Source organism: Gloeotrichia echinulata CP02 (genome assembly GCA_038087035.1).
Taxonomy (GTDB): domain Bacteria; phylum Cyanobacteriota; class Cyanobacteriia; order Cyanobacteriales; family Nostocaceae; genus Gloeotrichia; species Gloeotrichia echinulata.
The window spans coordinates 6,207,402-6,265,072 of sequence record CP051187.1 but is presented as its reverse complement, the minus strand read 5'-3'; the positions used below and the strand labels follow the sequence as shown (position 1 = coordinate 6,265,072).

Genomic DNA, 57,671 nt, shown 5'->3' with positions numbered 1-57,671 from the left:
GAAGTAGGGAGTGTACAACTGGTTATACCAGCATATAGTTTAGCTGAACCACATGAAAAATTAAGTCGTCAAGCAAAAAACCGTAAGCAACTCCAACAGGCGCTGGATGCTGAAATACGTCAGCTTTCACGTACAGAATTCTATGAAAATCGTATCAGTAGCATTCAAGATATTGCCAGCTTGCTAATTCAGAGCAACGAGGAAGAACAGCAACGCTTTCGACAATATCGACATCAGATCTTAAATTGTGCGGAAGTAATTGCTCTAACTAATGACATACTCACTGAAGCCGCAACATATGAAGACCCTTACGATTTGAGTCCACAAGATGCTCTTGTCTATACATCAGTTATTTCTCATCTGCGTCAGCATCGTCCTGTAGCAGCATGTTTCCTTAACCGTAACTCTAAAGATTTCGACAGTCCTGATATTGTTGATGCTCTGAATAAATTCAATTGCAGAATGATACCTCGATTTTATCACGGCTATGCTTTCATTCAGTCCCAACTGAAACTGTAGTTGGGGGAAAGGGTGCATTTAAGAGTGGAAACGCCGTTTTGATGAGCAACAAATTAATTTATTGTCAGAGGCAAACACACAATAATTAACATGATGAATACAATAGGAATAGAATAGGAGGTATTCCTAAAACAAAGATATATAGCCAGTAATCCATAACAACCAGCTTTATTCTAATGTATAATTCGGTAAGCCGACTTATATCAAAATCTTTTCTGTTTTGCGCCATGAACAAAGTGTAGTCTTCTGCACTATGATTCTCAGGGCATTCTTTAATTAACGCTTCATACCTATCTGATACATTACCCAACTTATGAAGAAAATCTGCATCTCCTGATTGACTTATCATCAAGTATTCAAGCTCTCTCTCTAAACCAGATATTTTTACTGCGTTGTGATAAAGCTTTTCTGCTCTGATTTGATAATTTTTTGCCCCCTCCAAAAGACTAATAACCAAAGTAAAAACAGATAAAATTAAAGAAATAGCATTGTATATATCATTTATTTTTTGGCATTGTGGATTTTTAACAATTCCTTGAATAAGTGGAATTGCAATACCGTATATAGATAGTATTGAAATACTGCTAAGTGAAAATTGATACTTATTATTTAGTCGCCGAGCAGCATTGAAACGGGAACCTTTAGTCTTCCACATTCTGGTATTTAATACTTTAGCGTATGCATTGGGGTCGCTATTACCACTCATTGAGTGATTTTATTTTGAAGTAAGATTTGAGTAATTTATATGGTGTATCAGGGATGGTGCTTGTAATACTAGAAACCATAAATTGCTTGATAATCTTGAAATATTTACTTATTTTATAGCACTAATATTTGATTTTTGAAATATACGTAGGGTGGGCAATGCCCACCACATCCAGGTTTTAGTGGGCATTGCCCACCCTACAGATACTTAGATTTTTTCATAAATCAAATATGATTCCTATAGCTATTCTAACCTAAAAATACAGGTTGATATATAGTGTAATTACCGTAATAACTTGGTAGATTGGTCTGGCAGGGTTTAACCCAGATTACATTATAGATGCACGTCCTATTCTTCAGCCCTACTTGGAAAAAGCTGGGGTGAGTGCTGATCGAATCAGTCGTCAAAGTCTTGAACTGATTATTGCATCTTGGCTGGGCGAAATTATTCATGCACAGAAATTATCTCCAGAAATGACTACATCTTGGCGATGGTTGATCGAGTCAGGTCTGTATACCGCTATATCTGGCGGAAGGTTCGATCTGCTGTACTCCCACATGGCCTTTGACAGTATTTAAGAAACGTCCTAATGCTTCGTGTTCATAAGTTAAACGCCCATATTTAGATAAATAGCTGACTATCTCACTAACTGCAATAAAGGACGCTCCAGAAAGGTCAATCATTGGTAACAACTGTTTTAAATCTGCTAGCTCCAAAATTTGCTGACGCGATCGCTCTGTAGCTAGTTCTGGTATATCTTTAAGAAGAGTTATCAATTGTTTGCGGTCTTCAGCATCTAGATCAACCATATTTTCAGCCTTATTTTACAAAGCGATCGCCAATCATGCCTACGGGGTGAGAAAGCACTGAATTTAAATTATACATTATCTGGCATTTGCTAACCTTTTTTGATCACACATATTCTAAAAATGCATAGACGTTTATCGTCAACGTGAACTCATTCATAGAGAAAGTCAACACGTTTGTTGTAAATGCATAGACGTTAGCGATAGCCGGATTGTCTTGGAAGCCTACGCTTACTGCGAAGCAGAAGTGTAGGAGATGTCACCAAGGTGTCAAGAATAGAATATTTTCCGCTACAATCCAGAAGTCCACCAAGTGGCCTGCTGTCTACCCCCCTAAATCCAGAAAATAATCAATGAGTAATCAACTCCAAGACTATAATCCCAGCGGTGTAGCCCAAATAAATGGTAATCTCTTGGCTTTACCATTTGATTATGAATCTGCAAACCTAATTGTCTTTGGTGTACCCTGGGAAGTGACTGTTTCCTATGGTGAAGGTACAGCAAACGGACCACAGCAGATTCTAGACGCTTCGACTCAACTAGATTTGTTCGATTTTGATAATCCTGATGGCTGGAAACAGGGAATTTTCATGGTAGAAATTCCCCAGGATATTGTAGATAAGAACAAATACTATCGTCAGCAAGCCGCCAAAATTATTCAACGATTATCGCAAGGTAAACCACTAACAGATACACCAGATTTAACACCTGTTCTAACAGAAATTAATCAGGCTTGTCAACAGGTTAATCAATGGTTGTTTGCACAGTCTCAACAAGCAATTAACAATGGTAAGCGAGTTGCAGTGATTGGTGGGGATCACAGTTCCCCATTAGGATATTTCCAAGCATTAGCAGCTAATTATGCAAATTATGGCATTTTGCATATTGACGCCCATGCAGATTTACGCGACGCCTATGAAGGATTTGAATTTTCCCATGCGTCCATCATGTTTAATGCTATGAAAATACCGCAAATTTCTAAGTTAGTGCAGGTAGGCTTACGCGATATTTGTTATGATGAAGTAGAAATCATTAACCAATCTCAGGGTCGAATTGTAGCTTATTACGACCCAGCCATCAAACAAACGCTTTATTCAGGAACGACTTGGATTGATTTGTGTCGAGAAATTATCAGTCATTTACCGGAATACGTTCATATTAGTTTTGATGTGGATGGTTTAGATCCAAAACTTTGTCCAAATACAGGTACACCTGTTCCCGGTGGGCTGGAATTGGAGCAAACATTTTGTTTATTTCGAGAATTGGTGAATAGTGGACGCCAAATTATTGGCTTTGATCTTTGTGAAGTTGGTGATGCTGAATGGGATGGTAATGTTGGGGCGCGAATTGTTTATAAACTAGCCAATTTGATGGATTTAGGGACTGACAAATAAATCAAAAAAACGGTGGGGGTGGGGTATTAGGAGACTTTTGCAATAAGTCCAATAATTTCTTGTGGGGTGGGCGTCTCGCCCGTCCAAAATGCAAAGCTTGTGAGACGCCCGCACCACCAGATTGGATGAATTATGTTTTGGAAGTCCTACAACGGTGAATCAGAGGATGGTGGTGTTTCTGGTGGTGGTGACGCCACAACTATATTCGATGGTTCTGGGGTAGGGACTTTAACTTGGGACTGGAGGGCTTTACCAATCACGTAGGAAGTGCTGCTGATACCCAATAAACCGAGAATTTGATCGGGAATGGTGGCTGGAAATTTAGGTGGACTGGAGCCGGTGATAATTAAAACTAGGCTCATGGAAATAACGAAGGTGAAGATCAACAGTTGAAAGCGTGCTAGGCTGGCTTCACCTGAACTTTCACTTATCAACTTTTCCAAATTAATTCCTCGTTTTGGATTCTTATTTGCATTCCAGGTTCCATCCCAAATAAATATCAGGATAAAGACTTCTAAAACTGCAACAAAAATTGTCAGGAGTAAACCAATAACAAAGGCCAGAATAGTGAACCCAGTATTCATGTTAAGCACGCTCTGATCTCCGTTGTTTAATCATTGAAGTAAACTTGCCCCACAGGTAGACAAAGTTGCTTCCTCCTAAGATGAAAAGATATTCTGATCGCACTTCTGGTAGGCTACATGAAAGGCTGGAAAATTTGCACTCATTGAGGTTATGTCTCACTTGCATCAAGTAAACAACCACAAAGATCACACTCAGGAGCAATAGTTGAAATTTTTCCGGGTTATAAGCCTGACTGCTTCCCCGATCAAACAATATTTCGCGAATATTGATTTTCTTTTTGAACATCAGAAAAAATATAGTAGACATCAGCCCTACAAGGAATATCCAAAGCTCCATCTGAATCAATTTAGACAGTAAGTCAAATCCAATGTTTATTACCAAAATAAAGCCTCCATTGCCAATATTTTTGTGTTTTTAAACTTGCATGACTGCTGTAGCAGTCCTAAATGATTTGGTAAACTCCATACAGCCTGTTGACTGTTGACCGTTGACGGTTGATATTTTTCACAACCTAATTGGGATTTCTACAAGTGTTAGCTAATATACTAAAGATGGAGCTTTTCTATCCAAAAAATTATCAAAACTTTTTGTTACACAAACTAAATTAGCATTTCTTAAAATTTATTCACTCAATATTTAGCTAAAATTGACGAACCCACTCCTTTAACAGTTAACAGTTATCAGTTATCAGTCAAGAGTGATGTGTTTATCGTTACGCCTTGATAACTGTTCACTGTTCACTGTTCACTGATTTAAATCCCCCACCATACGCCTTGATAACTGTTCACTGTTCACTGTTCACTGTTTTAAGGGGTGGGCTTTCTGCTCTAATATCTGTAAGCTTAGGGACTTCCAGATAAAAAAATATCCAAAAGGATCTCCCTGAAAGCGATTCCCTGGTAGGACTAAGCCAACCGAGCGCCAAATGCGAAAAGTTGATACCGTGTAATACTCACCAGACAACTTTGAGATTAACGGTGTATTACACTTTTTCGCCCCGTGGGGATTCTTTCCAAATCGAACAGAAAGCCGTGGATATATTCTTCTGTCCACTCAGCACCGTAAAAACGGGTGAACATTCCCCTGGCTGGGTCTTTTTCTGCACGATAGCGCAGATAACGCAGCTGCGCCTGTTCAATTTCTGCTAAATATTTGGTATCGGTTATGGGTTGCGCCTGGTCAACAAAATCCAGGTAGGCTTGCAGATAGTCCTTAAAGGCTGCAAACACATGGGTTTCTACTACCTCAGTTTCCTGGGGGCGCGTCCAGAGAAAGGCGGGTGAGAAAAAGGGTTGGGCTTCTTCGGGAAAGTCGCCCCCCCAAGACAGATGCTGCTGATGTGTCTGGAAAATTGGCAGGATAGGCTGGGTATAATGCTTCTGATAGCCTAAATCATCCCGAAAGAGTGGTTGCATATCCAGAGCAATTAAGTGTCCTCCGGGTAAGGTAACTAAATCTGCCCCAAAGAACGGCAAATCATAATTCAGGTGGGGGAAAATCACAAAATTTAATACCTGAAGTGAGTTACCCCCCTGTACATGGGCGGCTCGAATTTGTCGGAGTTTGGTAGTTTGGTAGGCGTAGCTAGTCGTCAAGACTTCTTGCTCATGTTTGCCTTTACCCACGGTTGCTTGTTTCGATTCAAAGCCTTGAGGAATTGGATAAGGTTGCAAATCCAAACGTTTGTGCAAAAGCGCGATCGCGTAATCTAAAAATGGCTGATAGAGAGTCAACGTCACTTCGCTCCAAATTCAAAATTCGTCTTGAAAAGTTTGCTCAAATCGGAGAACCTTTATCCACCAGAGGTTGATAAGGGAATGGATGCAATCCTGTCTACGACACCCTGCGCGAACGTCAATCGTCAATCCCCACACTGCGAGTACGTTGAGTGTGGGGACTTTCGCGTGTTGTTAAATCACTATTTGACTCCACTAGCTACTAATGGCACAGAGTCCTCAAACAAAAATTCATGCAAAAATCGCTCTGACCATTCATGTCCAAAATAACTACTGAACAAACCAGATGCAGGATCGCGCTCGGCACTATATTGATCGTAGTCTTTTTGGGCTTTGACAACCCTTTTAATGTCTGAATGGTCGATTAGGGGTTCGGCTTGGTCTAGGATCTGCCAGTACAAATTCAAATAATCTTTGAATGCCTCAAATACCCTCGTTCTTACTGTTTCTGCATCGGTTTTGGCAAATAACAGATATTTGGAAAAGTATTGATTAGCATCATAAAATTTCATTTCCAAGCCTTGTGCCAAGTCTGGATACTTATCATGCAATTTTTGCAATTGGTGGATGTACTTCCTCAAGTAAGCTTCATCTTGAAATAAGGGCTGGAAATCCATCACAATCAGGTTTTTCACTTGACCGAAAGACAGAAAGTCAATGCCGAGTAAGGGCAAATCATAGTGATGACTGGGATAAATTACACTATTGAGAATCTGGGCGCTTGCACCTGCATCAATGTATGTATAGCGGATTTTCCGTAACTGTGGGCACTGATAGCACCAGCTCTGAATTGTGGCGGGATTTCTGCCGCGATCGCTCACCTGATACTCTAGTCCTGGGGGAATTGGGCGACTCTCTAATGTAAACCGTTGCAAAAGCGATTGTTTCAGATGCTCAAGGAAGCACTTATACATAAAAGTTAGAGACTAATTTGCCTTAATCCCAGAGAATAGGGGATTTCCAAATTCGCCGTCTCGAATATATTAAACAAAGTAACGATCCTTAACGTTAGCCCTAGGTGATGGAAGAAGCTCTAGATAAATTCTCTTGCACCATTTGTGCTAAATTCGCCTCAGTTAAATAGCGTCGTTCAGAACAGTAAGTCATCAAATACACACCATTCATCATCCGCACTGTACTAACACGCACCCGAAAATCATCAGTCATAAACCAGCAGCGTTCCTGACCCTGGTTGGTTTCATATTCGGTATCGATGGTTAAAATGCCATCTTGCCCAAACCAGTAACGGCTAACTACGGGAATTTTTTCCACATAGCCTTGGTTGCGGAGCAATTTTCCCGATCGCCCAGTCTCATCATCTGGTACATCAATTAATACAGCAGCATGATCCGGATTGGGTTCTCGATCATCGTCGTGTTCTTGCCACATAAAGCTAGCACCTCCCTTGGAACTAGCTGGATCAATGCCTTGGGATTCGCAGACTGCTTTTACCCGTGGGTCATCGAGTGTAATCACGCCCACATAAAGCTTTGATTCTCCCGACTGATCCGCCACCGTATCAAAGTGATGCACCGTGCGCTGGGTAAACCAGACTCCTTCACTCTTACGGAAAAATTCCATCATGGTCATTGGTGTTACAAAAGGCATAGCTGCTCTAATAAAACAAGGGTGGTGAGCAATACTGCTCGGATAAGCAGGGGAGGCAGGGGAGGCAGGGGAGGCAGGGGAGGCAGGGGAGGCAAAACTCTTCAAGAGCCTCCATTTCTCCCCCTGCTCCAAGAGCTTGCCTCAACCAAGAAATTCCTTAACCGAGCAGTATTGGGGTGGTGAGGATGTCAAGATTGTACATATATCGCGGTACAATACCCCTACAATAATCTCACGATTTCAACCCATGATCAGCAGGGAGACTTACAAGACACCCCAAGATGTTTTGGCTATCCTCAAGGCAGGATTTGCTCTGACAGAAAAAGATTTCTACCAATTCAACCTCAGCGATTTAGATCTGCAAAGAGCCAATTTGCATCAAGCCACTTTGATTCGTGCGAATCTGAGCAAAGCGGATCTCAGTGCAGCGGATCTCAGTAATGCTGATTTACGGGCTGCGGATCTGTGCCAAGCGATTTTGAGGGATGCCAATTTACAGGCAGCTTGTTTGTACAGAGTCGATCTCAGTGGCGCAGATTTGCGGGGAGCTAATTTGACCGATACCAAGCTGCTAGGAGCAAGATATGATAGCCAAACCCTGTTTCCCGAAGGGTTTAATTACAAATCCTCTGGGGCGATTGGGCCAAATGCCTATTTGAATGGTGCCCAGCTGAATACAGCCAACTTGCGTCATGCCGATTTGCAGGGAGCAAGTATGTTGGGAGCATATTTGGGGGGGGGTGATCTAACTCGTGCTAATCTTCAAGGGGCGCGGCTCAGTCAGGCAGACTTCCGCAAAGCCTGGTTGCCAGGAGTATGTTTACGCAATGCTCGGTTGAATGGAGCCAATTTAGCAGGAGCAGATTTGCGAGCAGCAGACTTGACTGGCGTTGAGTTTGAGCAACTGGAAAGCATTGCCGGAGCAGATTTTAGCCATGTTCAGGGACTGAGTGAGGAAATGCGATCGCGCCTCCTTAGCCAACCTGCACATGAGCTAGATACACCTCATGCTTTAACCCGTCGCACCACACGCGCCAGCCTAGAAAAGCTATAACATTAAATTTTCCATTGCCGCCGCCACTACCCGATAATCGGCATCCTGTCTCAGTTGCGCCAGGGCTTCTTTGGCTTCGTTCGTATGAAAGTGCTTGAGGGCATAAGCAACTCGGACCCTGATATATTCAGACTGAGAATTCTTCAGGTTCAGGAGTTGGGACAAAGCTGCTTCAGACTGACGGGAAGTCGCTAAGGACCCCAGCGCATCTACACATGCTTCCTCGACTGCGGCATCTTCACCTGCTAATCCTAGAAGACAAACCTCTAGAACTTCTTCCGGGCAATCCATTTCTACTAAGGCTGCCAAAATACTACGACGTACCAACCAGTGATCATCTCGCAAAAATGTTTGCACCAGATGAGAGGCAGAAATTTTGCCAAATAAAGATAGGGAATTAGACGCTTCTGCACGGACATTGGGGGTGTTATCAAACTTGATAATTTGCAACAGGGTAGCAAAAGATTCTGAGGTTTTTTGCTTACCCAACTCCCTAGCAACAAAGGTTCGCACCAGAAACTCTGGGTCTTGGATATGGCGGTTGAGTAAAGGAACAGCGACATCAGCCGGATAATCTTGCAGGGCAGAGATCGCCTTCAGGCGGTATTGAAAATCCGAGTTTTGCAGATCGGTTTCGATTTGACTAATATCCATAGAATTTCAACTCTGAAATTAAGTTACAGCCCCATCTTCAACGAAGTAATACCATTTCACCAAAACTCTGATACATATAGAAGCCAGTAGGGGCACGGCATTGCCGTGCCCCTACCAACGTATTTGTATCATACTTAAAGTGAAACGGTATAAGATGGGGTAGTTCATTAATTTTGACCATGACTGAGCCACAATTGAGTGAAAAAGTTCGAGAACTGATTCAAAAAGCCAGAATTGTCAGTTTTGCTACTTGGCAAAATACCCATCCAACGGAGGCTATTCAGCTATTCCAGGCGGCTGATGATGAGGGACGGTATCTCACCGATGAAGATTTGCAGCAGATTGGGCAGCTTCCGCAAATACAGCACTCATTCCCCTCAGTCACAAACTACGCGATCGGCTTAGGGCATCAACCTTTAATATCGATGGGGTTACCAATGGAGAATTCTACTAATTTGCTCCGGTAGATCCAGAGAGTTAAAGGGTTTGGTAATGACACCACTAACTCCCAAATCATTAAACTGACGCTTTTCCGCTGTTTGTGCTTTGGCGGTTAAAATAATCACCGGAATTTGTTCTGTTTCCGAATGAGATTGGAGTTTTTTAAAGGTAGCAATACCATCCATATCTGGCATCATAACATCCAACAAAATCACATCAGGTTTTTTGGTTTGGGCAGTCTGGATGCCTTCAAAGCCAGAACTAGCAGTGAAAACTTCCCATCCCGCTGCGATTTTGATGCCAAATTGCACAACGGTTTGAATGGTTTCTTCATCATCAATAATTAAAATCCGCTTCGTATGCATAGATCCCCCCTCATTGGATATTGGCGCACTCAAGAATAGGTAATGTGAATGCAAAGGTGCTTCCACATCCTGGAGTACTCTCTGCCCAAATTCTGCCGTTGTGTTGTTCAATAATTTTGCGACAGATGGTCAGCCCTAAACCAGTACCACCTTTTTTGCGGGAATCTGACGAATCTACTTGTTGAAACCTTTCAAAGATCCGTTCGAGTTGGTCAGATGGAATACCTTGTCCTTCATCTCGCACCCGAAACACCACTTCTTTGGAGAGGTTTGAGGAGCCTTTTTCTTGTTCCACTGTTAGCCAAACAGTCCCGCCAGGTGATGAAAACTTGATGGCATTACTGAGTAAATTTGTTAAAGCTTGTAAAATATAATCTGCATCTGCCCACACTGAGATATCCTGTGGTTGTTTGACCAGAGTTATTTCATGCTGCTGTGCCATTGCTTGCATTGCCTCTGCTGCTTGGATCATCAAATTAGCAGCATTACAGGCTTGGCACTCCATGATGACTTTGCCAGACTCAATGCGCTGTAAATCGAGGACGTTGTTGACTAAACGCACTAAGCGTTCAGTACTGTCATCGGCAATTCCTAGCATTTGCTGTCCTTCGCTCGAAAGATTGCCCAATCGCCCTGTAGCTAAAATTTTTAGGGCACTGTGCAAGGAAGTGAGGGGAGTCCGCAATTCATGGCTGATGATAGAAATGAATTCATCTTTCATCCGTTCAATAGCTTTGCGATCGCTAATATCGCTGCTAAGAGCGAAAAATCCCTTGACTATTTTCTCTTCATCTAAATGCGGAATGTAAATTACATCAACCGCTCGCCAACTCCCATCTTTTAAAAGAATATCATTTTCATAGTTAATAGCTTGCCCAGATAAAGCTGTTTTTACATAAACTTGCATTCTTTGGTAGCAATCTTCTCCCCAAACCTGACGCAGATGGCAACCATAAATTTCTTGAGGAGATTGTCCCAGCCAATCCTGATATGCTTGATTATTAAAGCGATATTGTTGTTGCTCGTCCACATAAGCGATCAGTACTGGCAGCGCATTGGTAATCAATCGCAATTGCTCCTCACTCTGGCGCAACGCCGCTTCTGCTTGCATCCGCACATTAATTTCCTCTTGCAATTCTGCAGTGCGAGATGCTACAACCTCTTCTAAGCGTTCCAGTAGTTGGGCTTGAGATAAAGCAATACTGATTTGATCCGCTAATTGTTGCATCAATTCCAACTCAAAATCTACCCAATGGCGAACGCTGTCGCATTGGTGGGCGATTAACAAACCCCAAAGCTGATTCTGGGAGTGGGCATTGAGGTTTTGCACTATCGGTACAATTAATTTGGCTTTAATCTGGAATTGATCGACAAATTCCACCAAACAATCTGCTAACCCTGCTGCTTTTTCATGTACATTGGCGATCGCCCGCACCCTTCCTTGAGCATATAATTGTTGATACTCCTGGGGAAAAACTTCTTCGGGAAATTCCAGATCCATCAATGTGGGATAATCTGGTAAAACCGATTCGCTGATGGTTTTTCCTGTACCATCCGGTAATACGTGATAAATTAGCACGCGATCTGCTTGCAGAATCCGTTGCACTTCGGTGACGGTGGTATGCAGAATTTCCTTGATCTGTAAGGACTGGCGAATTTTCAGCGTTACTTCCGAAAACAGTTCCACCCGCTGCTGTTGCTGTTTTAATTCCGCCTGCATTGATTCCCGGCGCTGACTATTGTCTCGCAATAGCAACAGATGACAGTGGGGAAGGACATTAGGTGTTAAGGTATACTCCATCTCTCGCTGCATCTGGCCAGAAGATGAAACCAACAATTCCCCCATTAATGATTGTCTTGGTGGAAAACTCCCAGAGTTTGGTTGACGAGCAAATTCCGCAGTGATGAAATTAGATAAAGCTTGCCCTTTTAGTTTCTGACGTGGCAGACCTAGTAAATCACAAGCAGCAATATTCATATCTACCAAATATAAGCGATCATTAATCAAGGCGATCGCATCATGGGCGTTCTTAAATATAGTTTGCATCAAACGCTTGTGAGTGCGTCGTTGATGTTGAGATTTTTTTGCGCCAGATTGCTTTAGCTGCTTAGAGAAACGTTTAGACACCTACATCTATCTACAAGAGGACTATTTTTATTTTTTACTCAAATTATCAAAACTTCAAATTTGATCAAGTTAATGTTAAAAAAATTAATAATATAGATCTGTTGCAAAAGTCCCCTAACACCCCACCCCCAGCCCCTAAGCGAAAGCGGGGAGGGGAGAATTTGCGGAAGCATTGGCGGGGTGGGGTTCTGATTTTTTTATGCAAAAGGTCTGATGAATCTGGAGTTTTGGAGTATCTGTCCCGCACTTAAAGCTTGAGTGAAAACTTTCTATGTCTATCCCTATTTCCACCTTTTTTGTTGGCATCAATGGCATCATAGTACTCTGTCAAGATAAAAATGATGGACTGTAGTGCGGGCATCTTGCCCGCGTGAGCGAGACGCTCACACTACCAAAAATCCCTCAAAACAAAATTGACTAATAGCCTTTGCCCTTTCTTACATTGAAGCCCCTGCATTCATGCATGGGGTCAATCTAAAATCCAAAATCCAAAATCCAAAATTGATTCACCCGGTCGGGCGATGGGATTTTTTCTTACTTGGTTTGTTTATGTTCTCGGTGCTGGTGCTTGTATTTACTACGGAATAACTGGGCTTTTCCCCCATGTCCCATGACGCCACTTGCCCCCCATACCCTATTCCATGAAAATCGTTTGTGCAAATTGAGTGCAAAACGCTCTCATTTTATCAAGATTTACAAATCTTGATGGTCATAATTACACGCTCATAAGAGAATTGATCATAACAAAGCGTATAAAACGCCTAAAAATCTTGATTATCTGGGCAATCAAAACTTCCATCCTGATGGAAGCTGGGAATTTGGCTGGGAACAAATTAATCCAGTAATTTGCTTGGACTGGGTAATCAATCTGAAATTCATTTACAAATTGAAACAATTTTCTTTAACTTTCGTTAACAGGAGAAACAATTAATGCCATTTGGACCAGCTTCACGCCTGGGAGTTAGCCTATTTGATGAAACCCCTCCCGTTGAGTGGGTGCCAGGTCGCTCACAAGAAGAAGTAGAAACAATTATTCGGGCAGTGTATCGGCAAGTATTAGGCAATGCCTATGTCATGGAAAGTGAACGGCTAGCTGTGCCAGAATCCCAGTTTAAGCGGGGTGAATTGAGCGTCCGCGAGTTTGTCAGAGCAGTGGCTAAATCGGAACTGTATCGTTCTCGCTTTTTCACCAGTTGTGCGCGTTACCGGGCGATTGAACTCAACTTCCGCCATCTGCTGGGTCGTCCACCCCTGGATTTGTCAGAAATGCGCTCCCACAGTACAATCCTCGATACTCAAGGGTTTGAAGCTGAGATCGATTCTTATCTCGACAGTGATGAGTATCAAAATACCTTTGGGGAAAACTTTGTTCCCTATATCCGGGGCTACAAGACAGAAGCTTGTACGAGCATGGTGCAATTTACCCACACCTTCCAACTGGTGCGGGGTGCTTCTAGCAGCAGCCTGAAAGGTGACTTGTCGGGTACAGCTCCCAAGTTAAATGCATTAGTAATTCAAAACACACCTACAGCAGTAATTTCACCTGCTAGTGATGGGGCGAGATTCTCTACACCCCCCACTGGTTCGCGTACTCGTCATGGAGTTGATGCCAGTGCAGGTGGTAAAGTTTACCGCATTGAAGTCACGGGTTATCGAGCCAAAACCTTCAACAATATTTCCAAGTTTCGCCGTTCCAACCAAGTCTTTTTGGTGCCTTACGAGAAGCTCTCTCAAGAGTATCAACGGATTCACCAGCAGGGCGGTGTGATTGCCAGTATCACTGCTGTCTAGATCAGTGGAAAACTTACCAAAATTGAGGAGGTATAGCAGGGGACTGGGGACACAACGACCGCTCAGTGCATCGCTGGGGACTGGGTTACAAGTCTGATTGTGTCTAGGTTTTATCATCAGTTAATGTCCTAAGCACTTTGGCGGTTGCTATAAATTTCAATGACCACCCAGACAATTCTTGAACTATGGCCTGCTAGTGGCTTAGAGGAAGTTCAAACTATCATCCGTGCCGTTTACAAACAAGTGTTAGGCAACCCTCATGTGATGGAGAGTGAGCGGTTGGTGACAGCAGAGTCACAATTATGCGATCGCTCCATCTCTGTGCGGGAATTTGTCCGCGCCGTTGCTAAGTCTGATTTTTATCGCGCCCGCTACTTCCAATCCTGCGCTCCCTACCGTTTTGTAGAACTTAACTTCCTACATTTGCTTGGTCGGGCACCCCAGGATCAAAGAGAAGTTTCCGAGCATATTGTTCGCACTGTAGCCGAGGGCTACGATGCTGAAATTGATTCCTACATCGATAGTAGTGAATATCAAGCAGCCTTTGGCGAAAACGTAGTGCCTTACTATCGCGGTAGAAGCAGCGCAGCCAACTTCAAGCAAGTGGGCTACAACCGGATGTTTGCCCTTGATCGCGGCCCTGCTCAAATTGACAGCTCAGTCAAAGCTGCCCAATTACTTTATGTAGTTGCGACCAATAGCGCCAATGCCATTAAAGCCTCTTCGGCAACTGTGATTGGTTCTGGCACCGAAAAACGGTTCAAAATCGTGGTAAAAGGTTCCAAATTCGACAGCCCCCGCCGCACCAGTAATACTGAATACATTGTCCCAGCTAGTAAAATGACCCCGCAAATTCAGCGGATTAATCGCACTTCTGGCAAAATCGTCAGCATTACCGAAATTGTGTAACGTTTAACAGGGTGGGCATTGCCCACCCAAGATAATTAACTTTTTTAATAGGCAGGCAATTTTTCCAAAAATCGCCCGAAAATTCTCAGCAAATAGCTAAAAACGGAAACCCAAGAGTTGATGGATATTAGGGAGTTTGTTGCAAATTCTATTGGGCGTTGGCGATCGCAACGCAGCGCCCATCATTTAGCCTTCAGTCACTTTGAAGCAGTAAAGTCTGAGATAGATATTGTTTCTCTCCTAGATGATGATCCGGCTGTGATTGACTTGTGTAAAACCTATAACATTCATCCTCAGACAGTGGTTTCCCCATTTCGGATGAGTTGGGAAGGTCAATCAGACTGGGATGACAATGAAATCAAAGGCAGTTGCGTCCTGGTTCCCATCCCCGATCCAATTCATCCCCATCGCGGCAAACTCCTGCGAGATCAAGGTTATGCTGAAACTATCGCAGCGGCTGGAGATTATTACTTGACAGAAGACGGCACATTCGTGCTGATTACCGCCTATGATCACGCCGCCGCCGAGGAGAAAATTTGGTTTGTCAACCCCAATGTTCGTTGTCGGGTTTCCCTAATTAAAACCAGTGCCGGTTCAGGAGTTGTCACAGCCTCATTTTCCTCAGAAATCCGCCAGGATATTCAGAATTAACCTAGAGCCGAAAATACAGCACTAGTCATTTCTAGTCATATATATAAAACCTCAGAGCGTGCAGTCTAAATAGGAACTGACTACGTGAGTTTTGCTATGTCTATAGACACTTCTGCCATAGGTTAAAGTCATCTTTTGAAGTTTGATTTTTGTATAGTTTATTTATCCTCATCTAGTTATGACTTCTTCCCCACCACATATTGAACAGACAATATCGACTAATTTAATCACCTTGGCTCGTTGGATGGCAGGTGATTTCAGTAATTATCAACAGGCATTTGAAAATCCTAAAGATTACGCCCATATTCACATTTTCTTTCGTCCGTTACCGTTTGAGTTCTTCTCTGGAATTGGGCTTTATTCAGAACAAGTTTATGACTATGATTTGTGGAGACCTTATCGACAGGGAGTGCATCGTTTAGTCGCTCAAGGCGATCAGATTTATATCGAAAACTACAGTTTAAAAAATGCCCTTTTTTATGCTGGTGCAGCCCGTGAGTTAAGCATTCTGAGAACCATCACCCCAGATTGTATCCAACGCCGATATCACTGCTCGATGATTTTTCAACAAGAGGGAGATAGATTTATCGGCTCTGTTGAACCTGGAAACTTATGCTTAATTGAGAAAAATGGCTGCCAGACTTATCTTGATAGTTACGTCGAAATCACACAAACCACTTGGGTAAGCCTAGATAAAGGCATCGATGTAAATACACACCAGCAAATTTGGGGATCTACCTTTGGACCATTGCGGTTTGAAAAACGGGAGAGTTTCGCCCATGAAGTTCCAAACATCCTATGATATTTCCCTGCCTAATCTGGCCATTAAAGCGAATATGCTACCCCCAGAAGCGCAGAAAAAAATGCAGTGCTGGATTCGCAGTAGGCATTTAATTTGTTCAGGTAATTTCTTTGTTTTTAAAACCGTAGATTATAGTGCTATTGAGCGTTTTTCCCAATGCGTAGGAGCTTTAGGAGGCACTGTTATTTCGGTTGACCCAATTGACAAAATTTGGATGGGCGATCATCGTCAAGTCATTCTGTATAGGGCAAGAGCTAGTTTACATACACCCTGCCACAATTTGAAACAATATTGGCTAAAATATGGAGGCTTTCGCACCCGATTTGATGAGGAGGCGTAAGGGCGCAAGCCTTGCGCCCCTACAAAGCTTATGTGGGTTCCTAAGTCACCCATATAGTTGTAATACCGTTTCACTTTAAGTATGATACAAATACGTTGGTAGGGGCACGGCAATGCCGTGCCCCTACTGGCTTCTATATGTATCAGAGTTTTGCTAAACGAAGTGCAGGGGATTTAAACCGCAGCCACTAAACCATTGTGTCTCAGCAAAGGACTCGTACTCGGTTCCCGACCCCGGAAGGTTTTAAACACATCCATCGGGTGCTTGCTACCACCAAGAGCCAACACTGTATCACGGTAACGCCTACCTGTGGCTTGTATCGCGGCTTCATCTTCTAACCCTGCTTCTTCAAAAGCAGCAAAAGCATCAGCACTGAGGACTTCAGCCCATTTATAACTGTAGTAACCCGCTGCATATCCACCTTCAAAAATGTGTCCAAAAACACATAAAAAGCCATCTTCTGGTAAGGGAGGTAAAACAGTAGTACTCTTGGCAATGCGATGACGCACATCTGTGGGAGTTTCTTGATTCCCAGGACGATAGCGATAATGTAGTTCTAAATCAACGCTGCTAAAGTGGATTTGCCGCAGCATACCACTACCGCTCATATAATTGCGTGCGGTTAGTAGCTTTTGGTAATAATGTTCTGGTAAGGGTTCGCCAGTTTCGTAATGTTTAGCCATGCCAAACAACGTTGGTCGCTCATAGCACCAGTTTTCCATAAACTGGCTGGGCAGTTCTACTGCATCCCACTCGACATTGTTGATACCTGACGCCCCTGTGTAATCCACCTGGGTGAGCATGTGGTGCAAGCCATGACCAAATTCGTGGAATAAAGTCTCTACTTCATTAAAAGTCATTAAGCTTGGCTTGCCATCAACTGGGGGCGTTTGGTTACAAATCAAATATGCTACAGGTAAGCGAATGGTAGTAAGACCATTCTCAGTGATTTTACCACGATTGATGCATACATCCATCCAAGCACCACCGCGCTTTTGGGCTGGACGGCTGTAAGGGTCTAAGTAGAAGTAGGCTATGGGAGTACCAGTTTCATCAGCTATTTGGAAATAACGTACATCCTCATGCCAGACTGGAGCTTGTCCATCGGCTGGGGTAACGGTAATACCAAACAACCGCTGTACTAATCCAAATAAGCCATCTAAGACTTGGGTAAGAGGGAAATAAGGACGCAATTCTTCAGATGTGAAGGCAAATTTTTCTTCCCGTTGGCGTTCAGCCCAAAAGCTGATATCCCAGTGCTTTAAATCCTCTGTCTCGCCTTTGGCTTTAGCAAAGGCTTGGAGTGTTTCTAAGTCTTGAACAGCAGCATTATAACTGACGTGACGTAGTTCTTCTAATAGCGCCTCGACTGCTTCAACGTTGGGAGCCATTTTACTAGCTAGGCTCAACTGTGCAAAGTTCTGAAAACCTAGTAGATTTGCTAGTTCTTGTCGCAATTCCAAAATGCGGTCAATTAACGGGTTATTATCCAAATCACCCGAGGCGGCACGAGTGATATAAGCTTTATACAGATGTTCCCGCAAATCTCTACGGGTGCTGTGCTGCATGAACGGCCCATAGCTGGGAAAGTCTAAGGTGATGCGCCAGGGGCCATTTTCTGGTGTGGCGTTTTCTTCACCCGCAGACCGAGCCGCTTGTGCTGCTAGACTGAGTAAACTACTGGGTAAGCCGTCGATTTCGGTAATTGTCGTCAGAGTTAAACTAAAGGCTTTGGTAGCATCTAATACATGGTTTGAGAACTTGGTAGAAAGTTCTGCTAACTCCATCTGAATAGCGTTGAAACGTTCCCGCGCCTCTGGTTGTAAGCCTACACCGGAAAGTTCAGCATCTCGGATGGCTGCTTGGACAATGCGTTGCTGGGCTGATTCTAATGTTGCCCAAGTTTCACTATTACGCAGTTCCTTAAAAGCATTGTATATGGGTTGGCTTTGACCAAGCTTGTTGACAAACTGCACCACCTGTGGTTGTACAGTTTCATGAGCTTCACGAAGTTCGGGGCTATTTTTCACACCCATTAAATGGTTGACTATACCCCAACTCCAGTACAGCCTTTCTGTTAGCCTTTCTAGAGGTACTACTAAACCGCTCCAAGTAGGTTGTACATTAGCCTCCAAGCTGGTAAGCTGCTGGTCAAGTTCTGCCAGTAGCTGGTCGAAGGCTGGTACTACCTGCTCTGGTTTAATCTCTGCAAAGGGAGGTAAGCCATAGCCCGTGAGTAAAGGATTAGAAGAAATAGTGACATTTAAAGTCATGGTTTTGTGTGATCTGGCAATTAATAGGGAACACCAATGATTTTATTTATATATCGTGTAATGTAGCGATCGCACCAGTGTTTAGTTCCATTGAATGCCATTGTGGCAGTGGAAAATCTATAATAGCGAGTTGCAGTGTTTTGTTGACACTCCCCACGGATAAATCCGAGGGATTCCAGCGTCACTGACGTTCCTTGCTTTTGCAGGTCTTGCGACCAACAGAAGTAGAGGGAACATCTCTACTGGCGTTAGTTTGGGATTGCCCACCCCTACCGTTTGCACGACTTAAAATTACTTTAGCAGCATTCACATCACGTTGTTCAATATATCCGCAATGTGGACAAGAATGGGTACGGGTACTGAGAGATTTTTGCACTCTAGCACCACAATTACTACATTCCTGGCTTGTGAAGTGGGGAGGAACCGCAATGATTTCCCGTCCAAATTTTGCACCAAAGTATTCGAGCCACTGACGGAAGTTGTACCAAGAAGCATCAGAAATGCTCAAGGCTAGTTTGTGGTTTCTTACCAAGCCGGAAATATTTAAATCTTCCAAGACAACCTTAGCGTTAGCCAGGGTTAAGTTACGTGCGAGTCTTTTCGCATGTTCATTCCTTTGTCTTGTTACTTTTAAATGTTTCCGAGCATAAACACCACGCGCTTTTCTCCTACCAGATGACCCTTTTTTCTTCTTGTAAATGTTACGTTGAACCCGCTTAATATCTTTCTCTGCCTTGCGGAGAAATCGCGGATTCTCCTGATGATTACCATTGCTATCAGAGTAGAAATATTCCAAGCCGACATCAATTCCGATTTCTGATGTAGTTCGTGGAGCTTCTTGCTGATTATCAATCTTGACACAAAATTGCACATAGTACCCATCGGCTCTACGCACAATCCTTACTCGTTTAATTAGTTCAACAGGGTATTGATGAATATCCCATTTACCTAATAGCTTGAGTTCGCCAATACCTTTTTTATCAGTGAAAGTTATACGGCGTTTTGTTGGGTGCAACTTCCACCCAGACACCTTATATTCGACTGAACGGCTATGCTTTTTGAACCGGGGATAACCCTTTTTTCCAGGTTTGTTTTTCTTGCAGTTATCAAAAAATCTATTGATAGCACGTTCTACATTTTCTACTGATGCTTGACAAGCATGACTGTTTAAATCATTGACGAATTTAAATTCTGCTCTTAATTGAGTGTTGTACTGATATAGTTCTTTCTTGCCGCATTTTAATGCCGAAGGCTTAATCCCTCTATTATCCATCCAATATCTAAGCACTTTATTTCGGACAAATTGATTCGTACGAATAGCTTCATCTATGGCTTTTGATGTGGCTCTTTTGACAACTGCTTTATATTCCAATACCAACACTCTTGCATCACCTCCTTGCATCTGTTAATCTCTATCTATAGCAATCCGGAATCATACGTGAGAAAATACTTAATACTAAAAGTAGCTTTTAAAACACTTTAACAACTGAATTTTGTGGCTATAAAATTATATATATTGCGGAATACATAGTTGCAAAGCCAGTTATCTAAAGTACGTAACATACCCCCGTATTTTCTCATGAATCATTCAGAATTGCTATATTATAGCAGTTAGTTATTATGATGACAACTAAAAAAGGGATAAAAAGGATTAGAAATCAACCAGTTTATCACGACGAAATCAAAGGTAAAAGGACTGTTTTTTTAACTCCAACAGCTTGGGATAACATAAAAAATGAAGCTGTAACCCGAGGGATTAGTGCCAGTACTTGTTGAGGAATGGGGACGGCGTAAAGCCTGCGGCATAGCTACGCTTAACGCGCAGCGTCTCGTAGAGATTAAAATCGCCCACGCCTAGCCCCCATAAATAGAATTTAGGGGCTTGCTCGGCGTGGATAACTCGGTCAACATCTGCAACTTGGCAATGAATCTCCGGTTTATCTATCGGAAATAGTGGCTATTTAATTCAAAATTAATTATACTCTTCTTAACAGCTAATTAGTCTTTCTGCTATGGCTACACTACTACTTGACGACGGCACAATTGAGAGTGATTTAGGTGAGATAGATCGTGAACTTGCTCCCCTGGGGATTTACCTAAAACACTACGATCCAGGAACCTCGCTGCTATTCCCCGACTTACTACAGCAAGACGTTGTGACTGACTCAGAGAAAAGCTATATTTTAGAACTCCATAACGGCGTCTTTGAATTTCTCCACCAAGAAAATGCCTATCTCTGGTGTGACTTGCTAAATGTACACCCAGGTTCGCCCCATATCCAGACGCTGATTGCCACCTATAGCCGTTATCATATTCATACTGCTGCTGAACCGCTCTACGTCTTGGCTGGAGAGATGATTTTTGGCTTCGTGCGACCAGACGGTAGTCAGATACAGCTGTTAGTTCAGAAACAAGACTATCTTCTGATTCCCGCCGGTGTCGAGCATTGGTGTAGCCTTACGGCATCATTGCATTTTAAAGGGGTACGCTATTTTACCACAGCAGAGGGTTGGCTGCCAACTTACACAGGAACTGAGTTAATTGATTCTCTAAATACCTGAGTTCGATATCAAAAAATTGATTGTCATATCAAATCTGGTAGCAAGGGACAGCCCGACTTGGGGCATAGGGCATAGGGCATTGGTGACTTTTTTCAATGCCCCATCGTCTCGTTCCCAGCCTCATGGCTGGGAATGTATTCTCATAGGCTCTGCCTTTTGTCAAGCTACTGGAGGCGGAGCCTCCCAGAATGGGTTCCCAGTCTAGAGCCTGGGAACCAGTCAGGGCAGTCTAGAGCCTGGGAACCAGTCAAAAAGTATTTGCCAAGAAGGTGTGGAAAATCCCCTGGTAAGGCTCTCCATGTACATCCTTTAACTTGGGTTAATAGCATTCATAGCCACTAAGTGTTGAATTGAGTCGAATGTTTGGTTGGTCATCTTTGTAATATACGTTTTGATTAAGTCTCGTATGTTTGTAGATATATGAGAAGAATTTATTGATAATTTATAAATTTGATAGTTCATCTTGAACGTGAAAGAATTAGCGGAAGAATTACTAACTGAAGTGTTAAAAGAATTTTGATCAATTTTTAAATAGAATAAATGTATTTTGGGAAATCTCATAGCAGGTATCAGAAGATGCTGTTCAAAAGAGTAAACTGAAAGCAAGTAATTTAAGGGATCTAACTGCGGTGAGTGGACTGCTCTAATACCTTCTAATCTTCTAACAATATTTTCCATGATGCTGTCAAGTTGTCTTGTGGCAGAATGTGAAAGTTGAAATGATTGAAAAAGTTCGTGACGCAACTTGATATTCAACTCACCAGTAGTTGTAATTGCCGAAAAATTTAGTGCTGTCGATGTCTCCATAGACAAAAACGTTGGCAATCCTTCTGTTATCACGCGGAAATATCCACTAGCTAAAACTGTAGTAAAACTCGCAACTTTATCTGGTGTTGTGATATCAAAATGATGAGGATGGCTTGGATAGATGTATGCAGCACTATAAACTGATGCGTAAGTGTCAATAAGTGAAATATCTTGGAGATTTTGTACATCATTTTGATTAATATGTGAAGGCACAAGTAAAATTTTTGGGAGAGTATAAGTGTCTTTAGCTTTACGAATAATATCAATAATGTAATCAGAAGGCGGATCTTGTGGTGAAGGGGTTGCGGCATTATTAGGAATACTTGTCATAAGTTTAGGTTTTGGTTTGATTCTTATAAAATTATAGTATTGTAATGACTAATTTTCTAAAATATTTTAGTTACAATATAACCAAAGACTTGAAAAATTATAGCAATTACTGATTATCCTTGTTATTCTTTTAAATTATGGCATTTATAGCATTTTTTAGTCTAATAAAATACAAATTTATCTGTGTTCATATGCGGTTAATTATTTTTTCTGTACCTTACTAATATGAGAAAAAATATAAAATATCTGACTTTCTTCTCTAAATATGAAAGTCAGATATTTATTAGTCATTAGTGTTCTATTGACTGAGATAACAGATGTTATTAATTAGAGGCAAGCAATTTTAATTTTTTATTGCACTCATAGCCAAAAGTTTTTGAATTGACTCTAACTGTTGGTTAGTTTGACTTGTAATGTAGGCTGATATTGCAGGACGGGATTGATCCATTTGAGTTAGGCTCATCGTAAATTGGTAATCGACATATTGCATGTTGAAGGTAAGGGGATTCCAGGCTTCAGTAAAGTAACCAATCCTGGTTGAGTTCGCACTTTAATCCTTTACTGATGACAACTTGATATCCATGTAGGTGAAGTGAGTATCCTAGAAAACTAAGTCCTGCCACCCTGGTGCGGGGTTGAAAGCACATAAACAGTAAACCAAAAAGTTTTTCCCCAAAGAGCGATGGCTACGCCCGCCGCAGGCATCGCTAATCACTCTTACGTATATTAAAGTAGTGTAAACTACTAAATACATAATTAATGCTTATACTGCTCTCTTGACCTGAGTTCGATATAAAAAAATTGATTGTCATATCAAATCCGGTAGCAAGGCACAGCCCGACTTGGGGCATAGGGCATTGGGCATTGGTGACTTTTCTCAATGACCCATCGTCTCGTTCCCAGCCTCATGGCTGGGAATATATTCTCATAGGCTCTGCCTTTTGTCAAGCTACTGGAGGCGGAGCCTCCCAGAATGGGTTCCCAGTCTAGAGCCTGGGAACCAGTCAGGGCAGTCTAGAGCCTGCAAGTTTAAATACTTAATTGCTGACAATAGATTGCAAAGCACGGAGTAATTCTTGCTTAGTGAAAGGCTTAGTTAAATAAACATCCGCCCCTTGTTTCATCCCCCAGATCCGGTCAATATCATTATTTTTTGAACTACAAATAATAATTGGTACTTTCGCCGTGGCTGGATTTCTTTTCAGTAAGCGACAAAATTCAAAGCCGCTTAGTCCAGGCATAACCACATCAGTAATAATGGCATCAGGTTGGTGAGTGACTGCTTGATTTAGACCATCCTTGGCATCATAAGCCTTAAGTACGGTATGACCACTTTCTCGCAAAAAACCATTGATTAATTCCAACTGAGACGGAGTATCTTCCACAACCAAAATTGTCGCCATATTAATCTACCCTCACTATCCCAAAATAGTCTAATTTTTAGTGGATCAAGCCAAATGCATGAAGACAATCTTCAGTAATTCCGCACGTGTAAAAGGTTTGGTGAGATACCCTGAAGCCCCGACTAATTTGGCTTTCACCTTGTCTACCAGTCCCTTATTCCCTGTTACAAAGATAATGGGCGTATTTTTGAACATGGGATTATTACGTATAATACGACAAAGTTCATAACCATCAATGCCAGCCATATTGAGATCCAGTAAAATTAAGTCGGGTTTGTGCCTAATAATTGACATAACAGCTTTTAGTGGCTCGTTGATGGCAACTACAGAAAAATTTTCATCTTCTAAAAATCGGCTGATTTCTTTGAGAATGGTGGGACTGTCATCTACAGAAACAATTTTGTAGACTTTGTTAGCAGTGGCCGTAGCAGTCGTTACTCTTTCTGGCGCTGGGTTTGTGGTATTTGGTATTGTTAATTCCTGAACTTTGTCTGTTGGCGGAGCCGCAATTTGTGGTAAGCGCTGAACGGTAGCTATATTCTCTTGGGAAATATCTGGGGAGGCTTTGGCTGTAGTGCTGCTTGGTTGTTCTGTCTTATTAATTAATTCTTGTTTGACTAATTCTGTTATATATTGAGTAGAGGGTGATAGTTCTTCAAAAAACTTGGGTAATTTATCAAATGGTGGGTCTGGTTCATGTAATATTACCCGTCCATTAGTGATGTAAGGGTATAAATTTCGAGCCAGTTGAATTTCATCTTGATTCATCATTAAGGCAAGATGACGTAGGCTAAAACCCTTCATCCAGTTAATTAAATTTGGTGGGAGGTCTGGTAAATTTTTGTTTTGTTGTGGGCTATTAATTAACAGGTATGGACGCTGATAAGGAGAGGAAATTTGCGGAGCAAAAGACTGCCAAGTTTGTAACCGTGCTTGGCAACGTTCTAATAGTTTCTCTACATCTAGCCTGCAAATTCTCGGTAGTTGAGTCACAGAATCGCTTAATTCATAAATTCCAGCATTGATTAATAGAAATGATTCAATCACTTCTTTAACCAATTCTTGAATTAATACTGCTGCTTGTGTAGAGTGCAGATGGTGTTGAGTTACAAGCCAGTAAATGGCTTGATACTCAGGCGGCTGATTAATCAAATTTGTCTGCTGTCCTAGGAAGGGATTTGGTGATTCATCTGCAAACATCAGACGTAATTGGACACGAATTTCACTGGTCAACAGAGGAATTTGATGGCTGAGGCGACGCAAATGACGTTCTAGTCGATCAAAAGGTTCGACTGAATGGGTAGCGTAAGTAATTTTACCTTGCTCTAAATAAATTGACCAAGAAACAGAGTTGCTAGAGGCTTGTAAATAAGTACTGTCATAACTACTAGATAACTGTCTTAACAAACTGTGGGGGCGTAGTTTAGTGAATGTACCAGTAATATTCATAATTTTTGGATTTTTTCCGGAAATTAAGCTGAATTTTGGTAAAGATGAAATAAAGGTAATGAGGTAGTCTCTATATTTTGATTTTTCTCTAAAAACAAGGTATTTCGGAGAAAATATGTATATAGCAGTCCTAAATGATTTGGTTTACTAATACAGTCTGTTGACTGTCAACTGTTAACAGTGAATTGCCACCACTGGTATTGTTAACCACCTAATTGGGATCGCTGTATATATATTACAAGCTGGAAAACCTAGAGGCTAGGTGGTTTGTTACATTTTGTAGAATCTACTGAAATTTGGACTTTTCGTGGGCATTTTCATTGGAAGCTAACATATTTACAGGTGTATAAGGCTGATGGTTTTGGAGTTGATTATGATTAATTTAATTTATATAAAAACCTCATTTTCTACATAAAATCTTTAAGAATTTGCCTAGGCAAATCTACGCATTTATAGTATTCTGGGATTACTCTATATAAATTTTGGTAGATAAATTATATAGAGGCAAGGCGAACCAGTGCTAAATTCCCTTTTACTCAACTTGATCTTGATGAAGATTTGCGGAAATTATGTCGAGATTTTGGTGAAGATAATCTGTTTAATTCAAGATTAAACAAACATAACCAAACACCATACAAGTAGTTGTGTCGGCGCTAAAAACTCACTATATACTTTGAGAAACAGGAAAGAAAACTTTGAACCTCAACATAACACAAAAAGTTATGCCTGATACATTAAGACTTGATGAAGTAGTGGAGTTTGCTGAGAACCCAGAACCCCGTTGTCCTTGCGTGCTGTTGCTAGATACATCTGGCTCTATGCAAGGAGATCCCATTGAGGCTTTAAATCAGGGTCTGCTAAGTTTGAAGGATGAATTACTCAAAAATTCCTTAGCAGCCAGACGGGTAGAAGTAGCAATCGTCACCTTTGATAGTCATGTGAATGTAGTCCAAGACTTTGTGACGGCCGATATATTTAACCCGCCAATCCTGACAGCCCAAGGACTGACCACTATGGGTGCAGGAATTCATAAAGCATTGGACATAATTCAAGAGCGCAAATCTCAATATCGTGCCAATGGTATAGCTTACTATCGTCCTTGGGTATTTATGATAACCGATGGCGAGCCGCAAGGTGAGTTAGAGCATGTGGTAGAGCAAGCAGCACAGCGTGTACAAGGAGATGAAGTAAGTAAAAAAGTAGCATTTTTTACGGTTGGTGTAGAAAACGCGAATATGACGCGCTTAAATCAAATAGCTATGCGTGCCCCCCTGAAACTTAAAGGATTGAACTTTATCGAGATGTTTGTCTGGTTGTCAACTAGTATGTCAGCGGTTTCTCATTCGCGGGTAGATGAACAGGTGGCTTTACCCCCAATTGGCTGGGGTTCTGTTTAAATCAGACAAGAGGTAAAGGGTCAAGAGTCAAGGGTCAAGGGTCAAGAGTCAAGAGTCAAGGGTCAAGGGTCAAGAGTCAAGGGTCAAAAGTAGTTACCACTGACAAATAACAAATAACAAATGACAACTGACAACTGACAACTGACAACTGACAACTGACAAATGACAAATGACAAATGACAAATGACAAATGACAAATGACAAATGAACACATCAAAACAGATCCCTCAATGGCGGGTAGTCGCCGCATCTGTATGTGGCACAAGCCATACTAGAACCAAGCAATTGTGTCAGGATGCACACCATTGGCAGCTATTGTCAGATAATGTGTTGGTGGCAGCTGTAGCAGATGGTGCGGGTTCTGCTAGCCAGGGGAAAGTCGGGGCGATGGTGGCTGTAGAAACGGCTATCGAAACCATATCGATCAAAGAAGTCACCCCCGAGACCCTGGCTGATGATGCTGAGGTGCGATCGCTGTTGAATGAGGCTATGCTAATGGCCAAAAAAGCGGTGGAGGAGGAAGCAGCTACTTGTAATAAACAGCCCCAGGATTTAGCAACTACCTTAATTATTGTGGTAGCGACACCAGAAGTTGTGGCTGTGGCACAGATTGGTGATGGTTTGGCTGTGGCGAAGGATGGGAAAGGAAACCTGCTAGCATTGACCATGCCTGACAGTGGCGAATACATCAACGAAACCACCTTCTTAACTTCGGAGCGAGCTTTAGAAACAGCACAGATGAGATTATGGCGTGAAGCCATAGTCAATGTTGGTGTTCTCACCGATGGACTACAAATGCTGGCGTTGAATATGGTCGTTGGTGAACCTCACAAACCATTCTTTTTCCCGCTGTTCGACTTTGTAGCGAATACTGAAGATAAGACAGAAGCCAAAGAACAGTTGGTGAGGTTTTTAGGCTCTGAGCGAATTACACAACGTACGGATGATGACTTAACACTCATCATTGCTGGATTCAGCAAATCTTGAACAATGATTCCGCCAGATCGACATTTTAAGTAACTTCCGTTAATCGCGATTTTATCATGCAGGTACTACGTTGTCTTCCTAAGCAAGAAATTCTGAACCTCAGCGTCAGTTTAGGGCGTGGTGGTGAAGCTTGTATCTACGCAGTGCCATCCGATGGCAATTTAGTGGCAAAAGTTTATCATAAACCAACTCTTGCCCATGCTTACAAACTCCAGGCAATGCTTGCCAATCCGCCAGAAAACCCAACGGCTAATTTGGGACATATTTCGATAGCTTGGCCTCAGGATCTATTGCTGACGACGGATGGTAGCGAACGGATTATAGGCTTTTTAATGCCGCGCATTCGCGGGATGCGTCCCATCATCGACTTTTACAACCCAAGAACCCGGCGTCAACACTGTCCTTTATTCAATTATCAGTACCTACTCCGCACGGCGCGGAATCTGGCGACGGCTTTTGTCGCTTTACATGCTAGTGGATATTGTATTGGCGATGTGAATGAGTCGAATATTCTCGTCAGTGACACAGCACTGGTGACTTTAGTAGACACGGATTCCTTTCAGGTCAGCGAACCAGACAGTCATATTGTTTACCGTTGTCCAGTTGGTAAACCAGAGTTTACCCCACCAGAACTGCAAAATAAAATTTTTGCCCAATACGATCGCGAAATTTCCCATGATTTGTTTGGGTTAGGGGTGCTGATATTTCAACTATTAATGGAAGGTACCCACCCATTTTCTGGCATTTTTCAAGGCGCGGGTGAACCACCACCATACGAAGCACGCATTGCTGCTGGTCATTTCACTTACAGTCAACAGCGACAAGTACCTTATATTGCTACTCCCATTGCACCTCCTTGGGAAATTCTCCATCCCAGTTTACAAGAATTGTTTGTGCGTTGTTTTGAACATGGTCACAACAACCCACAACTGCGTCCGAGTGCTGAAAACTGGCTATCAGCAATTGGTGAAGCCGAAGATAACTTGGTTACTTGTAGTGTCAATCCCCAGCATCGCTACGATAGTTACCAGCATGTATGTCCTTGGTGTGAACGTAGCTTACGGTTAGGTGGACGTGATCCGTTTCCATCACCTCAGGCGATAGTAGCTAGAGAACATCTCAAACAGCGTACCCCCAGCAGAAAACGCTACACTCCAACCCCGCACTTTCCACAGCCAGTCAGGCCTTTACAACCAATTCAACATTGGCAGCCAGTATATATCCAAAATACTCCTTCTCCTCTATATAAATCTCCCAAAAGGCGGAAGCTTTATCCGATTATTTTGTGCTTCTTAGGTTTGGGTTTTTTGGGTTATTTGGACTTAATGGTGAAATTTACTCGCCCGTTTGTTTCCCAAAATACCTACAGCCAACAAACGTTGATGTCTCGCCAGAAAGATGGTAGTAAAAATCTCAATTTTGCCGAGTACTATCAGCAAGGTCATGCTGCTTACAAAGTGCGAGACTATGAGGGAGCCATTGAAAATTTTAACCAAGCTCTACAACAAGAACCTAATCACGCCAAAGCGCATATTAACCGAGGCAATGCCCGCTTCAATGTGAAGGACTATGAAGGAGCGCTAATAGATTATAGTGAAGCACTACAAATCAATCCTTATGAAGTCAAAGCTTTTGTGAATCGGGGTAATGTCCGCTATGCTCTGGCGGAATATAGTAACGATCCTGATCGAGAATATAACTTAGCGCTGGCGGACTTTAATCAGGCTATACGCCTTAACAATAAAGAAAGTGAAGCTTATATCAGGCGGGGTATTGTGCGTTCGCAAATCGCTAAATACAGCAGCGACTCTCAACAAGACTACAAAAAAGCAATTGAGGATTTTACTCAGGCGATTAATCTCAATGCTTCTAAACCAGAAGCTTACTTTCAGCGGGGTATAGTCCGTTATCAAATGGCTCAATATAACAGCGATTACTTTCAAGAATATCAACGTGCGATCACCGATTTTAACCAAGCATTACGCATCAATTCCAAATTCGCCAAAGTTTACCTCAAACGCGGTATGGTCCGCTATGAAATTTCTCAATATGGCGGGAAAGAATCGGCACAATTTAGTCAGCAAGCAATTGAGGATTTGCAGACTGCTGCTAAATTTTCTCTGGAGCAACAGGATATGGATACTTACCAACAATCACTTAGCAGTATGTGCGTTGTTGTAGAAAAAAAATGTGATGCTTTATTCCAAAATTCTACTATTTTGGAGGACTTTGAAAATAAGTAAAGGTTGTTATTTCTGATTTATCCAATTTCTAATTCTCTATTTTCTATTCCCCAGTTCCTATTTTAACATTGCCTATTCCCTATTATCTATTGTCTATTATGATAAGTAGTTTTTATTACTATTCTATTACTAGTAGTTTCTGGGTAATAATAGCTAAAAAACAAGCATGACAAGGGTTAGTGAAAGCTAGCTTTAATTTTTTGATATGTGATATTTTCATCTAATTTCATGAAAAATATTTAGATACATAAGTATTTATAAATCTTTTACATAGCAAAGAATTATATTTACATGCTCTTTACAAAAAACAGTCAAAATCTCGTTATTCTATTTACATGGAAAATATAAATGAGAAAGTAATTTTTCTCAAATTCGTATGCAACCGCTTCAATTCGAGAAGACTAAAAAAATATTCATCTAGCGGCAAATTTTTGAGGTACTGGCATGAAAGCAGTGATTTTGGCTGGAGGACTTGGTACACGCATCAGTGAAGAAACTAGTATCAAGCCGAAGCCGATGGTAGAAATTGGTGGTCAACCAATTCTGTGGCACATAATGAAGATTTACTCTGCCCACGGTATTAATGACTTCATTATCTGTTGCGGTTACAAAGGTTACGTAATTAAGGAGTATTTTGCCAATTACTTCTTACATATGTCAGATGTTACCTTTGATATGCGATTTAACCAAATGAACGTGCATTCTGGTTATGCTGAACCCTGGCGCGTCACCTTAGTTAATACGGGTGATAATACCATGACAGGTGGACGCTTAAAGCGAGTTGCCGAGCATGTTGGTAATGAAACTTTTTGCTTCACCTATGGCGATGGTGTGAGTAATGTAAATATTACAGAGCTAATTAAGTTTCATAAAGAACAAAACACTTTAGCGACACTAACTGCTGTTCAACCAGCAGGAAGGTTTGGCGCAATTTCTTTAGGAAATGAACAAACGAAAATCACCAGCTTTCGGGAAAAGCCTGAAGGTGATGGCGCTTGGATTAATGGTGGTTATTTTGTCCTAGAACCAGAAGTGATCAATTTAATTGGTGATGACCTGAGTGTTTGGGAGAAAGAACCATTAGAAAAGCTAGCTGACATGGAAAAACTCTCAGCTTTCAAACATAATGGTTTTTGGCAACCAATGGATACATTACGAGATAAAAACTATCTAGAGGATTTATGGAAGAGTGATCAAGCACCCTGGAAAGTATGGTAGAAAAAGACTGAACTCCTAACTTTTCACTTTTTGTCATTGCAGGTGCAATAATATCAATGTACGATTTTGCAATTATCGGTGGGGGAATCGTTGGACTGTCTACAGCGATGGCTTTAGTCAAACGCTATTCTCATGCACGCATTGTAGTTTTAGAAAAAGAAAGCAATTGGGCATTTCATCAAACTGGGAATAATAGCGGTGTAATTCACTCTGGCATATACTATAAGCCAGGGAGTTTTAAGGCTAAATTTTGCCGTGATGGTTGTCGCTCAATGGTAGAATTTTGCCAAGAGCATGGCATTGATCATGACGTTTGCGGTAAGGTAATTGTTGCCACTGATAACGAAGAGCTACCACGCCTGGAAAATCTTTATCAGCGAGGGGTAGAGAATGGTATCGCAGTCCAAAGAATCAGTCCTGAGGAAGTGCGAGAAATTGAACCTCATGTAAGTTGTGTAGGCGGAGTTAGGGTATTTTCCACAGGAATTGTCAATTATAAGCAAGTTTGTGAGAAATACGCTGAGTTAATTCAACAGCAGGGGGGAGATTTACGCCTCAATACAAAGGTTGAGAAAATTATCCCTAGTGGTACAGATTATGTACTGGAAACTAACAAGGGTAATTTTGAGACTCGCTTTGTGATCAATTGTGCTGGATTGCATAGCGATCGCGTTGCTAAACTCGGTCAAGTTGAACCCAAGGCTAAAATCGTACCATTCCGGGGAGAATACTACGAACTCACCCCAGAAAAACGTTATCTGGTTAAAACTCTGATTTACCCGGTTCCTAATCCTGATTTTCCGTTTTTGGGTGTCCACTTTACCCGCATGATTGATAGCAGTGTTCACGCAGGACCAAATGCGGTTTTGAGCCTCAAACGCGAAGGTTATAAAAAAACTGATTTTGACTGGGGCGATTTTGCTGAAGTCATGACTTACCCAGGTTTCTGGAAATTAGCAGCTAAACACGCCGATGAAGGTATTCAAGAAATTATTCGTTCGTTTAGTAAAGCAGCCTTTGTCAGAAGTTTACAAAAACTAATTCCAGAAGTCCAAGCACAGGATTTAGTTCCTACCCATGCGGGAGTCCGCGCTCAAGCTTTAATGAATGATGGCAAACTTGTAGAGGACTTTTTGATTGTTCAAGGTCAAAATTCTGTCCATGTTTGCAATGCGCCTTCACCGGCTGCTACTTCTTCTTTAGAAATTGGCAAAGCAATTGTCTCACAACTTCCTGAACAATCACATCTAGCAGCGTCAGTCCATTAAGTGCAAATAACTGATAGCAATTATTAGATAAATGTCGTTTTATTATCTAATAACGTAAGTTGCTATAGGAATCCGGCTTGATTTTTGAAAAGATGCGTAGGGTGCGTTAGCGACAGCGTAACGCACCATCATCAAAGATTTGGTGCGTTACGGATTTCATCCTAACGCACCCTACGATACCTAATTTTGTTCAAAAATCAAATAGGAGTCCTATAGTTATATGAATTAGGGTGTCCTGGAAACCGAAAATTAGTTATCTTGGTTGAAAATTAACCTGTCCTACTCTCCGCTAACGACTATAAAATGTACCAAAATTCATAACTAGCAACTTGGGTTAATATTGCTGTAATTTGCCGGTGCTATGTTGAAGTTCCAAGCACTGGCACGATTTTTTAAATTCACCGGTGTAGCTGATAACATCCCATTTTATCTTCCCAACATCAGCCAACCAGTTATTAAGGTGAAATTTATGGCAGTTATATCAGAGATTCAGCCAATTGTTGTTGTTTGTGCTGCTGATAATAACTATGCAATGCCTCTTGCTGTTACAGTGCGTTCAGCACTTGCTAATCTTAAAAGTAATCGCAAGATGTCTTTATTTATTTTGGATGGAGGAATTAGTAAATTTAATCAGCGAAAGATTATCAAATCACTCCCCTCAGAGCAAGTTGATATTTCATGGATAAAAATAGATAATAGGGTATTAGACAATCTGGTTTTGACCAGACATTTAACAGTTACTTGCTATTATCGACTCCTGATTACGAAATTTTTAAGCCAAGAGCTAGATAAAGTAATTTATCTCGATAGCGATATGGTAGTAACTGGAAATTTAGAAAATCTATGGAATATTGATTTAGGCAATAATTATGTATTAGCAGTTCAAGATGATGTTGAATTATATATTTCAATGTCTAGTGGATTGAGAAACTATCATGAATTGGGAATTGACCCAGATTCTAAATATTTTAATTCTGGGCTGTTGGTGATTAATTTAGAAAAGTGGCGCAGCGAAAACATCGGAGAAAAAGTTATTGAATATGTCAAACATAATCGAGAATACGTGCAAAACGACCAGGACGGACTAAACGCAGTTCTTGCCGGTAAATGGGGAGAACTTCATCCAAGATGGAATCAAATGCCGAGAATTTATCATTATTCATCCTGGAAAGACAGTCCCTTTGCTGAAGATATCTATAACGAGCTATTGCATCAACCTAACATTATACACTTTACTAATTCTCCTAAACCCTGGTGTTCAGGATTGCGAGTAGAATGTCAACACCCTCAAAAAGATTTATTCTTCCACTATCTTGACATGACAGATTGGTCAGGATGGCGAGATACTTTCTGGAGACGCCTGGGGCGAAAATTTATGAAAATGACCTTCATAAATACCTCAAAACTCTGAAATAAACCTTGGCTTATCTCCTCTTGCTTACCTCTTAAATGCAATAGAAATCAACAAAATACAAAGGCTTTGACAACTATGAAAATATTAGTAACTGGCACAGAAGGTTATCTGGGTTCATTATTACCTTCTTTGTTAATTGAACGGGGAAATGAAGTTATTGGTGTAGATACTGGCTTCTATAAAGTTGGTTGGCTATTCAACGGTACTGATGTGACAGCCAAAACCCTCAATAAAGACATCCGTCACATCACCGCTAAAGATTTGCAAGGTATTGAAGCAGTTGTTCACATGGCGGAACTCTCCAACGACCCGACCGGACAATTATCACCCAATATCACCTACGAAATCAATCATCAAGGTTCAGTACGCCTAGCCAAACTAGCTAAAGAAGCGGGTGTACGTCGCTTTGTATATATGTCTTCCTGTAGTGTCTATGGTGTCGCTAGTGATGCTGATGTCACAGAAGAATCACCGGTGAACCCGCAAACAGCCTATGCTGAATGCAAAACCTTGGTAGAACGAGATGTCAAACTATTAGCTGATGATGATTTTTCTCCTACCTTTATGCGGAACGCCACTGCTTTTGGTGCTTCTCCGAGGATGCGATTTGATATTGTTTTAAACAACTTAGCAGGCTTGGCTTGGACTACCAAAGAAATCAAAATGACTAGTGACGGTACACCTTGGCGGCCATTAGTCCACGCACTGGATATATGCAAAGCAATTGTCTGCGCGATTGAAGCTCCTCGTGATATTGTACACAATCAAATCTTTAACGTGGGAGATACGGCAAACAACTATCGAGTCAAAGAAATTGCTGAAATAATAGCTCATGTTTTTACAGGTTGTCAATTATCCTTTGGAGATAATGGTGCAGACAATCGCAGTTATCGGGTATCGTTTGAAAAAATCAACACAATCTTACCAGGATTTAAGTGTGATTGGAATGCTCAGTTAGGTGCCCAACAGTTATTTGATTTATTCAGTCAAATTGATATGACTGAAGATACTTTCTTGTTTAGAGGCTTTACCCGCCTGAAGCAGTTAGAGTATCTGATTCGCACGGAGCAAATTGATAAAGATTTTTTCTGGAAAAAGCGCTAAATAGATATACACTGTAGGGAACATCCAAAATTTTTTCTTCTAATGACAATTTTATTCGTGCCGTGCCCCTACGACAATTTTCCTTTAACAGTTATCAGTTAAAAGTTTTGATAACCATTGACTGTTCACTGATTTAAAGCATATACACAAATCGAAGCTTCCGAATCAAAAATAGTTGAGTTGATTCGGAATCATCCGATATATCCGGTTTGAATTTTTCAATAATTTGCTCTCAGTCTCGTAGTAGTGCTTTAGTGCATAAAATGTTCCTCCTGAGTGCTAAAGCCCTACTACAAACAAATGCCTAATTCATTAAAGAACAACTGAGAAATGAATAAGTTACTGACCATTGCTATCCCTACTTATAATCGTGCTGAATTGCTTGATAAGCAATTAGCTTGGCTGGCGCAAGCGATTAAAGGTTTTGAATCTGAATGTGAAATTTTAGTTTCTGATAATTGTTCAACTGACAATACTCAGGATATCATCAAAAAATGGCAAGAAATACTCAACAATATAACATTTAAGTCGAATAGAAATCACCAAAATTTAGGCGTAATGAAAAATATTCTTTATTGCCTAGGTTCAGCGACAACAAAATATGTTTGGACTATTGGTGATGATGACCCCATTCAGGATAAAGCCATTGCTTACGTCATCAACAAAATCAAGCAACATGAAAATTTATCATTATTATTTCTCAACTTTTCTGGTAGAAATAAAATTACTCGTGAGCCAGTTCATCCACCAACAATAGTTGGAAATCGTTGGTTTGATGCTGATAGAGAAGATGGTCATGGTGATGGTAAAGCAATTTTTGAACATTGTTTTTCTAAAAGTGTCGGCGCAGTGATTTTTCTGACTGCTACAGTGTATCGCACTGACCTAGTAAAACGCGCTTTGCAAATTTGGCCAAATGCTGCAGATAATTGGATATCTTTAGCATATTTTGCAGGTTATTGTGCTGCCAATGGCAGTGTAATTGTCACGAAAGATACTTATTTGGAATGTATTGTTGGCGTGAGTTATTGGCAAAAAGTGCCACAATCTGCTCTGTTAATGCAATATAAACATATCCCTGAAGTTATTTTGAAACTACAGGAAAATGGATATTCTAAAAACTTTTGCAGACGGATGCTTTTGCAAAACAGCAAAGAAGTAAGCTTGAAAGTCTTTTTAGGTGCTTTGAGAAGATGGCCTATGTCCGCCATCAAGACAGTAGTTCCCTTTTTAGCTTTAGTTGGTTTTACTGCTTTAGAAGTGATCCCTGTTAGAGAGCTTAAACTCGCAGATGCAAATGAAATTACAACCCAACAAGAAATGCATCAGGAAGAGCCATAAAAATTATTGACAAACGCGCATCAAAAATAGGAGTAATTTACGCCATGTTGAACATGATTAAAAAGAAAATATCTACACTGTATTCTGACTTAAGTTGCATAATAGCACGGTGGAAGCATAAGAAACATTTACCTGCATTAGAACAGGGCGATCGCCAGATTCTTAATGCACTCAAACACGAAGGCGTTTGCGTAACCACACTGGCAGATTTAGGATTAAGCTCTAGCGCCGAAATGCTCAAGGCTGCTCAATCTAAATTATCCCAAATGGAGAAGGTTTATAACGAAGAGCTAGATCAAAAATTGCCGCAAATTTATACTATTACAGATTTACCAGAATTATCTAAATGGGCAACCGAGAAAAGGCTACTCAATATCATCGAAAATTACATTGGGTTTCCAATTAAGTTTCATGGTGTACATTTACGCAAAGATTTTCCCAGTGATAATCAGTTTGGTACGCTGCTATGGCATAGTGATGCAGAAGACCGCCGCATTATCAAAATCTTTATTCCCTTGCAAGATGTCACCAAAAAGCATGGACCTTTTGAATATATTCCTAAATATCTAACCTCTAGATTTAGTTTGAACTATTATCGGTTATTTTTCAAACTGCTGAAGTCCAAGTATTTAGGAATCGACGATGTAGCCGTCAACAAAATCATCCCCAAATCAGCTTGGAAGTCTTGTTTAGGTTCACTAGGAACTGTGATTTTAGCAGATACCAAAAATGTTTTCCATCATGGAACATTACGCACAGAAGAACGAGCAACATTATTTTTCTGTTACACCGCTAATCCTCCCGAACGTCCAGAACTTTGCACCCAATACTGGGATAATACTTTTCCTAGACTAGAGTTAAATTCGTCATCTGAACGAGTTAAAGTTACTGGCTAATTTTTCCAGGTTGATAAATTTTTCCGCCAACAATATTGACGTATAAGCGAATTATGATCTTCATCAAAACATCACTCAAAGACGCATTCATCATTGAATTAGAACAAAAACCAGATCATCGTGGTTTTTTTGCCCGGAGTTTCTGCGCTGAAGAATTTGCAGCCCACGGATTAAAGCCAACTGTAGCCCAATGCAACCTGTCTTTTAACTACAAAAAAGGCACTTTGCGCGGAATGCATTATCAAACACCCCCAGCAGCAGAAACTAAATTAATTCGCTGTACTAAAGGCGCTATTTATGATGTAATTATTGATATGCGTCCTGAGTCTCCTACATTTTTATCACACATTGGTGTGGAACTAACTCCCGAAAACCGTCGCGCTTTGTATGTACCAGAAATGTTTGCCCACGGCTATCAAGCCTTGACTGATGAAACTGAGGTTGTGTATCAGGTTAGTGAATTTTACACACCTGGTTATGAAAAAGGTTTACGCTATGACGACCCATTTTTTAATATTGAATGGCCTGTAGAAGTAACAGAAATTTCTGAGAAAGATTTGAATTGGCCTTTGTTGGAAACGATGATTGTGGGTTAAGCAACAGTAGGGGCGCAAGGCCTTGCGCCCGCGCCCCTAGCAAAACCTTGCGCCCCGATTCGTTACAAAAACCAAAAAACTTGAGTTAGTAACAAGCAAATAGCTATTAGAGGAATTGAAAACATGATTATTATTGATCGCGCTTTACAAGCCCGTGCATCTGCAGGAAACCCGATTAAAGTGGGGATGATTGGCGCAGGCTTTATGGGTAGAGGAATTGCAAATCAAATTGTCAATTCAGTACCTGGGATGGAGTTAGTAGCTATCTCCAACCGCCAGATTGAAGCAGCAAAACAAGCTTATGTGGAAGCAGGGATTGAAGAAATTCAGGTAGTGACAAATGTCACAGAATTAGCAGATGCGATCGCTCAGGGTAAATATGCAGTGACAGAAGATGCTGACTTACTCTGCCGTGCTGAGGGAATCGACGCATTAATCGAGGTTACAGGCGCTGTGGAATTTGGCGCCCATGTAGTCATGAGTGCGATCGCCCATCGCAAACATGTAATCATGATGAATGCTGAACTCGATGGTACTATTGGCCCTATCCTCAAAGTTTACGCTGATAAAGCCGGTGTGATTCTTAGCGCCTGCGACGGTGATCAACCAGGGGTGGAAATGAACCTCTACCGCTTTGTTAAAAGTATTGGTCTAACACCCCTGTTGTGCGGTAACATTAAAGGACTCCAAGACCCCTATCGTAATCCGACCACCCAAGAAAGTTTTGCCAAGCGCTGGGGTCAGAAAGCCCACATGGTGACCAGCTTTGCTGACGGCACCAAAATTTCCTTTGAGCAAGCGATTGTTGCGAACGCTACAGGAATGAAAGTTGCCCAACGCGGAATGTTGGGATATAACTTTAGTGGACATGTTGATGATATGACCCAAATGTATGATGTTGACCAACTCAAACAACTGGGCGGTATCGTCGATTATGTAGTTGGAGCAAAACCAGGCCCTGGGGTGTTCGTCTTTGCTACCCACGATGACCCCAAGCAACGTCACTATCTCAATTTGTACAAGTTAGGCGAAGGTCCACTTTACAGCTTCTACACTCCTTATCACCTCTGTCATTTTGAAGTTCCACTATCCGTAGCCCGTGCTGTGCTGTTTCAGGATGCAGTCATGTCTCCACTAGCAGGACCGCTGGTGGATGTAGTCACCACCGCAAAAATTGACTTGAAAGCAGGAGAAACCTTAGATGGTATCGGCTTCTACATGACCTACGGACAATGTGAAAATTCCCCCATCGTCCAAGCGCAAAACCTCCTACCAATTGGTTTAGCAGAAGGATGTCGCCTCAAACGAGACATTCCTCAAGATCGAGTCCTCACCTACGATGATGTAGAATTACCTGCAGACAGACTTTGTGACAAATTACGAGCCGAACAAAACGCTTATTTTGTCCCAGAAAAAACCCTGGTAGGAGTTAGATAGCATCTTGACAATTTGTTAGGACTTACGCAACTGGCACAATAATAATCGTAGTCACGCACCATTCTTTAAATGTGACACGTAAGTAAGTCCTGTTTGTAAATAGCAGTCCTAAATTAGTCGTGAAAATTTAGATACCTGACTTCTTTAAGAAGTCGGGTATCTGAACAACAATAATTTTCACAAAACATCCAAGATTGCTATAAAACAATACGGTTCAGTTAGAGCCAAAAACCTTGATCCACGTAGGTTGGGTTTCGTTCCTCAACCCAACCTACAATTTTCCTTAACTGAACCGTATTGTGCTATAAAACAGTAAATTGTGTGGTTAGGCACTCAAATTATTAATTGAAACTGAGGAGCCTGAAAACTGTATAAAAATTTTGGATAAAATTTATGAAAATAGCGCTAGTCCATGATTATTTAACCCAGCGCGGTGGAGCAGAGCGCGTGTTTGAATTGCTGTGTAAACGCTACCCCGAAGCTGATATTTTTACCTCTTTGTACGATGCTAAAAAAACTATTGATGTAGGTGAGCGGATAGTTAACACAACGTTTTTACAAAAAATTCCAGGAGCCGCAAAGAATTTCCGATTGATTGCTCCCTTATATTTTCCGGCATTTCGGTCTTTGGATTTACAAAAATACGATATAATTATCAGTAGTAGCACTAGTTTCGCCAAAGCAGTACGAAAACACCCAAATGCACGCCACATATGCTTTTGTCATAATGTTACCCGTTTTTTGTGGGATACAGAAACTTATTTACGGGAGTATGGAGACTATCGATATTTTGCCCCAATCATCGAAAAAATCTTTCAATTCATGAGACAGGTAGACCTGAAATATTCACAGGAACCTGACCTTTATATTGCTAATTCTAGTATTGTCGCCCGGCGTATTCAAAATATTTACGACAAAGAAGCTATTGTTGTTAACTATCCAATTGATACCAGTAATTTTGTTTTTTCTGATACCAAAGACGAATATTATTTGGCATCAGCCAGAATGATCAGCTATAAACGTTTGGATATAATAATTGAAGCTTTCAATTGGTTGGGATGGAGATTATTAATATCAGGTGACGGTCCAGAACAAGAAAGGCTAAAATCGAAAGCATTAGATAATATTGAGTTCTTGGGACATGTCAGTGATAGCAAACGCAAAGACTTGTTTTCTAAAGCTAAGTCTGTCATCGTGGCCGCCTTAGAAGACTATGGATTAGTCCCCGTAGAGGCTAATGCTAGTGGCACACCAGTCATCGCTTATGGAGCCGGTGGTGTATTAGATACTCAGATACCTGGTAAGACCGGGGTATTTTTTACAAGACAGACACCAGACTCCCTACAAGCTGCATTACGAGAAGCTGGGAATATAACTTGGAATTACGCAAACATCCGTAATCATGCGGTGACAAATTTTTCAGAAACAGCATTCTTTAGTAAGGTCGAAAAAATTATTGACCAAGCTTGTGGAGTGCATTAATCATTAATGTGATTTGTGAGGTTAAGGATAATAAAAGTGGTTCAAACAAGTCTAAATCCCAATTTAAATCCTGCTGCTGACACAGAACCGGGTTACGGACAAATGTTTGCCGTATTTTTTCGCAGATTTCCTTGGTTTTTCCTGGTATTTTTGACATCGGTTACTTTAGCAGGTTTAGTCACTTCTAAGACCAAGCCTACTTACAAAAGCTCGATGCAGCTATTAATAGAACCTAACTATCAAGTTAAACCAGGAACAGTCGGAGTTGAAAATCAGTTCACCGACTCGAATATTGAGATAGATACTGCGACTCAGCTTAACTTGATGCAGGGTTCTGGGCTGATCCAAAAAGCGGTTGATAAACTTCAGCAGGACTATCCAGATATTACTGTAGCTGACATTAAAGAGTCTTTAGTCTTAAATCAAATCAGGATGAAAGAAGATAATGTCCTGACTAAAATCTTTCAAGTTGAATATACTGGCAAAGATCCAGAGAAAACACAAAAAGTTTTGGCTGCGATTCAGCAAGTTTATTTAGAATACAATAAACAGCAGCAGGATGTCCGTTTACAAAAAGGTCTCCAAGTCATCAGAGAGCAGTTAAGCAAAGCAAGTGAAGAAGTGAATGCTTCTGAGACTAACCTGCAAAGGTTTCGCAGAAATCAGAATTTAATCAATCCAGAATCACAAGCAAAAGCCCTTGAGGATGCTGTCAATAATCTTCAGCAAGAACGACGCACCACTCGTTCTCAATATGAAGAGGCTTTAGCACGGCAAAAATCTTTGCAAGAACAACTTAAGCGTTCTCCACAAAACGCTCTGGTTTCTTCTCGTTTGAGCCAATCTACTCGTTATCAAGGCTTATTGAACGAAATCCAAAAAACCGAACTGGCTCTAGCACAGGAGCGTTTACGCTTCACCGATGAGACGCCGAATATACAAAAGTTGAAGGATCAACTCAATAGCCAGAAAGAATTATTACAGCAAGAAGTAGGAAGGACTTTAGGCGGACCGTCTACTGATGCTGCTGCTAGCGGAGACACTCTGCTTGAACAAGGACAACTCGGTGCAATTGACCTCAATCTTGCTAGTCAACTAGTAGAAACACAGACAAATATAGTTGCATTAACTGCTCGCGATCAAACTTTAGCTCAGAAAGAGAACGATCTGAATTTGCAACTTAAACGCTTTCCACCTTTGATCAGTTATTACAATCGGATACTACCGCAGTTACAATTTAGCCGTGAAAGGTTAGAACAGCTATTGCGAGCCGAACAACAATTACGCCAGGAACTTTCTAAAGGTGGATTTAATTGGCAAGTTGTTGAAGAACCCCAAAAAGGTAAACAGTTGGGGCCAAATCTCCAGCAGAACCTTTTGTTAGGTGCCGTAGTTGGGTTAATGTTGGGAGGTATCGCGGCATTTGTTCGCGAAGCATCTGATGATGCTGTGCATACCACTGCAGAATTGGAGAAGCAATTTGCTTTGCCATTGTTAGGAACAACCCCCAAGTTACCACCTGCAAAATCTAGAGAATCAGTGATCAAATTACCTTTTGGTAAACCAGAAGTTTTTGCTCCCTGGACAATTCAGATACTACAGTCACCACCGCGTTGGGAATCTTTGGATCTGATTTATAAAAATATTGAGCTGCTAAATTCTGTTGCTACGTTAAAATCTTTGATGATCACCTCAGCTTTAGCCGATGAGGGTAAGTCATCTTTAGCATTGGGTTTAGCAATGAGCGCTGCTCGGTTACACAAAAAGGTATTACTAATTGATGCCAATCTACGTGATCCTAGTTTGCACAAACAACTGAATCTTCCTAATGAACAGGGGCTTTCGACTCTACTAGAAAGTGATGTTTCTTTACCCAACCAGATTGGACTTCAATATTCAGGCTCATCCTACATCGATATTTTGACCGCCGGACCAACGCCTGCTGACCCAGCTAATCTTTTAAGTTCCCCACGTATGATGCAATTAATGGCAACATTTGAGGAGAACTATGATTTGGTACTCATCGATGCTTCTCCAGTTATTGGCTTAGTGGATGCCATGCTCATAGCATCATCTTGTCGTAGTGTGGTCATGGTGGCAAGCATGGGTAGGGTAACTCGCAGCCAAATTGCCCAAGCTACAGCCATGTTGAGCAAGTTAAACCTAATTGGGGTTGTGGCTAATGGAGTCTCCAATTCTACTAGTACGTATGTGCCATATACAAGGCAACAACGATTAGCACTGCAACAATTTGTAGAAAAATAGCTAATAACTAAGTCGCTAGGGGCGCTAGGGGCGCAAAGCCTTGCGCCCCTACTATGGAACAATATGGCTAAAATGCATTTTTTAAATCAGGATAAATTAAGTTAATTCACAATAACTTGATAATTCTCCGAAAAATCATTCTTTTTTTAAAGATTGAATGAATTATTTAGATAATGCATACTTATTTGTCCATAGGCTTATATTCTAAATATCACAGCCAATGACCAATAGCTCTGAAAGAAAAGTGGAGCTGTTTTGTGAGATTTGTCGAGTAATTAAGCTGATAGGCATAGCTAAACCAATTCGCAATCGGCTAGGGGACGGAAGGCTTACGTAATTACATTTGGCAATGGGGATTTAGACCACGACACACAATTCGCTGCGAAAAGAAGCAGGGGACTTAAAACCCTAAAATTTGTTAAATAGATTTAGGTAATTTCAGACCTGGAAGTGAGTAATTATCTCCTGGCTTTTGGAAAAATCAGAAGACGTGGTTCGGACTCTTGAGCATTGATAGCTTTTGATATTAAATCAGCAATCTACTAGTTGAGAAATCCAAAGAGATATGACATTGTCAATAATTCCAACTTTACAGAATGGCTATACTGTGGACGAGAAACACCAAGATAATCGCTCCCCATATTGCACACTACAGTGGCGTCGGGGTCAGTTGTTGGTGAAGTCTTCGGGAAAACTCAAACAGCCATATCTACCTGCTTTATATAGCGAACAATCGCTAGTAGAGTGCTTAAAACACTCCCCAATAAATTTTGTTCGTATCGACCCAAAGCTGGGTGAAGCCAGGCTAAAATTTTGGGCAGATGCGTGTGAGCAAGCTAATAAGTCAATATTTTTAGGTATACCCTCTACCGATAAAGGACTGAAACCAAGTAGCCCACTTTTTAGCGGCTTAAAGCGGCTAATTGACTGGATTTTTGCCTTAGCACTACTGTTGATTGTGACTCCAGTAATGCTGGGATTAGTTTTGCTGATGCGGGTTTATTCACCAGGGTCACTTTTTTCTCGTGAGTGGTACGTTGGTGAGCGGGGTAAATTTTTTCGAGGAATCAAGTTTCGCACAACTGCAAAGCAAAATATCACATCCCTAGGCGGTTGGATGGCTAAGTACGAACTGCAAAATCTGCCACAGTTATTCAATGTAGTGCGGGGTGATATGAGTTTGATCGGTTCTCGTTGTTGGACGTTGGAAGATGCAGTTCGCCTAAGTTCAGAAGAACAAAAGCAACTCAATCAACTATCAGGAATGACGGGTGGATGGGAAGTTAGCCCAGAGACAAACTTGTTGAATTTGGATGGACAAACACTGTGATTTATTAGCCTTCAGTGCAGTCGCTGAATTTTAGATTTTAGATTTTAGATTCTCTTCACGAATAAAATCCGCTTGTTTACAATTGATTATTTACATTCCCGGATTTTAATTGTTTCCAGTAATCTAAAATCTAAAATTCTCTAACTGCGTGTGAGATGTACCAAATTTTTGTTAAAAATTATCCATGTATTTTAAACTTTCTCAACTCTTAAGAAATCTGCTCAAGGCTACCAGCTTCTGGCGGAAAAATAAATTGATCTTGCGAGAATTTAAACATTTTCGCAAGATTACCATTCTGGCGCTAGTATTTTCTTTTTTGGCGGCAACATTTGAAGGCGTAAGTATTGGTTTTTTACTTTCATTTTTACAAAGTTTAACTACTCCAAATGCCCAACCAGTGCGGACAGGAATCGAGTGGTTTGATATTGCTATTTTGGGAATTAATACATCGCCAATTAGTCGTCTATACCGAATATCTTTACTGATTTTATTCACGACATGGATACGTGCAGCCTTCAATTATTTTGGGCAAGTATACACTGAATTAGCTCAACTAAATCTTGGTGATCGCTTACGTAAGCAAATTTTTGAACAGTTGCAATCTCTGCCACTCAGCTATTTTGCTCAAATTCGTTCTGGCGAACTTATTAATACAATTACTACAGAAATTGAAAGGATAAGACAGGGTTTTAGTGGCGTAGCATTCTTGTTTACAAGAGGAATTACAACTCTTGTTTATTTAATGTCAATGTTTTTGCTTTCCTGGCAACTGACACTAATCTCAATATTGTTATTTACACTTTTAGGCGTAGGATTATCAAATCTGAATGCCAGAGTAAGAGAAACGAGTTTTGGTGTATCAGTTGCTAACGGTAATTTTACATCAATAGCCATAGAATTTATTAATGGAATTCGTACTATTCACGCATTTGGTACTCAAGAATTTGAGCGTGAACGTTACTACAAAGCGAGTAATCAGATAGTTAGTACCTCAACGAAAGTTGTATTTACTTGGACATTGGTTAGGCCAATTGCTGAAGGTGCAGCTACTACAGTTCTAATCGGGATGATTATTTTGGCATTCACTAGCTTTGTCGCTAATGGAACGCTACAAGTTGCTTCTTTGCTGACCTTTTTCTTTGTACTATTTCGCCTCGTACCCTTTATCCAAGATATTAATGGTACGAGAGCATTTCTCAGCACTATGCAAGGTTCCGCAGACAACATTAAAAACCTGTTAAAAACGGAAGATAAAACTTATTTTCAGAACGGGACAATCAAGTTTTCTGGTTTCAAAAGATCTCTTGACTTGGTATCTGTAGATTTTGGCTATAATGCCGATAATCTAGTGCTACATAACATTACCCTCACCATTGAACGGGGAAAAATGACGGCTTTGGTAGGAGGGTCCGGTGCAGGTAAAACAACGCTTGCTGATTTAATTCCTCGATTTCACGATGCAACAGAGGGAAATATATACATTGATGAAATTAATATACGGCAGTTTGAAATTAATTCCCTCCGTAGCAAAATAGCTGTTGTTAGTCAGGATACGTTTATTTTTAACACTTCTGTCTGGAATAATATTGCTTACGGTACAGAACAGGCTAGTGAAGCTGAAATCAAAGAAGCAGCTCGACTAGCGAATGCACTGGAATTTATTTTAGAAATGCCAGAAGGTTTTGACACGCAACTAGGAGATCGAGGAGTGCGGTTATCTGGGGGACAACGCCAACGAATTGCGATCGCCCGCGCTTTACTGCGAAACCCAGAAATTCTGATCTTGGATGAAGCCACCAGCGCTTTAGATTCTATGACCGAGCGATTAATTCAGGAATCTTTAGAAAAACTTGCTGTGGGTCGAACCGTGATTGTCATCGCTCACCGTCTTTCCACAATTTCTGCAGCAGATAAAGTTGCAGTTTTGGAAGAGGGGCGAATTGTCGAGCAGGGCAAATATCAAGAATTATTGCAGCTACGTGGCAAGCTTTGGGAATATCACAAGACACAATACGAGATAGGTCAAGTAGAGTAATTACAAAGATTTTGGCAAAAATTTTGGACTCTTTTGATTAATGCACAAATCAGGGTGTTTCTCACATAAAAAAATGGCAATATAAAAAATTATGGTCAAAGTTATTCTCACTTGCAACACAGAATTAGGGACAGGAGGACAAGGAGGTTTTTTAGCTCATGCAGCCGCAGGTTTGAGCGAACTATCACACCTAAATGTATTTTCTGCAGGTTCTCAAGTACCTCACACAAAATTTCCAATTTATCCCCTAGGATATTCTGACTGGAGCCGGAGAATATTGACAACTCCGCTGCTACGTCGTCGCTATGATTTGGCTGTACTACTCAGTGATTTATATTTTGATCAACAGGTAAGCAAAAAAATACAATCCCATCCCTACGATTTAATTGTCGGAGTAGCAGGTCAAACGCATCTGGCATTTGAAAAAACGAAAAAAAAAGCTGCAAAAACTTGGCTTTATTGCCTCAATAATTACCTGCCATTTATGCAGCAACAAATTCAGCAAGAACTGCAATTTTTATCAGAAACCAGTGTGGCAACAATGCACCCAAAAATGCTACAAAGGTTCTTGTGGGAGTGCGAACAAGCTGATTTAATCTTGCTGAATGCAAAGGTAGCAAAAAAACCATTTATTGATGCTGGTGTCCCTGGCGAAAAATTGGCTGTTATTACTCCTAGTATTAATAGTCAAAAGTTTTATCCTGCTGTCAAAAATGACTCGATATTCCGAGTATTGTATGTAGGTACAATCGAGCCACGTAAAGGTGTTCACTATTTAATCCCAGCTTTCTTACAAGCAAAAATTCCTCAGTCAGAGATGTTATTAGTCGGCGGAACCTCAACCCGTGTACTGCGGCTTTTAATAGAGAAAGTTCTCAGACAAAATCCCCAGATTAAACAAGAATTTTGGGATTTTAATCGTCAAGATCCTGTGCCAGTATTTAGTCGCTGCTCAGTGCTAGTTTTACCATCGGTTGAAGATGGTTTTGGACTGGTAGTACTCGAAGCAATGGCCTGCGGACTACCTGTAATCGTCACTTCTCATTGTGGTGCTGCTGACTTGGTTGAAGATGGCATTAATGGATTTATCGTACCACCGAGAGATGTCAAAGCTATAGCTGATAAATTAGATTTTTTAGCTAGCAACGAGTCGATTCGTCTAGCAATGGGTAAAGCCGCTAGAATTACCGCAATGAAATATAATCAGGAACTTTATAACCAGGAACTCCGACAAATATTTAAGCAGCAAGGATTGCTCAATTAGGAATAGGAAGTAATAATGAAGAGCTTAATTACAGATACTAATCAAGGTAATGCTAAATGGCATCAATCAACTATTCAAAAAAATATAATTTCTCATTGTTCTAGTTTTAATGTAGGTGTCGGTGGAGGTGTGGAAACTTATTTAGCTTCTCTTTTGGGGCAACGATTACCTAATGTTAGCGATGACCCGATTAAATCGCTAGAAAATATTGACCAAAGTCAGTTCAAATTGTTGCACGTCCACAGTCAAGATTTACTATTGCAGCTTACAGGAAAATGTCCGGCTGTATTCACAGTTCACAATCACTCACCATACTGTGCTAGTGGCACTAAATATTTAGCTAATCAGCAGGTAACTTGTAATCGAAATTTCTCATATTTAGGATGCACTTGGGGTAAGATAATTGATGGTTGTGGTAGTCGTAGACCCCACAGGGTAATTAATGAATTTAGAAGCACTCATCAGACAATAGAATTATTAAAAAAATTTAAACTTACTATCATTGCTAATAGCGATTATGTACGGGAACAGTTGATTAAACATGGTGCGCCACCTCAGCAAACTGTAACCTTGCGTTATGGTATAGTCGTTCCGCAAATTGCTACTGCACCCCTAACTTTAGAAATTCACCAAAAGCAGAGAATTTTGTTTGTTGGACGTATTGTTCCTGATAAAGGACTAGAATGGCTACTCAAAACTTTAGTACATACAAATCCGCAAATTAAACTCGATATTGCAGGTGATGGGTGGGATAAACCCCGATTAGAAAATTTAGCTAGCAAACTAGGTGTAACTGATCGTATTGTTTGGCATGGGTGGTGTAATACTGATAAATTAAATAAACTTTATGAACAGTGTTTTGCTCTTGTTTTCCCCAGTGTCTGGCCTGAGCCTGCTGGGCTGGTGACTCTAGAAGCATACGCCCGATATCGACCTGTAATTGCTAGTCAAGTTGGCGGTATTCCCGAACACTTGCGAGATGGAGAAACAGGTATTCTTGTGCCAGCCAATGATATCGAGAAGTTAGCCTTTGCTATTACTGATTTGTCTACAAATTACGATAAAAGCCGACAAATGGGTGAACAAGGTCATGATTTATTGATGCAGGAGTTTACCATTGATGTGCATGTAAAAAAATTGCAAAAAATTTATGAAACAACCATAGAACAATTTGATGCATAAACGAGGTTTGTATAGCTAAAAAGAGGAGCAAAATAAAGATGTTAGCAAATCAAACATGTCAACAACCTTTAGTTAGTGTTATTATCCCTACCTATAATCGACCAGAGTATCTTCAGCAAGCCATAGCTAGTGCTATTGGGCAGAGTTATCAAAATATTGAAATCATTGTTACTGATAATTCTAGTCCAGAGAATCCCCAGAAAATTGTCGAATCTTTTGGTGATTCACGCATCCGATTTTGGCGACAACCGCAAAATTTAGGGATGTTGGCGAATCAGATGTATGGTTTCAAAATAGCACGGGGTAAATATGTCGCCAGCCTCCACGATGATGATATGTGGAACGAGGATTTTCTCGAAAAGCTTGTACCACCTCTAGAAGCAAATCCCAATTTAATTCTGGCTTTTTGTGACCAATTTATCATAGATGCTCAGAGTCAAATTAATTATGCTGAAACTGAAAAAAATACACGCGGTTCTAACCGACATAACCTGACGAAAGGAGTTCATCAATCTTTCTACAAAATTGGTTTAGTCGATAAAAGTATACCCACTGCAGCCGCTTGTCTAATTCGTAATCATGTTATTGATTGGGATAATATTCCACCAGAAGTAGGTGGCATGTGGGATTTATATTTAACCTACCTCTGTGCTATATCTGGTTATGGCGCTTACTATTTTCCAGAAAGACTAACGCGCTATCGTACCCATGAGCAAACTGATACTATGCTCAGTGGTAGTAAAGATGCTCAGGCAAAAATCCGCAAAGCTAAAAGCGAATTATTTTGTTATAAAATCTTCATGGAAGATACTCGGTTACAAGAATTTAAATTATACTTTCAGCAGCAATGGTTAGAAGCTCATACAACTTTAGGGATTGGTTTGCTACGGAATCAACAGCTAGCAGATGCACGTTTTTATCTTTGGCTCGCACTAAGGAAACAAAAATTTAATTTGCGAACCATAATCGCTCTAATTCTCAGTTTGATTCCGCGACTATTAGCTAATCAATTACTACGAGTAGCTACATCATACCATTAAGTAGGTTGGGGCAAATGTAGGGGCGCAAGGCCTTGCGCCCCTACGGGTAAGAATCGTTTGTCAATTGTCATTGGTGATTTGTCATTGGTAATATATTTATATATTTATGAATCTATACTTGGTTAGTGAAGTCAAACAAAAAAACTAACTATTTATTGTGGGTTTGGCGTCTCGTTCACCCCTCAATAAACTCTAATAATTAAAAATTACTTGACTCATGAGGTAGTGCGTGAAACTTTGCATTGTTACTCACAAAATTAAAAAAGGTGATGGTCAGGGACGGGTAAATTATGAGGTGGTAAAAGAAGCAATTCGTTGCGGTCATCATCTGACATTATTGGCTAGTGAAATAGCACCAGAACTACAAGACCATAAACTAGTTAACTGGATTTCGATTCCAGTGCAAAAATTCCCCACTGAATTGATGCGGAATTTTATCTTTGCTATTAAAAGTGCAGCTTGGGTAAAAAAATATCGCTCGGAAATTGATTTAGTCAAGGTAAATGGAGCGATTACCATGACATCAGCAGATGTGAATGCTGTACATTTTGTACACAGTTCTTGGCTGCGATCGCCTGTCCATATTTCCCGCACCCGCCGCGATATTTATGGTCTGTACCAGTGGCTTTATACTGCGTTGAATGCTTATTGGGAAAAACAGGCATTCCAAACAGCAAAAGTTATCGTAGCCGTCTCTGAAAAAGTAGCCCAAGAATTAGTAAATATCGGCGTTCCCCGTTCTCGGATTCAGGTAATTTTCAATGGCGTAGACTTGCAAGAATTTGCTCCTGGTGTGGCTAATCGTCAAAAATTAGGTCTACCGCCAGACGTAAATTTAGCACTTTTCGCCGGAGATATCCGCACATCCAGGAAGAACTTAGATACTGTGCTGTCGGCTTTGGTGAAGGTTCCCGATTTACATTTAGCAGTTGTCGGTGATACCGAGGGTAGCCCCTTTCCCCACCTAGCAGCATCCCTAGGGTTAAATCAACGAGTGCATTTTCTGGGATATCGCCGGGATATCGCCGATATCATGCGGGCGGTGGATTTATTTGTCTTTCCTTCCCGTTATGAAGCTTGCACCCTGGTATTATTAGAAGCCCTCGCTTCGGGACTACCAGTGATTACCGCCACCGCTACTGGAGGTGCAGAATTGGTGACGCCAGAATGTGGCGTAGTTTTGCCCAATTCTGATGATATTAATGCCTTAGCGACGGCGTTGTTGTCTTTAGTGAGCGATCGCACTTTGATGCAACAAATGGGTCAAGCAGCTCGTTCTGTTGCTGAACAACATAGTTGGAAAATTATGGCACAAACTTATGTGCAGTTATTCGAGGAGTTAAGCAACAATGAAGAACACCGTTCTCATTCCCACCTATCGCCGTCCTCAAGATCTGTTACGCTGCCTTTTGGCACTGCAAGCGCAAACTCAGCCAGTTGATCAAGTAATCGTGGTTGTCCGCGATACCGACGCAGAAACTTGGCAATTCCTCGCGCAATTTCCGCCCGACAACTTACCATTACAAATCGTCAATGTTACCCTTCCCGGTGTGGTAGCAGCACTCAACGCCGGACTAGCAGCGGTAGCAGGAGACATTGTTTCAATTACTGATGATGATGCTGCACCCCACCCTGATTGGTTAGAGAAAATCACCGCTCACTTTATGTCAGATAGTCGTATCGGTGGCGTTGGTGGGCGTGATTGGATACACCAAGGTAATAAAATCGAAAATGACTCCCGTCAGATAGTTGGTAAATTGCAATGGTTTGGGCGAATCATTGGTAATCATCACCTAGGAGTAGGACAACCCCGCGAAGTTGATATTCTCAAAGGAGTCAACATGAGTTTTCGCCAACAGGCGATCGCCAAATTGTGTTTTGATCAGCGGATGCAAGGTACAGGAGCGCAAGTACATTTTGAAATGGCTTTTACCCTAGCTTTAAAGCGAGCTGGCTGGAAGATAATTTACGATCCTCAAGTTGCAGTAGATCACTATCCCGCACAACGTTTTGATGAAGATCAACGCAACAATTTTAACGAAATTGCCTTTACTAATTTAGTTCATAATGAAACTCTAGTTTTACTAGATCATCTACCGCCGCTACGCCGTGCGGTGTTTTTATTTTGGGCAATATTCATTGGTACACGAGATAGTTTTGGCTTAATACAATGGCTACGATTTTTGCCCAGTCAAGGCCAGCTAGCAGGTAAAAAATGGCTCACATCTTTACGTGGACGTTGGCTAGGATGGCAGACATATCTCGAAGGGACTGGTGACTAGTACTCTGTCAAGACAAAAATGATGGACTGTAGTGCGGGCATCTTGCCCGCGTGAGCGAGACGCTCACACTACCAAAAATCCCTCAAAACAAAATTGACAGACTACTAGGGATTGGGGACTGGGGACACTTCGGCAAGCTCAGTGCATCGCTGGGGACTGGGGACTGGGTGGGGACTGAAGGTTAATCAACAGAAAGTGAAGTTTCGAGTTCTGAGGTTGAAGTTTCGAGTTCTGATGCTGAAGTTTCGAGTTCCGAAGTCGAAGTTTCGAGTTCCGAAGTCGAAGTTTCGAGTTCCGAAGTTGAAGTTTCGAGTTCCGAAGTTGAAGTTTCGAGTTCTGAGGTTGAAGTTTCGAGTTCCGAAGCCAAAACTTGAACTTCTACCCATCCCCAATCCCCAATCCCCCATGCCCCATTCCATGCCCAATGCCCAATGCCCCATTCTCAAATAACATGACTTCTAAACAGATACTTTTTAATAGTTTTTTACAAGAACATTTCTCACCCGAAGAGCGAGGGGCGCAAGCTTGGATTGTAATTCTAGGCTTCATCTTTCTGATGATAGTGTGCTATTTTGCTGGTGCTGCTGGTATGTTGCGCCTTGTGTATCCGGGAGCAGCTTTCGCAGTAGGCGTGTTTTTATACTTGCGACATCCCATTTTCTACATCAGCTTTACCTGGTGGGTATGGTTTCTTACACCCTTATTCGCCCGCTTAGTTGACTATCGCATAGGTTGGGACCCCACCCGTCAGATACTTATAGCACCTTATTTAGTGGTGTTTGTTACGATATGCACCTTTATCAAATATCTTCCCAGGATGACAAGTCTGGGGGGCTTACCTTTTCTTTTAGGTTTTCTTGGGGTGTTCTATGGGTTTCTTGTCGGTCTGATTTATAACGCGCCTATTCCAGTAGCACGTGGTCTTTTAGACTGGCTCAGTCCGATTATTTTCGCTTTTCATTTATTTATCAATTGGCGAGATTATCCCAGCTATCGCCAGAACATTCAGCAAACATTTCTCTGGTGTGTCTTGCTCACCGGAATTTATGGGATATATCAATTTGTGGTAGCTCCTGAATGGGACCGATACTGGTTGATGGAATCAAAAATGTTTACTAGTGCTGGAGATCCTGAACCTTTTGGGATGCGTGTGTGGAGTACTCTACACTCAGTCGGACCTTTTGGCTCTGTAATGCAAACTGGTCTACTGTTATTATTTACCAGTTCTGGTCCTTTAATTTTTCCAGCTTCAGCTGTGGGCTATTTGTCCTTCTTGCTAGCACAAGCACGTACTAACTGGGGGGGGTGGTTATTAGGGATAATTATCATTTTTGGTTCAGTCAAAACCCGAATTCAAATGCGCCTAATCATCATAATTTTGGTGATGGGAATGTGTGTTGTGCCGTTGACAACTATTGAGCCTATTTCTAAAGTTGTTAGTGGTCGTTTGGAAACTTTTTCTAATCTGGAAAATGATACCAGCTTTAAAGATAGATCCGGGAGCTATGATAGAAATCTCAGTATCGCTCTTTCTAACGGTCTAGGTAACGGTTTAGGAAATACCTGGACAGTCAATGAAAAAACTGGTCAAATCGAAGTTTTTGTAATTGACAGTGGGATTTTAGATATGTTTTTTACCTTGGGATGGTTTGGCGCAATCCCTTATATTGGCGGCTTAATGTTGATACTTATTAGTGTTAGCAAATACAACGAAGGACGTTTCGATAGTTTTGTCAGTGCTGCACGGGCTATTGGGATAAGTTCTTGCGCCCAATTAATTATTGGTAGTGGGATGCTGAGTGTTTCTGGCATGATTCTTTGGGGATTTTTAGCTCTAGCTATGGCAGCACATAAATACTACCAACATCAAGGAATAACTGGATTTAAATCAAGGTGAAGATTATGAAAATCATGGTATTAATGCCGCTAGCTGAACAAAAAGGCGGCGGTGAAATGATGTTTTTGGATTTGATGCAACAGGGACGTAAAAAAGGTATTGAATGGTTAGCAATATTTTTGGAAGACGGCCCAATGGTAGAGCAGGTAAGGTCGCTGGGTATTGATACGCGAGTGATTGAAAGTGGTCGTCTGCGTGAAGTTCACCGTTTGATTACTGCTGTTTTGCGCCTAGCTATAACAGCTAGAAGCGAGGGGGTAGATATGATCGTCAATTGGATGTGGATCACCCATTTATATGGAGGATTAGCAGCGGCGATCGCAGGTTTACCTTCAATGTGGTATCAGCTGGAAGTACCTAATGATCAGCCTTGGTTGGTAAGACTTGCCACTTTATTACCAGCCCGTGCCATAGTTACACTATCAAAAGATGGTCAGAACGCACAGGCACAGATTTGGCCTCATAGACCAACGCCTTTGGTGTATCCTGGTGTAGCTTTAGACAGATTTGATCCAGCAATATTACCAAATCAAAGAGAAGCACGTTTGAAATTGGGCTTACCTGTAGATGGGCCTTTAATTGGCATTGTGGGACGTTTACAAAGATGGAAGGGAATGCATGTTTTAGTAGCAGCAATGCCGCAAATTTTGCAAAAATATCCTGATGCTCACTGTGTGATAGTTGGCGGTAAGCATGATTTAGAAGCTGATTATGAGGACTTTTTAAAAGCACAAATAGCAGCTTCAGGACTGAGCGATCGCATTTTAATGGTTGGGCTACAGCGCAACATTCCCGAATGGGTCCAGGCGATGGATATATTTATCCACGCCTCAGATAAAGAACCATTTGGGATTGTCATTATCGAGGCCATGGCCCTAGGTAAACCGGTGATTGCTGGCGATGCTGGCGGACCGACGGAAATCATTACAGATGGTATTAATGGACTGCTGACACCTTACGGTGATGCTGATGCATTAGCGATCGCCATTCTGAGCTATCTCGATCATCCAGAATTTTCGCTTACAGTCGGGGTAGCAGCACGACAACGTTCCCTCGATTTCTCTACCCAAAGTTACGCCCAAAACTTTATTAATACCATTCGCGCTGCGTTAACAAACTTTCCTCAAACGCTGTTGCTAAACGATTATCAGGGAATAGATTAAGTCAATCCCAATTGTTGATCATAGATAATGAGTCATTAGCAAAACTAATCACTCATTATCTGTTGATTATAGGACAATACAGTTCAGTTAAGAAAAATTGTCGTAGGGGCACGGCACGAATAAAATTGTCATTAGAAGAAAAAATTTTGGATGCCGTGCCCCTACAGTGTATATCATCATTCGAGCCTAACTGAACTGTATTGGATTATAGGATCTACTATCATCTTTTATCTCTGTTTGCTCTGTGTCTCTGTGGTTAAATAATACCAATTTGAAAAAAGAATGAGACAGATAGGTTAGGGGCGCAAGGCCTTGCGCCCCTACAGATTATCGATGTGTTGCCAAGATTTTTTCAATCCAAAATCCCCAATCTAAAATTCGGTCAGCCTATCTATTTACTAACCAACAATTCTACAGGTCTGACTACGTTGATCACATTGTATTTGTTGATTAATTCAGAATACACAGCTAGTGTTTCATCATTGACCCGTGTAGCGCTGAATCGTTCTAGGTTTTGTTTTGCTTGGGTTTTCCACTTTTGCAACTGTCTGCGGTCTTTGAGCAATTGTACTAAAGTATTTGCCAAGGTCTGACTATCTTTAGGTGGCACCAACAAACCAGCTTGTCGATTATCCAAAGTTTCGGGAATACCGTCTACATCGCTAGCAACTATGGCACAACCTGCTTCTCGAGCTTCTGTAAGTACTAGACCGAAGGATTCGCAGTGTGAAGCCAGTACGAAGATATCGGTAGCTAGCATATAGCGTTGCGGCTCTGGCTGGAAGCCTTCAAAATGAATCCGATCCGCAAAGGGTGTACTTTGAACTATGGCCTCAAACATCGAGCGATCAGGACCGTCTCCGACTAAATACAAATGTGCTTGCGGAACATCCTGAGCAATTTTGACAAAGGCCTCGATTAACTCCACAATTCCTTTACGACTATACATCCCGGCGACGGTCGTAATCGCGGGACGGTGCAGGGGTAGTGGTTCGTAATCTTTAATACTACCATTTCGCGGGCTACCCAATGTGCCGTTGGCAACCACGCGCAATTTATGTTTAGATATACCACGTTTGACCATCGAATCGGCTACGGCTTTACTAACAGCAATTACCCGATCTGCTAATCCCATGAGTACAGCACTACGCTGAAACTCATTGTGTACGGTAGAAACTAAGCTATATTCACTGCTATTTCTGAGAGTCGCTGCGAGGATGACTCCTGTCATCATGTGTGCATGGACAATATCGGGTTGAAATTTTTGCACAATCTCTCGATAACGCCAAGCAGCTTTAATTATATTCAGTGGTGTCCTTGACTGATCTAGTTGCAAGTGTTGGACGCCATGACGTGCTAATAATACCTCATATTCTCCGCCAGATGAAGCTATTGCCACATGATGACCATTTTTTGCTTGCAAACAGGCTAAATCTACTGCCACATTCACAATTCCGTTACCAATTTTTTGTACATGATTGGTCAGGTGTAATATACGCATTTAACTTTTCTCCAAAAAAATTACTTAGAAAAATTGATTATTTTTAAGGGTGTAAAACACCAATTCAAGTCTAGAATTCGAGAGGAGAAACCGTGTTTTTATGCCAATACAGTTCAGTTAGGCTCGAATGATATACACTGTAGGGGCACGGCACGAATAAAATTGTCGTTAGAAGAAAAAATTGTGGATGCCGTGCCCCTACGACAATTTTCCTTAACTGAACTGTATTGGTTTTTATGCTTAGTAATACCAAGCTTTTCTGATACTCACTCAAAAAACACGGTTTCTAACATCAACTAAGTCGCAGGGAATAAACCGCCTACCCTTACGAATGACAAATGATCAACTTATGCTGTCGGGAAGCAATATTTTGCGACCCTACTTTATTCGGACTTGAAAAATATTTCACTTCCCCCTAAAAATCGCTTGACAAACCCACGAGGGAGACTATGTATTTGAGAACGATATGAGGAGATTGCTTGATTCTTTTTATGTTGAACTGATGAAGTAGATAGATGGTATGCGGCTGCTATATCCTGCAATTTGAGGAGAATAAATATGGGCGATCGCCAGAATAACCAAATCGGATACTGTAGCAGTTCAACGGCGATACCTGTTTGTGTGATTGCTTCTTTGACTAATTCATATGTCGCCTCATGATCTCGATGACAGTCTTTACGATGGGGCACGTAAACTTCTTCTGGCTGATATTTTTTTAACAATTCAGCTATCTGTTTAATTATCTGCTGTCTTTCCTCATGTTGTAAATTTGCTAAAGTTCCATCTTGCTTGTCGAAAAAGGAAATTTTTGCTGGTTCAACTCCCAAAATTGTTAATGCTGTTACCGCTTCTTGTTTGCGAAGTTGGATAATTTGATTTTGAGCATTTACCTCTGAAGTAGCGGCACCCTGTCCATCTGTCAGGAAGGCTACTACTACTGGTATTCCCTGTTCTCGTTTGAGGGCAATCATTCCACCACAGCCGAAGGTTTCATCATCTTGATGGGGCGAAAATACC

At 41.2% G+C, this 57,671-nt stretch carries 51 protein-coding genes (2 of these 51 cut by a window edge); 33 read left to right on the top strand and 18 right to left on the bottom strand.

Annotation, left to right across the window (positions count from 1 at the left end):
* On the top strand, positions 1-519 hold the 3' portion of the coding sequence (locus HEQ19_27925; protein WYM02734.1) for a PIN domain-containing protein. The gene continues 90 nt to the left of window position 1, outside the view; only the last 519 of its 609 coding nucleotides appear in the window; its start codon lies off the left edge, out of view; it ends in the stop codon at positions 517-519.
* 85 nt (positions 520-604) lie between these two features.
* Here the strand turns inward: HEQ19_27925 and HEQ19_27920 are convergent, their stop codons facing one another.
* Complete coding sequence (locus HEQ19_27920; protein ID WYM02733.1) at positions 605-1,225, bottom strand: SLATT domain-containing protein; 621 nt, start codon at positions 1,223-1,225, stop codon at positions 605-607.
* A 503-nt stretch (positions 1,226-1,728) separates the two neighbouring features.
* Positions 1,729-2,034 (bottom strand): hypothetical protein, encoded by a 306-nt coding sequence (locus tag HEQ19_27915; protein ID WZI67042.1) that lies wholly within the window; start codon positions 2,032-2,034, stop codon positions 1,729-1,731.
* Between the two features lie 350 nt (positions 2,035-2,384).
* Between HEQ19_27915 and speB the strand changes: the two genes are divergently transcribed.
* Positions 2,385-3,425, top strand: coding sequence for an agmatinase SpeB (gene speB, locus HEQ19_27910; protein ID WYM02732.1), 1,041 nt, complete (start codon positions 2,385-2,387; stop codon positions 3,423-3,425).
* A 146-nt stretch (positions 3,426-3,571) separates the two neighbouring features.
* Here speB and HEQ19_27905 read toward each other — a convergent pair whose 3' ends face one another.
* From HEQ19_27905 to HEQ19_27890, 4 genes are all read right to left on the bottom strand, one after another.
* Positions 3,572-4,009 carry a hypothetical protein gene (locus tag HEQ19_27905; protein WYM02731.2) on the bottom strand — a complete coding sequence of 146 codons (438 nt, stop codon included), beginning with the start codon at positions 4,007-4,009 and terminating at the stop codon, positions 3,572-3,574.
* A gap of 972 nt (positions 4,010-4,981) precedes the next feature.
* Positions 4,982-5,749 (bottom strand): phycoerythrobilin:ferredoxin oxidoreductase, encoded by a 768-nt coding sequence (locus HEQ19_27900; protein WYM03667.2) that lies wholly within the window; start codon positions 5,747-5,749, stop codon positions 4,982-4,984.
* Between the two features lie 179 nt (positions 5,750-5,928).
* Positions 5,929-6,660 (bottom strand): 15,16-dihydrobiliverdin:ferredoxin oxidoreductase, encoded by a 732-nt coding sequence (locus HEQ19_27895; protein WYM02730.1) that lies wholly within the window; start codon positions 6,658-6,660, stop codon positions 5,929-5,931.
* Between the two features lie 100 nt (positions 6,661-6,760).
* Entirely contained in the window at positions 6,761-7,354 is a 594-nt protein-coding gene (locus HEQ19_27890; protein ID WYM02729.1) for a phycobiliprotein lyase, read from the bottom strand.
* A 247-nt stretch (positions 7,355-7,601) separates the two neighbouring features.
* Here HEQ19_27890 and HEQ19_27885 point away from each other — a divergent pair, with 247 nt between their 5' ends.
* Complete coding sequence (locus HEQ19_27885) at positions 7,602-8,408, top strand: pentapeptide repeat-containing protein (GenBank protein ID WYM02728.1); 807 nt, start codon at positions 7,602-7,604, stop codon at positions 8,406-8,408.
* On the opposite strand, the gene HEQ19_27880 is transcribed toward HEQ19_27885, so the two are convergent.
* Positions 8,403-9,062: a HEAT repeat domain-containing protein gene (locus HEQ19_27880; protein WYM02727.1), complete on the bottom strand. Its 660-nt coding sequence runs from the start codon at positions 9,060-9,062 to the stop codon at positions 8,403-8,405. The genes HEQ19_27885 and HEQ19_27880 overlap by 6 nt on opposite strands.
* A 179-nt stretch (positions 9,063-9,241) precedes the next feature.
* Between HEQ19_27880 and HEQ19_31435 the strand changes: the two genes are divergently transcribed.
* Complete coding sequence (locus HEQ19_31435) at positions 9,242-9,529, top strand: hypothetical protein (GenBank protein WZI67041.1); 288 nt, start codon at positions 9,242-9,244, stop codon at positions 9,527-9,529.
* On the opposite strand, the gene HEQ19_27870 is transcribed toward HEQ19_31435, so the two are convergent.
* Positions 9,494-9,868: a response regulator gene (locus HEQ19_27870; GenBank protein ID WYM02726.1), complete on the bottom strand. Its 375-nt coding sequence runs from the start codon at positions 9,866-9,868 to the stop codon at positions 9,494-9,496. The genes HEQ19_31435 and HEQ19_27870 overlap by 36 nt on opposite strands.
* Before the next feature lie 10 nt (positions 9,869-9,878).
* On the bottom strand, positions 9,879-11,996 hold the full coding sequence (locus HEQ19_27865; GenBank protein ID WYM03666.2) for an ATP-binding protein: 2,118 nt from the start codon (positions 11,994-11,996) through the stop codon (positions 9,879-9,881).
* A 930-nt stretch (positions 11,997-12,926) separates the two neighbouring features.
* Here HEQ19_27865 and HEQ19_27855 point away from each other — a divergent pair.
* From HEQ19_27855 to HEQ19_27835, 5 genes are all read left to right on the top strand, one after another.
* Positions 12,927-13,787, top strand: coding sequence for a phycobilisome linker polypeptide (locus tag HEQ19_27855; protein WYM02725.1), 861 nt, complete (start codon positions 12,927-12,929; stop codon positions 13,785-13,787).
* 159 nt (positions 13,788-13,946) lie between these two features.
* A complete protein-coding gene (locus HEQ19_27850) occupies positions 13,947-14,696 on the top strand; it encodes a phycobilisome rod-core linker polypeptide (GenBank protein ID WYM02724.1) in 750 nt (249 codons plus the stop codon).
* 120 nt (positions 14,697-14,816) lie between these two features.
* Complete coding sequence (locus HEQ19_27845; GenBank protein ID WYM02723.1) at positions 14,817-15,347, top strand: phycobiliprotein lyase; 531 nt, start codon at positions 14,817-14,819, stop codon at positions 15,345-15,347.
* 178 nt (positions 15,348-15,525) lie between these two features.
* Positions 15,526-16,149 carry a chromophore lyase CpcT/CpeT gene (locus HEQ19_27840; protein WYM02722.1) on the top strand — a complete coding sequence of 208 codons (624 nt, stop codon included), beginning with the start codon at positions 15,526-15,528 and terminating at the stop codon, positions 16,147-16,149.
* Positions 16,127-16,489 (top strand): CpeR family transcriptional regulator, encoded by a 363-nt coding sequence (locus tag HEQ19_27835; GenBank protein WYM02721.1) that lies wholly within the window; start codon positions 16,127-16,129, stop codon positions 16,487-16,489. Before HEQ19_27840 ends, HEQ19_27835 begins: the two co-directional genes overlap by 23 nt.
* A gap of 173 nt (positions 16,490-16,662) precedes the next feature.
* Here the strand turns inward: HEQ19_27835 and HEQ19_27830 are convergent, their stop codons facing one another.
* Genes HEQ19_27830 through HEQ19_27825 form a run of 3 tightly spaced genes read right to left on the bottom strand, consistent with a single transcriptional unit; the run spans position 16,663 to position 20,143 of the window.
* A complete protein-coding gene (locus HEQ19_27830) occupies positions 16,663-18,762 on the bottom strand; it encodes a M3 family metallopeptidase (protein WYM02720.1) in 2,100 nt (699 codons plus the stop codon).
* A 20-nt stretch (positions 18,763-18,782) separates the two neighbouring features.
* On the bottom strand, positions 18,783-18,947 hold the full coding sequence (locus HEQ19_31430; protein ID WZI67040.1) for a hypothetical protein: 165 nt from the start codon (positions 18,945-18,947) through the stop codon (positions 18,783-18,785).
* Positions 18,944-20,143 (bottom strand): transposase, encoded by a 1,200-nt coding sequence (locus HEQ19_27825; GenBank protein WYM03664.1) that lies wholly within the window; start codon positions 20,141-20,143, stop codon positions 18,944-18,946. Before HEQ19_27825 ends, HEQ19_31430 begins: the two co-directional genes overlap by 4 nt.
* 631 nt (positions 20,144-20,774) lie before the next feature.
* Here HEQ19_27825 and HEQ19_27820 point away from each other — a divergent pair.
* The gene (locus HEQ19_27820; GenBank protein WYM02719.1) at positions 20,775-21,323 is read left to right on the top strand and encodes a cupin domain-containing protein; all 549 of its coding nucleotides are present in this window, start codon (positions 20,775-20,777) and stop codon (positions 21,321-21,323) included.
* A 309-nt stretch (positions 21,324-21,632) separates the two neighbouring features.
* Here HEQ19_27820 and HEQ19_27815 read toward each other — a convergent pair whose 3' ends face one another.
* From HEQ19_27815 to HEQ19_27805, 3 genes are all read right to left on the bottom strand, one after another.
* A complete protein-coding gene (locus tag HEQ19_27815) occupies positions 21,633-22,460 on the bottom strand; it encodes a hypothetical protein (GenBank protein WYM02718.1) in 828 nt (275 codons plus the stop codon).
* Between the two features lie 1,037 nt (positions 22,461-23,497).
* A complete protein-coding gene (locus HEQ19_27810; protein WYM02717.1) occupies positions 23,498-23,863 on the bottom strand; it encodes a response regulator in 366 nt (121 codons plus the stop codon).
* Between the two features lie 45 nt (positions 23,864-23,908).
* Positions 23,909-25,312 (bottom strand): response regulator, encoded by a 1,404-nt coding sequence (locus HEQ19_27805; GenBank protein WYM02716.1) that lies wholly within the window; start codon positions 25,310-25,312, stop codon positions 23,909-23,911.
* A gap of 722 nt (positions 25,313-26,034) precedes the next feature.
* Between HEQ19_27805 and HEQ19_27800 the strand changes: the two genes are divergently transcribed.
* The 21 genes from HEQ19_27800 (at position 26,035) to HEQ19_31425 (ending at position 52,278) form a co-directional block, all read left to right on the top strand.
* A complete protein-coding gene (locus tag HEQ19_27800) occupies positions 26,035-26,709 on the top strand; it encodes a VWA domain-containing protein (protein WYM02715.1) in 675 nt (224 codons plus the stop codon).
* Between the two features lie 204 nt (positions 26,710-26,913).
* On the top strand, positions 26,914-27,696 hold the full coding sequence (locus HEQ19_27790) for a PP2C family serine/threonine-protein phosphatase (protein WYM02714.1): 783 nt from the start codon (positions 26,914-26,916) through the stop codon (positions 27,694-27,696).
* 56 nt (positions 27,697-27,752) lie between these two features.
* On the top strand, positions 27,753-29,939 hold the full coding sequence (locus HEQ19_27785) for a tetratricopeptide repeat protein (protein WYM02713.1): 2,187 nt from the start codon (positions 27,753-27,755) through the stop codon (positions 29,937-29,939).
* Positions 29,940-30,383: 444 nt separating this feature from the next.
* Positions 30,384-31,157: a glucose-1-phosphate cytidylyltransferase gene (gene rfbF, locus HEQ19_27780; protein ID WYM02712.1), complete on the top strand. Its 774-nt coding sequence runs from the start codon at positions 30,384-30,386 to the stop codon at positions 31,155-31,157.
* A 56-nt stretch (positions 31,158-31,213) separates the two neighbouring features.
* Complete coding sequence (gene lhgO / locus HEQ19_27775) at positions 31,214-32,425, top strand: L-2-hydroxyglutarate oxidase (protein ID WYM02711.1); 1,212 nt, start codon at positions 31,214-31,216, stop codon at positions 32,423-32,425.
* 361 nt (positions 32,426-32,786) lie between these two features.
* Entirely contained in the window at positions 32,787-33,836 is a 1,050-nt protein-coding gene (locus tag HEQ19_27770; GenBank protein WYM03663.2) for a glycosyltransferase family 8 protein, read from the top strand.
* Positions 33,837-33,914: 78 nt separating this feature from the next.
* Positions 33,915-34,943, top strand: a complete 1,029-nt coding sequence (locus HEQ19_27765) for an SDR family oxidoreductase (GenBank protein ID WYM02710.1) — start codon at positions 33,915-33,917, stop codon at positions 34,941-34,943.
* Between the two features lie 330 nt (positions 34,944-35,273).
* Positions 35,274-36,284, top strand: coding sequence for a glycosyltransferase family 2 protein (locus tag HEQ19_27760; protein WYM02709.1), 1,011 nt, complete (start codon positions 35,274-35,276; stop codon positions 36,282-36,284).
* Positions 36,285-36,328: 44 nt separating this feature from the next.
* Entirely contained in the window at positions 36,329-37,180 is an 852-nt protein-coding gene (locus HEQ19_27755) for a phytanoyl-CoA dioxygenase (protein ID WYM02708.1), read from the top strand.
* 53 nt (positions 37,181-37,233) lie between these two features.
* Positions 37,234-37,776, top strand: a complete 543-nt coding sequence (rfbC, locus tag HEQ19_27750) for a dTDP-4-dehydrorhamnose 3,5-epimerase (GenBank protein WYM02707.1) — start codon at positions 37,234-37,236, stop codon at positions 37,774-37,776.
* A gap of 123 nt (positions 37,777-37,899) precedes the next feature.
* Positions 37,900-39,213 carry a Gfo/Idh/MocA family oxidoreductase gene (locus tag HEQ19_27745; protein WYM02706.1) on the top strand — a complete coding sequence of 438 codons (1,314 nt, stop codon included), beginning with the start codon at positions 37,900-37,902 and terminating at the stop codon, positions 39,211-39,213.
* 393 nt (positions 39,214-39,606) lie between these two features.
* Positions 39,607-40,695 carry a glycosyltransferase gene (locus HEQ19_27740; GenBank protein WYM02705.1) on the top strand — a complete coding sequence of 363 codons (1,089 nt, stop codon included), beginning with the start codon at positions 39,607-39,609 and terminating at the stop codon, positions 40,693-40,695.
* Positions 40,696-40,731: 36 nt separating this feature from the next.
* The gene (locus HEQ19_27735; protein WYM02704.1) at positions 40,732-42,960 is read left to right on the top strand and encodes a polysaccharide biosynthesis tyrosine autokinase; all 2,229 of its coding nucleotides are present in this window, start codon (positions 40,732-40,734) and stop codon (positions 42,958-42,960) included.
* A gap of 565 nt (positions 42,961-43,525) precedes the next feature.
* Positions 43,526-44,290 carry a heterocyst development glycosyltransferase HepC gene (hepC, locus tag HEQ19_27730; protein ID WYM02703.1) on the top strand — a complete coding sequence of 255 codons (765 nt, stop codon included), beginning with the start codon at positions 43,526-43,528 and terminating at the stop codon, positions 44,288-44,290.
* 184 nt (positions 44,291-44,474) lie between these two features.
* Entirely contained in the window at positions 44,475-46,325 is a 1,851-nt protein-coding gene (hepA, locus tag HEQ19_27725; GenBank protein ID WYM02702.1) for a heterocyst formation ABC transporter subunit HepA, read from the top strand.
* Positions 46,326-46,416: 91 nt separating this feature from the next.
* Positions 46,417-47,589 carry a glycosyltransferase family 4 protein gene (locus tag HEQ19_27720; GenBank protein WYM02701.1) on the top strand — a complete coding sequence of 391 codons (1,173 nt, stop codon included), beginning with the start codon at positions 46,417-46,419 and terminating at the stop codon, positions 47,587-47,589.
* A gap of 15 nt (positions 47,590-47,604) precedes the next feature.
* On the top strand, positions 47,605-48,771 hold the full coding sequence (locus HEQ19_27715; GenBank protein ID WYM02700.1) for a glycosyltransferase family 4 protein: 1,167 nt from the start codon (positions 47,605-47,607) through the stop codon (positions 48,769-48,771).
* A 38-nt stretch (positions 48,772-48,809) separates the two neighbouring features.
* Positions 48,810-49,811: a glycosyltransferase family 2 protein gene (locus HEQ19_27710; protein WYM02699.1), complete on the top strand. Its 1,002-nt coding sequence runs from the start codon at positions 48,810-48,812 to the stop codon at positions 49,809-49,811.
* A gap of 229 nt (positions 49,812-50,040) precedes the next feature.
* Positions 50,041-51,252, top strand: a complete 1,212-nt coding sequence (locus HEQ19_27705; protein WYM02698.1) for a glycosyltransferase family 4 protein — start codon at positions 50,041-50,043, stop codon at positions 51,250-51,252.
* Positions 51,161-52,093: a glycosyltransferase gene (locus HEQ19_27700; protein WYM02697.1), complete on the top strand. Its 933-nt coding sequence runs from the start codon at positions 51,161-51,163 to the stop codon at positions 52,091-52,093. Before HEQ19_27705 ends, HEQ19_27700 begins: the two co-directional genes overlap by 92 nt.
* Positions 52,094-52,143: 50 nt before the next feature.
* Positions 52,144-52,278, top strand: coding sequence for a hypothetical protein (locus HEQ19_31425; protein ID WZI67039.1), 135 nt, complete (start codon positions 52,144-52,146; stop codon positions 52,276-52,278).
* On the opposite strand, the gene HEQ19_27695 is transcribed toward HEQ19_31425, so the two are convergent.
* Complete coding sequence (locus HEQ19_27695) at positions 52,275-52,460, bottom strand: hypothetical protein (GenBank protein ID WZI67038.1); 186 nt, start codon at positions 52,458-52,460, stop codon at positions 52,275-52,277. The two genes, HEQ19_31425 and HEQ19_27695, sit on opposite strands and share 4 nt — an antisense overlap.
* 84 nt (positions 52,461-52,544) lie before the next feature.
* Here HEQ19_27695 and HEQ19_27690 point away from each other — a divergent pair, with 84 nt between their 5' ends.
* Together HEQ19_27690 and HEQ19_27685 are read left to right on the top strand one after the other, a co-directional pair.
* Positions 52,545-53,990 (top strand): O-antigen ligase domain-containing protein, encoded by a 1,446-nt coding sequence (locus HEQ19_27690; protein WYM02696.1) that lies wholly within the window; start codon positions 52,545-52,547, stop codon positions 53,988-53,990.
* A 5-nt stretch (positions 53,991-53,995) separates the two neighbouring features.
* Positions 53,996-55,153: a glycosyltransferase family 4 protein gene (locus tag HEQ19_27685; protein ID WYM02695.1), complete on the top strand. Its 1,158-nt coding sequence runs from the start codon at positions 53,996-53,998 to the stop codon at positions 55,151-55,153.
* Positions 55,154-55,544: 391 nt separating this feature from the next.
* On the opposite strand, the gene HEQ19_27680 is transcribed toward HEQ19_27685, so the two are convergent.
* Positions 55,545-56,654 (bottom strand): glycosyltransferase family 4 protein, encoded by a 1,110-nt coding sequence (locus HEQ19_27680; GenBank protein ID WYM02694.1) that lies wholly within the window; start codon positions 56,652-56,654, stop codon positions 55,545-55,547.
* Positions 56,655-57,037: 383 nt separating this feature from the next.
* A protein-coding gene (locus tag HEQ19_27675) for a PIG-L deacetylase family protein (GenBank protein ID WYM03662.1) crosses the window boundary here: on the bottom strand, positions 57,038-57,671 show its 3' portion. The gene runs 149 nt beyond the window's last position; the window shows 634 of its 783 coding nt (coding positions 150-783); the start codon falls outside the window, past its right edge; its stop codon occupies positions 57,038-57,040.

Coding starts and splice junctions, on each gene's coding strand:
- HEQ19_27740 (WYM02705.1), top strand. CDS start 39,607: ATGAAAATAGCGCTAGTCCATGATTATTTAACCCAGCGCGGTGGAGCA.
- HEQ19_27800 (WYM02715.1), top strand. CDS start 26,035: ATGCCTGATACATTAAGACTTGATGAAGTAGTGGAGTTTGCTGAGAAC.
- HEQ19_27905 (WYM02731.2), bottom strand. CDS start 4,009: ATGAATACTGGGTTCACTATTCTGGCCTTTGTTATTGGTTTACTCCTG.
- HEQ19_31435 (WZI67041.1), top strand. CDS start 9,242: ATGACTGAGCCACAATTGAGTGAAAAAGTTCGAGAACTGATTCAAAAA.
- HEQ19_27830 (WYM02720.1), bottom strand. CDS start 18,762: ATGACTTTAAATGTCACTATTTCTTCTAATCCTTTACTCACGGGCTAT.
- HEQ19_27885 (WYM02728.1), top strand. CDS start 7,602: ATGATCAGCAGGGAGACTTACAAGACACCCCAAGATGTTTTGGCTATC.
- HEQ19_27720 (WYM02701.1), top strand. CDS start 46,417: ATGGTCAAAGTTATTCTCACTTGCAACACAGAATTAGGGACAGGAGGA.
- lhgO (WYM02711.1), top strand. CDS start 31,214: ATGTACGATTTTGCAATTATCGGTGGGGGAATCGTTGGACTGTCTACA.
- HEQ19_27855 (WYM02725.1), top strand. CDS start 12,927: ATGCCATTTGGACCAGCTTCACGCCTGGGAGTTAGCCTATTTGATGAA.
- HEQ19_27880 (WYM02727.1), bottom strand. CDS start 9,062: ATGGATATTAGTCAAATCGAAACCGATCTGCAAAACTCGGATTTTCAA.
- HEQ19_27835 (WYM02721.1), top strand. CDS start 16,127: ATGAAGTTCCAAACATCCTATGATATTTCCCTGCCTAATCTGGCCATT.
- HEQ19_27790 (WYM02714.1), top strand. CDS start 26,914: ATGAACACATCAAAACAGATCCCTCAATGGCGGGTAGTCGCCGCATCT.
- HEQ19_27850 (WYM02724.1), top strand. CDS start 13,947: ATGACCACCCAGACAATTCTTGAACTATGGCCTGCTAGTGGCTTAGAG.
- HEQ19_27745 (WYM02706.1), top strand. CDS start 37,900: ATGATTATTATTGATCGCGCTTTACAAGCCCGTGCATCTGCAGGAAAC.
- HEQ19_27845 (WYM02723.1), top strand. CDS start 14,817: ATGGATATTAGGGAGTTTGTTGCAAATTCTATTGGGCGTTGGCGATCG.
- hepA (WYM02702.1), top strand. CDS start 44,475: ATGTATTTTAAACTTTCTCAACTCTTAAGAAATCTGCTCAAGGCTACC.
- HEQ19_27715 (WYM02700.1), top strand. CDS start 47,605: ATGAAGAGCTTAATTACAGATACTAATCAAGGTAATGCTAAATGGCAT.
- HEQ19_27870 (WYM02726.1), bottom strand. CDS start 9,868: ATGCATACGAAGCGGATTTTAATTATTGATGATGAAGAAACCATTCAA.
- HEQ19_27920 (WYM02733.1), bottom strand. CDS start 1,225: ATGAGTGGTAATAGCGACCCCAATGCATACGCTAAAGTATTAAATACC.
- speB (WYM02732.1), top strand. CDS start 2,385: ATGAGTAATCAACTCCAAGACTATAATCCCAGCGGTGTAGCCCAAATA.
- HEQ19_27700 (WYM02697.1), top strand. CDS start 51,161: ATGAAGAACACCGTTCTCATTCCCACCTATCGCCGTCCTCAAGATCTG.
- HEQ19_27785 (WYM02713.1), top strand. CDS start 27,753: ATGCAGGTACTACGTTGTCTTCCTAAGCAAGAAATTCTGAACCTCAGC.
- HEQ19_27710 (WYM02699.1), top strand. CDS start 48,810: ATGTTAGCAAATCAAACATGTCAACAACCTTTAGTTAGTGTTATTATC.
- HEQ19_27755 (WYM02708.1), top strand. CDS start 36,329: ATGTTGAACATGATTAAAAAGAAAATATCTACACTGTATTCTGACTTA.
- HEQ19_27760 (WYM02709.1), top strand. CDS start 35,274: ATGAATAAGTTACTGACCATTGCTATCCCTACTTATAATCGTGCTGAA.
- HEQ19_27895 (WYM02730.1), bottom strand. CDS start 6,660: ATGTATAAGTGCTTCCTTGAGCATCTGAAACAATCGCTTTTGCAACGG.
- HEQ19_27690 (WYM02696.1), top strand. CDS start 52,545: ATGACTTCTAAACAGATACTTTTTAATAGTTTTTTACAAGAACATTTC.
- rfbF (WYM02712.1), top strand. CDS start 30,384: ATGAAAGCAGTGATTTTGGCTGGAGGACTTGGTACACGCATCAGTGAA.
- hepC (WYM02703.1), top strand. CDS start 43,526: ATGACATTGTCAATAATTCCAACTTTACAGAATGGCTATACTGTGGAC.
- HEQ19_27770 (WYM03663.2), top strand. CDS start 32,787: ATGTTGAAGTTCCAAGCACTGGCACGATTTTTTAAATTCACCGGTGTA.
- HEQ19_27815 (WYM02718.1), bottom strand. CDS start 22,460: ATGACAAGTATTCCTAATAATGCCGCAACCCCTTCACCACAAGATCCG.
- HEQ19_27680 (WYM02694.1), bottom strand. CDS start 56,654: ATGCGTATATTACACCTGACCAATCATGTACAAAAAATTGGTAACGGA.
- HEQ19_27915 (WZI67042.1), bottom strand. CDS start 2,034: ATGGTTGATCTAGATGCTGAAGACCGCAAACAATTGATAACTCTTCTT.
- HEQ19_27765 (WYM02710.1), top strand. CDS start 33,915: ATGAAAATATTAGTAACTGGCACAGAAGGTTATCTGGGTTCATTATTA.
- HEQ19_27685 (WYM02695.1), top strand. CDS start 53,996: ATGAAAATCATGGTATTAATGCCGCTAGCTGAACAAAAAGGCGGCGGT.
- HEQ19_27890 (WYM02729.1), bottom strand. CDS start 7,354: ATGCCTTTTGTAACACCAATGACCATGATGGAATTTTTCCGTAAGAGT.
- HEQ19_27820 (WYM02719.1), top strand. CDS start 20,775: ATGGCTACACTACTACTTGACGACGGCACAATTGAGAGTGATTTAGGT.
- rfbC (WYM02707.1), top strand. CDS start 37,234: ATGATCTTCATCAAAACATCACTCAAAGACGCATTCATCATTGAATTA.
- HEQ19_27840 (WYM02722.1), top strand. CDS start 15,526: ATGACTTCTTCCCCACCACATATTGAACAGACAATATCGACTAATTTA.
- HEQ19_27805 (WYM02716.1), bottom strand. CDS start 25,312: ATGAATATTACTGGTACATTCACTAAACTACGCCCCCACAGTTTGTTA.
- HEQ19_27810 (WYM02717.1), bottom strand. CDS start 23,863: ATGGCGACAATTTTGGTTGTGGAAGATACTCCGTCTCAGTTGGAATTA.